Origin of the sequence: Pseudomonas sp. MWU13-2105 (assembly GCF_023242315.1) — a bacterium.
GTDB lineage: Bacteria > Pseudomonadota > Gammaproteobacteria > Pseudomonadales > Pseudomonadaceae > Aquipseudomonas.
The window spans coordinates 171,912-228,433 of record NZ_JALLIY010000014.1; the positions used below are offsets into that span (position 1 = coordinate 171,912).

The window sequence follows — 56,522 nt, forward strand, 5'->3', positions numbered from 1 at the left end:
TTCGGCCCGGCCGCGGCCCTGGAATAACCGCCGCGACCGCCGTGGTCGGCCCGTTGGCCGCGGCGGTCGGGAGGATGGAGCAGTGGCTGGGCAAAATCCCTTGGCGCGTTAATCCCGGTTTAATCGGCTTGTCGTTAAGTCGCCGATCATTGTCGGCGAATTTGTGGTGGTTTACCCATACTCCCGCAGACGCTGGCGGGGTGTGTTCAATACGCTCAAAGGTCATGGTCAACGTGTAGACTTGCGGACGAAGCAGGTTCGCCGGGTTGAAACGAGTGGATTACGACCTGTGGGCCTATGGGATACAACCTCGGTTCGATGCCGCAGCACGCTGCGCGGCCCCAGGGCCGATCCAACAACGAGTCAAAGGGAAACGGGATGACTGACGAAATGATGCGGCTGGGACGGGAAAAGCGCTTTCTGGTCCTGCTGGGGGTGGTCTGCCTCGCCTTGATCGGCGGTGCCTTGTACATGCAGGTGGTGCTGGGCGAATTGCCTTGTCCGCTATGTATCCTGCAGCGCTATGCCTTGCTGTTCATTGCCCTGTTTGCCTTTATCGGCGCCGGCATGCGCACCCGGCGCAGTCTCACGGTGCTGGAGGTGCTGGTGTGGCTGAGTGCCGTCGGCGGCATCATTGCCGCGGGTCGCCACGTCTATATCCAGGCCAACCCGGCGGTGAGCTGCGGCATCGACGTGCTGCAACCGATCGTCGATGGCCTGCCCCTGGCGTCGGTCTTCCCGTTGGGCTTCCAGGTCGAGGGTTTCTGCGAGACGCCGTATCCGCCGGTGCTGGGCCTGTCCCTGGCGCAGTGGGCGCTGGTGGCCTTCGTGCTGACGGTGTTGCTGGTGCCGGTGGGTATCTACCGTAATCGGCGGAAAAACCGCTGATTACGGCGGTGAGCCCTTGCGGCTGATCCCAGCCGCTGCCCCTTGAAAAACGCCCCGATCTTTCATGTAAGATCGGGGCGTTTTTATGTTCGCCAGCCGCGATAAAAGCGCCTTGATGGCGGACAAGAAAAGGGCTGAAAAAACTGCGACATATTGTCACGTCGCAGGTGTCGCACTGCTTGTTTCTGACCGCGATGTCATCTTCTGATTGACAGCCACCCTCGAAAAAGTTCCCTGGTTCCTCCTGTGTTCCGCACCTGTGCAGGCGTCGCCCCTATCCGCACCAAAGACCTACTCAATGCCCCGTCACGCTTGGGCCAGAGCCCCTTTCAAGGCGTTTGGCAGGGCGATTTCAGGACGGATCAGTTGTCGAACAAAAGAGCGGTTCACGGCTTTTTGTTGAGAATGAAAAGCGATACGATTCATGATCGTTGCAAAAATGGTTAATGATTGTTGCGTGATTTGATAAAAAATATTTCAGGATGAGACGTGGTTTATAAAACGCGACCTAACTACAATCGCCGCACTGAATGTCCGGCGCCGCTCTGCCTGAGCGCAATAGGGCGGTTGAAGGGCGCAAGGGCGCCATGCGACCCCTGGTGCTGGCAACCTTTCCAAGTATCCGCACCAAATGGAATTGGTCTGTAACAAGGCCTATGACCCAAGAAATCGAATAAGAACTCACGCCCGTTCCAGAGGTGCCGATCAGCGATTGGCGCGACGGACAGGCCCTTATTCAATCGGAAAAAATTGCCAACCCTTGGCAGGGTGAAGTGTTGGCTATCGAAACCCAACTGCATTGCGCAAGCTGCTTTAGAGGTCGTGAGATGAGTAAAACAAGGTATCCCAGATTCTTAGGCTTATTGCCACTGCTCGGCACGTTGTTGCTGGGAGGGTGCAACATGACCTTGCTCGACCCGAAGGGTCAGGTGGGCCTGGACGAACGTAACCTGATCATCACCGCTACGCTGCTGATGCTGTTGGTCGTGGTGCCGGTCATCCTGATGACCTTTGCCTTCGCCTGGAAATACCGCGCGTCGAACAAGGACGCCACCTACGCACCGAAATGGAACCACTCGACCAAGATCGAAATCGTGGTCTGGGCCGTTCCCGCGATCATCATCCTGTTCCTGGGCATCGTCACCTACAAGTCGACCCACGCCCTGGACCCGTATCGTCCGCTGGAATCCGACGTCAAGCCGATCACCGTCGAAGTGGTCGCGCTGGACTGGAAATGGCTGTTCATCTACCCGGAACAAGGCATTGCCACCGTCAACAAGCTGGTCTTCCCGGCCAAGACCCCGGTGAACTTCAAGATCACTTCCGACAGCGTGATGAACTCGTTCTTCATCCCGGGCCTGGGCGGTCAGATCTACGCCATGGCCGGTATGCAGACCAAGCTGCACCTGATCTCCAACGAGAATCATGAGTACGAAGGGATTTCCGCCAACTACAGCGGCGCCGGCTTCACCGGTATGAAATTCAAAGCGACCGCAACCAGCCAGGCGGATTTCGATGCCTGGGTAGCTGAGGTCAAGAAGGCACCTAAACAGCTTGAACAAGCTGAATACGCGGACCTTTCCAAGCCAAGCCAGGACAATCCGGTCGCGCTTTATTCCTCCGTTACACCGAACCTGTTCCAGATCATCGTCGACAAGTACGAAGGTATGAAAGCAGGCAAGCCGGTCGAGCACGAGAAGAAAGAAGTGGCCGCGACGGAAGGAATGGACATGAGCTCGCATTCAGCTGCCGGGGCAGAGGAGTAAACGATGTTTGGTAAATTAAGTTGGGAAGCGGTCCCGTTCCACGAACCGATTGTCATGATCACGCTGGCGATGATTGCCGTCGGTGGCCTGGCGTTGTTCGCGGCGATCACTTACTTCAAGAAGTGGACCTACCTGTGGACCGAGTGGCTGACTTCGGTCGACCACAAGAAAATCGGTGTCATGTACATCATCGTGGCCATGGTCATGCTGCTGCGCGGTTTCTCCGACGCCATCATGATGCGGACCCAGTTGGCCATGGCCACCGAGGGTTCGCCTGGCTACCTGCCGCCTCACCACTATGACCAGATCTTCACCGCCCACGGTGTGATCATGATCATCTTCATGGCGATGCCTTTCTTCACCGGCCTGATGAACATCGTCGTGCCGCTGCAGATCGGTGCGCGTGACGTGGCCTATCCGTTCCTGAACTCCCTGAGTTTCTGGCTGCTGGTTTCCGGCGTGGTGCTGATCAACGTTTCCCTGGGTGTCGGCGAATTCGCCAAGACCGGTTGGGTTGCGTATCCGCCGCTGTCGGGCCTGCAATACAGTCCGGGCGTCGGGGTGGATTACTATATCTGGGCGCTCCAGCTATCAGGGCTGGGTACGACGCTGACCGGGGTGAACTTCCTGGCCACCGTGCTGAAAATGCGTACCCCCGGCATGAAGATGATGGACATGCCGATCTTCACCTGGACCTGCACCTGGGCCAACGTGCTGATCGTCGCTTCGTTCCCGATCCTCACCGCGACACTGGCTTTGCTGACGCTTGACCGCTACATGGATTTCCACATTTTCACCAATGAACTGGGTGGAAATCCGATGATGTACGTCAACCTGTTCTGGGCCTGGGGTCACCCCGAGGTGTACATCCTGATCCTGCCGGCGTTCGGGGTTTTCTCCGAAGTCATCTCGACCTTCTCCGGCAAGAAACTGTTCGGCCACCACTCGATGATCTACGCCAGCGGCGCGATCTCGGTGCTGGGTTTCATGGTTTGGCTGCACCACTTCTTCACCATGGGTTCGGGTGCCAACGTCAACGCCTTCTTCGGCCTGGCGACCATGCTGATCTCGATCCCGACGGGGGTGAAGCTCTTCAACTGGCTGTTCACCATCTATCGTGGCCGCCTGCGTTTCACCAGCCAGGTTCTCTGGACCCTGGGCTTCATGGTGACCTTCGCCATCGGCGGCATGACCGGCGTACTGCTGGCCATCCCGGGTGCTGACTTCGTCCTGCACAACAGCCTGTTCGTGATCGCGCACTTCCACAACGTGATCATCGGTGGTGCGGTATTCGGTTACATCGCCGGCTTCAGCTTCTGGTTCCCGAAAGCGTTCGGCTTCAAGCTGCACGAAGGCTGGGGCAAGGCAGCGTTCTGGTTCTGGATTTCCGGCTTCTTCGTCGCGTTCATGCCGCTCTATGCTCTGGGCTTCATGGGCATGACCCGTCGCCTGAACGCCAGCACCAACCCTGAGTGGGTGCCTTACCTGTACGTCGCGCTGTTCGGTGCCATTCTGATCGCCTTCGGTATCGCTTCGCAATTGATCCAGATCTATGTCAGCGTGCGTGACCGCAAGCAGAACATGGATGTGACCGGCGACCCATGGAACGGCCATACCCTGGAATGGTCGACCTCTTCGCCACCACCGTTCTACAACTTCGCCGAACTGCCGAAAGCCGATGTGGTCGACGCGTTCACCGAAGCCAAGGAAGACGGTACCGCGTACTCGGTGCCCAAGCGCTACCAGCCGATCCACATGCCGAACAACACCGCGACCGGCCTGGTCATGGGCGCTCTGCTGACCGTGTTCGGTTTCGCGATGATCTGGCACATCTGGTGGATGGCCATCGCTGGCCTGGCCGGTACCGTGATCTATTTCATCATCCACATCTCGCGTGATGATCAGGGTTACATGGTGCCAGTGGACGTCATCGAGCGTATCGAAGCTGAACAGCACAAGGTGCTGGCGGCAGCGAAAGTGACTCCTGCCACCCGTGTTGAATCTTCGCTGGAAAAGGCTTAAACCATGTCGAATGCAGTGACTCATGCTGGACACGCCCATGGCCATGACCATGGGCACGATGACCACCACCACGATACGAGCGAGATGACCGTCTTCGGTTTCTGGCTCTACCTGATGACCGACTGCATCCTGTTTGCGTCGATCTTCGCAGCGTACGCGGTGCTGGTTAACAACGTCGCCGGTGGCCCGTCGGGCCACGACATCTTCGAACTGCCGTACGTGCTGGGCGAAACCGCCTGCCTGTTGCTCAGTTCGATCACCTACGGCTTCGCCATGCTGGCGGTGTTCAAGGGCAAGAAAAGTCAGGTCCTGTTCTGGTTGGCGATCACCTTCCTCTTCGGCCTGGGCTTCATCGGCATGGAAATCAACGAATTCCACAAGCTGATCGAAGAAGGCTACGGTCCTAACCGCAGCGGCTTCCTGTCCGGTTTCTTCACCCTGGTCGGGACCCACGGTCTGCACGTCACCAGCGGCCTGATCTGGATGGCCGTGATGATGTACCAGGTCTGGAAAAACGGCCTGACGCCAAGCAACACCACCCGCCTGAGCTGCCTGAGCCTGTTCTGGCACTTCCTGGACGTCGTGTGGATCTGTGTATTCACCGTTGTTTACCTGATGGGGACTCTGTAAATGGCTAATGCACAGCATTCCAGTGATGCCAACCACGGCAGCGTGAAGTCCTACATGGTCGGCTTTGTCCTGTCGATCATCCTGACGATCATTCCGTTCGGCCTGGTGATGTACCCATCGCTGCCCAAGGCGGCGACCCTGTGGATCGTTCTGGCCTTCGCCGTGATCCAGGTGCTGGTGCACCTGGTGTACTTCCTGCACCTGGACCGTTCCGCGGCGCAGCGTAACAACGTGGTGGCGTTTATCTTCGCGGCACTGGTGATTGTCCTGCTGGTGGGTCTGTCGCTGTGGATCATGTTCAGCATCCACACCGTCATGATGGCGAAGTGAGGTAAACCCGATGTCGCTCAAGCACTTTATCCAAATCACCAAACCGGGGATCATTTTCGGTAACGTGCTTTCTGTGGCGGGTGGTTTCTTCCTGGCCTCGAAGGGGCATGTCGATCTGGCCATCTTCCTGGCGGCCATGATCGGTACTTCGCTGGTGGTGGCGTCCGGTTGCGTGTTCAACAACTGCATCGACCGTGACATCGACCTGAAGATGGAGCGCACCAGGAACCGGGTGCTGGTCCAGGGGCTGATGTCCCTGAAACTGGCCCTGATCTACGCCAGCGTCCTCGGGATCGCCGGCGTGGTCCTGCTGTACCGCGTCGCCAACCCGTTGGCGGCGCTGTTCGCGGTGATCGGCTTTGTCATCTACGTCGGCTTCTACAGCCTGTACTTCAAGCGCAAGTCGGTTCACGGCACGCTGATCGGCAGTCTGTCCGGGGCGATGCCACCGGTGATCGGCTACGTGGCGGTAAGCAACAGCTTCGACATGGCTGCCCTGACGTTGCTGGTGATGTTCAGCTTGTGGCAGATGCCGCATTCCTACGCGATCGCGATCTTCCGCTTCAACGATTACCTGGCCGCATCGATTCCGGTGTTGCCAGTGAAGCGCGGCATCCTGGTGGCGAAGAAGCACATCCTGCTCTACATCCTGGCCTTCCTCGGCGCGACCTTGATGCTGACGTTCAGCGGTTATGCCGGCATGAGCTACCTCGCCGTGGCCGCGGCCATGGGCATGTACTGGTTGTACATGGCCTGGACCGGCTACAAGGCCGTGGATGACACGGTCTGGGCACGCAAGCTGTTCGTGTTCTCGATCTTCACCATCACCGCGCTGAGCGTGATGATGTCGCTGGACTTCAAGGCGCCGAGTGAGTTGCTGCTGACTTACGCGCACTGAGTCCGCGAACGAACGGGTTCACCCGCTGATGAAAAAGCCCCGCCTTCGGCAGAAGCGCGGGGCTTTTTTTGCCTAGGCCTCCAGCAGGCGCAGAAATCCTTCGCGGACCCGTTCGTCATCACTGTGGGCGACATTGAACCTGAGGAAGCACGAGGCCTCGGGACCGCTGCTGAGCAAGGTGCCGGGCGCCAGCACCAGGTCATTCTCCAGGCCCTTGCGCGCCAGGGCCTCGGCATCGATCCCGGCCGGCAGGCGCGCCCAGATAAACAACCCTTCGCCCGGGCAGGACGATACCGAACAGCCGGCCTCACCCAGCCAGCGCGCCACGCGGTTATTGGCGTTATACAAACGATCGACCAGACGCCGGGCATGGCGGCTGTAGCTGCCGTCGCTGAGCATCCGATAGATGATCTGTTCCACCAGCTCCGAGGTCACGCAACCGCTCGACATCTTCAGGTCGACCATGCGTGCGGCCAGCTCCGGCCGCAGGGCCAGGTAGCTGACCCGGCTGTTGGCGCTCAGTATCTTGGTGAATCCCGAGACATAACTGATGTTGTCCAGGCCACCGGCCGCCGCGAGGCGCGGGGTCTGTTTCTGCTGGATATCGCCATACAGATCATCTTCGATGATATGGAAGCCATAGCGATGGCTGAGCTCCAGCAACCGATAGACCTGGGCCGGGGAAAAGGAATGGCCGGTGGGATTGTGCAGTGTGCTGTTGGTCAGATAGAGCACCGGACGATGCTTCACGAGCAGTTGTTCGAGCTGGTTGAAGTCCAGCCCGTCACTGCCGCGGGCGATGCTGACGATCCGCGCGCCGTGCAGTAGCAGGTTCGAACGCAGGTTGAAGTAGCACGGATCGTCCAGCAGTACGGTGTCGCCGGACTTGAGCAACAGGCGCATGAGCATGTCGATCGCCTGCAGGGTGTTGGCCGTGGTGATGATCTGCTCCACCGGAACGTCGATGTCCAGGGTCGACAGCTTCACCCGCAGGGCCTGGCGCAATGGCGGGTAACCGGCGGGCACGCCGACTTCGCCCATGCGCAGGGTGGTTGCCCGCAGGGTGCCGCGAGCGGCCTTGAGCAATTCCTCGCGGGGCAGCCAGGACGAGGGCAGGAAGCCGCAGCCGGGACGCAAGGCGCCGTTGTCCAGCAGCAGGCCACGGCGAACCACGCTCAGGGTGTCTTGTGGCAGCAGCTCACGGCCGACGCCGGCCTGCACTGCGGCGCTGAGGCGTGAGACATAGTGCCCCGAGCCTTGGCGCGAGGTGATCAAACCCTTGGCCCGCAGCCGGTCCAGTGCTTCGACCACCGTCGACTTGCCCACCCCCAGCAGTTCCGAGAGTTCGCGAATCGGCGGCAACTTGCTCCTGTGCGGCAGGGCGCCCTGGCTGATGGCTGCCGAGAACCGTTCGACGATCTGTTGCACCAGTGGCTCGCCCGGAAGGAACTCGATGGCGGCGATCACGGCTCTCTGAACCTGCATTTTACTGGTCGCTCGAGCAATAAAGTCCGGTGGATTCTAGTCGAACTTGTCCTGATCAAGAAGACATCAGATCGCTAGTATCGAAGCCGTTGTCCTCCCTGCATGCCGTGCTGATTGAAGAGGTTCTCCCCACGTGTTGAAACTGCCCAATCGAACACTCGAGGTGCCTACTGAGCCCGCCAGGAGTCTGATATGACCGCGCAACCCTGTGTGTTGGTAGCTGCTTATCCGGGCCTGCGTGCAGGCGATATCCAGAAACTGCGCGAGCTGTGCCGGACGCTGTATCAGGCCTCGCTGATCTTTCTGGTGGAGAAGGTCCAGCCCGGCGATAACCACGTGACGGGGAATGTCTGGGCGTCTTCCCTGGCAGTCGAGAACGTTGACGCCGCGCTGAATGCGGTCTGCCGTTGTCTGGCGAGCGACGCCTGGAAAGACCTGGATCTGCCGCTGTCCGCGACCTATCTGCGCTTGCAGGGGGTGTGTGCCGAGCTGCACCACGGCTGGCAACGCGACCTGGCCACGATTACCTTTGCGCTTGTGGCGCACATCAGCGTCAATCTCCATTTGAGCCGGTTCGCCGATGATCCCGTGGCGCCGTCGCGCAATCGCCGTGGAGCGGCGGCGCGCGGCAGCGACGAGCAAGCCCGAGGCAAGATGCTCGCTGAAGTGGCGAAGGTGCTGCAGCAGGGGCTGGATACCGAGAAACAGCTGTTCTTCGCGCGGGTCCTGTCCAAGGCCCTCCACGGGTTTGTCGCCGAGGATCGTTCGAAATGGGAAGCAATCCTCACGCAACTGGGGGTTCTGCAGGCCGAGGTGTTGTCCGATGACAGCGCCGAAGCCGGCCGTGACCGCCCGCTCATGCAGGCCCTGGCGCCATGAGCGGCTCAACTGCCGTCAGCGAGGATTGGATCCAACTATGGCGAAAGGCTTACATGGCGTGACACTTATCTCCTCTGTTGGTCGTTCATGGCCGGGCTTATTCTGTACCCATCGCTGCTACGCAAGGATGTGTGCAGGGTCAAGGACGATCAAGCCAGGCCATGGAGGCCACCGACGGGATGTCGGAATGCTTTGAAGAAAACCCGCTTCGGCGGGTTTTCTTTTTTTTGCACACGCGAAATTCTCCGGCAATTATTTCAAGTTGTCATACAACGTGCCGATAGCCTGCCAACTCTGGAGCTAAGGGCTGAGGGTCACGGACCCCGGGCCATAATAAAAAGGCGGTCGCCATGTTTCTTCGTCAACTGAATATCGCACCTCGAGCGGCGCTGGGTTTTGCCTTGATCGCCCTGCTGGTGGCCTGGCTCGGGGTGTTTGCCCTGGGCCAGATGTCGAACATCCGCGAAGGCGAGCTGGCGGTGCAAACCCAATGGCTGCCGAGCATTCGTGGCGGCGACGAGATTCGCGAGATTATGTTGCGGATCCGCACCATCTCCCTGCGCATGGCCCTCGACCAGGACCCGAAGAACATCGCGGTGTACCGCGGTCAGATGGATGTGCGCGACAAGGAGTTGAGCGAACGGATCGTCGCTTACGACAAACTGGTCACCACCCCCGAGGCCAGGGCGTTGTATGACCAGTTCAAGACAACCTTCACCGCTTACCGTGCCGGTATTGCCCAATCCTTCACCCTGGCCGAGCAGGGCCGGCGCGACGAACTGATCAAGCTGTTGCTGGTGGACATGAAAACCGTGGTGGACGGTTCCGGCAAGCAACTGAGCGACCTGGCCGATCTCTTTACCAAGCAGGTGGCGGCCGAGAGCCAGAAGTCCGAAGAGCATTACAGCAACTCGCGGATGATCGTGATCCTGTTCATTGTCCTGGCGGCCCTGGCCACCGTGGTCTTGGCGATGCTGCTGACGCGCAGTATCGTCAAGCCTCTGGGGCAGGCCCTGAACGCGGCGCAGAATGTGGCGCGTGGTGACCTGACTCAACACATCGAGAGCCACGGTGACGATGAGGTGAGTCACCTGCTCGAAGCCCTGGCCACCATGCAGCAGACCTTGCGCGACACCTTGCAGGGCATCAGTAGTTCCGCGACCACGCTGGCCACGGCGGCGGACGAGCTGAATGCGATCACCCTGGGCAGCAACGAGGGCCTGCAACAGCAGAACCACGAAATCGAACAGGCGGCCACGGCGGTCAATGAAATGACTACGGCAGTGGAGGAGGTGGCACGCAATGCCGTGTCCACTTCCGATGCCACGCTCCAATCCAGCGAATCGGCCCGGCTCGGCCAGGAACGGGTGAGTGAAACCGTCGGCGCCATCAGCGCCCTGTCCGGGGATGTCGGGCGCACCGGAGAACTGGTGCGTTCGCTGGCCGATCAATCGCAGGGCATCGGCAAGGTGCTGGAAGTGATCCGGGCCATTGCCGAGCAGACCAATCTGCTGGCGCTCAATGCCGCTATCGAAGCGGCCCGTGCCGGCGAGAGTGGACGCGGCTTTGCCGTGGTGGCCGATGAGGTGCGGGCCCTGGCCCATCGCACGCAGCAGTCGACCCAGGAGATCGAACAGATGGTTTCCGGCATGCGCAGCGGTTCGACCCTGGCCCTGGAATCGATGCACACCAGTACCGCCCGTGCCGCCAGCACCCTGACGCTGGCCGAGCGGGCCGGTGAGGCATTGCTGACCATCACGGCCTCGGTGCATGAAATCCACGAGCGTAACCTGGTGATCGCCAGTGCGGCGGAAGAACAGGCCCAGGTCGCCCGGGAAGTCGACCGTAACCTGGTGAACATTCGTGACCTGTCGATCCGCTCGGCGACCGGGGCCGACCAGACCAGCGCAGCCAGCCACGAACTGTCCCGGCTGGCGAACTCGCTGCAGGAAATGGTCGGGCGCTTCCGGGTCTGAGCCCGGCTCAGACCTTCTGGCGTTCCCGCGCCCTGGCCCGCAGATGGCGGATCAGGGCGACTCCGGCGACGATCACCACTACCCCGATGACAATGGGCAGGCGATAGGGTTTGAGATTGCCCAGCAGGCTTTCCAGAAAGCCTCCCGCCCAATAGCCGGCCGTGGCAAAAAGCGTGGCCCAGACCAGGGCCCCGAGCAGGTTCATCAGGCTGAAGCGCAGCGGCGACAGCCGGCTGGCGCCGATCACCATCGGGCCCACCAGGCGCATTCCATACAAGAAGCGCACGGCAAAGATCGAGCTCAGCGGATGCCGTTGAATCAGTCCCGTCACCCGCTCTATGGCGGCCTGCTGGCGATGCAGGCGGGGTAGCAGGCGCGCGCCGAAATAGCGGCCGATCCAGAATAGCGCCTGATCGCCGAGCATCCCGCCGAGACTGGCCCAGAAGATCACTTGTGGCAGGTGCAGGACCTGCTGGTGCGCGGCCACCCCACCGAGGATCAGGATGGTTTCCCCTTCCAGCAGGCAGCCGATGAAGATGGCCCAATAGCCGTAGGTGGCGAGCAGGTAATTGAAGTCGAGGTGTTCGAACATAGCGGTGTACTGATCCTTGTATCGGTCCATGGGGTGTGTTGCCGGTGCAGCGGGCAACTGACGGTCTTCCTGGGTCTGATCGATCGACCTGGCGAAAGTGCCCCGGCGTGCCCGGCCCGACAGCGCTCAAGGGGCGCCAGCTTTTACTCGGCTGACTGTCGAGCCGACCACTCCCGGGGACTTTCGCCGATCTTGCGGCGGAAGGCCCGCGCCAACGCCGACGGGCTCTCATAGCCGACCTCATCGGCGATCAGGGCAATCGGCCGGCCCTCGCGCAAGCGCTTCTGGGCCAGGCTGACGCGCCAGCTGAGCACATAGTCTGCCGGAGTCTGGCCGACCACTTTGTGAAAGTGCGCGGCGAAGCTGGCGCGCGACATATTCGACTCCAGCGCCAGGTCCGCCACGGTCCAGGGCCGTTCCGGCTGGTTGTGCAGCATGGTCATGGCGCGGGCCAGGCGCAGGTCCGCCAGGCCCGACATCATCCCGGTGGTCATGCTGTGGTAGGCCATCATGTGCCGCAGGAACTGGATCACCATCAATTCGAACAGGCGGTTCATCACCGCTTCCCGGCCACAGTGTTCGGCGAAGGCTTCAGCGAACAGCCAGTCCAGGGTGCCCTCGAGCATGGGGACCGCCGCGAGCGGCATCACGATGGTCTCGGACAAGGCCACGGACAAGGGATTGTCGATACCGCCATCGAAACGCAACGACGCACAGACCAGTTCGGCGGCGTCGGCGTTGCAGGCGATCAGGCGGTGGGGCAGGGGGCGCGGAATCAGGATCAGGCTCGGTTCTTCGATGCGCAGCAGCTTGCCGCCGCTCTCCAGGTTGACCCGACCGCTTTTCAGCAGGTGCGCGTGTCCGCATGGCTCCAGGCCGGTGACCTCGGCCTGGCCCCGCAGGAGGCCGCTGTGAAAGGTATCGGCGGCAATGCCGAAGTGAGTGAGCAAGGTCGACAGGCGATCCATTCTTTCCCTCTCGTTAACGGCGGATTTAGACGATCTGGTGCATATCATCGACAAGAAGGCGCCATTCGTAAATAGGTTTTGCCCATCATGGCGCCACGTCCAGTGACCTGGACGCCGCCGCCTGTGGCGGGTCAACCATTTCATGCGAGAGGAAATACCGATGCAAAGGTCCCGTTTTTCCGCTGTCTCTAAACTGTTTGCCGCGCTCGCCATCGCTGCCGGAGCCTTGTCGGTGGGCTGGGTGGGTTCGGTCGCCGCCGCCGCGCAACCGGGCCAGAAAGCCACGGTAGTGCTGGTACACGGCGCCTTCGCCGAGTCGTCCAGCTGGAATGGGGTGATTGCTCGCCTGCAGGCCAAGGGGTATCCGGTGATCGCTGTCGCCAACCCGCTGCACAGCGTGAAAAGCGATTCAGACTACGTGGCCGATATCGTCGAACATACGCCAGGCCCGGTGATCCTGGTGGGGCACTCCTACGGTGGCTCGGTGATTTCCAACGCGGTCCATGGCCGGTCCAACGTCAAGGCACTGGTCTACGTTGCCGCCTTCGCTCCGGAAAAAGGCGAGACCGCGATCGAACTTTCCGGCCGTTTTCCGGGCAGCACCCTGGGCCCGACCCTGGCCCCGCCGGTGCAACTGGAAAATGGCACGGTGGATCTGTTTATCCAGCAGGACAAATTCGCCGCCCAGTTCGCCGCCGATGTCGCTCCCAAGGCTGCCGCGCTGATGGCCGCGACCCAGCGCCCGATTGCCGAAGCCGCGTTGAAGGAAGGGGCCGGCGATCCGGCCTGGAAAACCCTGCCGTCCTGGTTCATCTACGGTTCGGCGGACAAGAACATTCCCGAGGCGGCCCTGAAGTTCATGGCCGATCGCGCCGGTTCCAGGGAGACCGTGGACATCAAGGGCGCGTCCCATGTGGTGATGGTGTCCCATCCGGACAAGGTGGCGGCGATCATTGAAGACGCGGCCAAGGCCATTGCGAAATAGCACCGACCCGGTGGCGGGCCGGCCGGCTCGCCACGACAAGCCTCAGGGCTTGCCCCACTTCTCCAGCGCGAACTCCACGAAACTACGCAGCTTGGGCAGTCGGTAGCGGTCTTGCGCGTAGAGCAGGTTCATCGGCCGGCAGGGCAGTTTGTAGGTTCCCAGCAGCGGCACCAGCCTGCCTTCGCGCAGATCGTCGCGCAGCAAGGCATCCGGCAGCATCACGATGCCCATGCCGGAGAGCGCCGCCTGATAGAGCGCCGAGGAGCTGTTGATGGTCATCGGGCCGCTGACCGGTACCAGGATTTCTCCCTCCGGTCCGCTCAGGCTCCATTGTTTTTCCACCGTGCGCCAGTCGTCTCCCGCCGGGTAGGCGAAGGCCAGGCAGTCGTGATGTTCCAGATCCTGGGGGATGATCGGCGTCCCGCGCCGTTTCAGGTATGACGGCGAGGCACAGACGGTCAGCGCATAGTTTTCCAGCGGTCGGGCAATCAGCGCCGAGGGTTCGGGCGCACCCAGGCGGATCGCCGCGTCGAAGCCACTGTCGATCAGGTCTTCGCGCTGGTTGCTGAGCATCACATCCAGTTTGATCTGGGGATAACGCAGCACGAATTCGCTCAGGGCCGGGGCCAGGCGTTCGGAGCCGAAGGTCAGCGGCGCGGTGATCCGCAGGGTCCCGCTCGGCTCGCCCTGGGCCTGTTCCGCCAGGCGCTCGGAGTCGGCCACCAACCCCAGCACCTCAAGGCAACGCTGATAGTAGGTCGAGCCGAACTCGGTCAGGCGCTGACGTCGTGTCGTACGGCTGAGCAGGCTGACCCCGAGTCGTTGTTCCAGTGAGCGCAGGTGATTGCCGACCATGGTGGTGGAGAGGCCGCATTCCAGGGCGGCAGCGGTCATGCTGCCGCTTTCCACCACTTTCACGTACACCCGCATTGCCTGGAAAAGATCCATTATCAATCCCTGCTTTAAAATCATTGAAGCGCAATGGAGTTTATCCAGCTCTGGTGGCTAACGATACTGCCAGCACCACCCAATGCCTGGAGCTCGACACCATGACCGCCGCTAGCCTGATGACTACCTATCAACCGCTGGACCTGGGTTTCGTCAAGGGGCTGGGCAGCCGCCTGTGGGACCGCGAAGGGCGCGAGTACCTGGACGCGGTGGCCGGCGTCGCGGTGACCAATGTCGGTCATTCACACCCACGCCTGGTGAGTGCCATCCGCGAGCAGGCCGGCCTGCTGCTGCACACCTCCAATCTGTACAGCATCGACTGGCAGCAACAACTGGCCCGGCGCCTGGCCCAGCTCTCGGGCATGGACCGGGTGTTCTTCAACAACTCCGGCGCCGAGGCCAATGAAACGGCGTTGAAACTGGCGCGGCTGCATGCCTGGCACAAAGGTATCGAGAAACCGCTGGTGGTGGTCATGGAAAACGCCTTCCACGGGCGCACCCTGGGCACCTTGTCCGCCAGCGATGGTCCGGCGGTGCGTTTGGGCTTCCATGCGCTGCCGGGGGATTTCATCAAGGTGCCGTATGGCGACCTGGCGGTGCTGCACAGCATCGCCCACAGCCATGGCCAGCGGATCTGCGCGGTGCTGATGGAGCCGATCCAGGGCGAAAGCGGCGTGCAGCTGCCACCGCCGGGCTATTTGAAAGCCGTACGCGACCTGTGCAAAAGGCGCTCCTGGTTGTTGATGCTCGATGAGATCCAGACCGGCATCGGTCGTACCGGCCAATGGTTTGCCTGCCAGCACGAAGGCATACTCCCGGACGTGATGACCCTGGCCAAGGGCTTGGGCAATGGCATTCCCATCGGCGCCTGCCTGGCGCGGGGCAAGGCCGCCGAGCTGTTCACCCCGGGCAGTCACGGCAGCACCTTTGGCGGTAACCCGCTGGCTTGTCGGGCCGGCTGCACCGTGCTCGATATCATCGAGGAGCAGGGGCTGGTGGAGAATGCCCGGCAGCAAGGCGAGCGTTTACTGACGCGGTTGCGGACCGAGCTGGACGACTGTCCGCAGGTCCTGGCGATACGCGGGCAGGGCTTGATGATCGGCATCGAACTCCGGCAGCCGGTGCGTGACCTGGCGCTGCTCGCGGCCCGGGACCAGGGCTTGTTGATCAATGTGACCCGGGGCAAGACCATTCGCCTGCTGCCACCGCTGATTATCAATGAGCAGGAGGTCGAGATGATCGTCAAAGGGCTGTGCGGCGTATTGCAGTGGGAAAAAACCAGGGTAATAGCGAAAGGCTTACACGCTGTGCCCGCAATCGCCTCTATGAGCGTTTGAGCGGCTGCCCTAATCTAGACCCATCACTGCTGCGCAAGGATGTGCACAGGATCAGGGATGATCGACCATCGCCAGGACGGCAGCCGACAGGACGTTGGAATGGTCAAAAGAAAACCCCGCTTCGGCGGGGTTTTTTGTATGCGCAAGAAAAGCCAATGGGGTCTCAGTTGGATATCACGTTCTTGCCGGCGCCCTTGGCGCGATACAGGGCCTGGTCGGCCCGGCTCATCAGTTCGGCCATGGGCTCGTCGGCGCAACGCTCGACCACCCCGAAACTCATCGTCAGCGAACTCAGGCCCAGGGGCTTGCGTTGCTGCAGCTGCTTGCGCAGTTGTTGCGCCAGGTTCATGGCGGCGGCGAGGGGACTGTCCGGCAGGACAATCATGAATTCATCACCGCCCCAGCGCGCCAGCAGACCGGTGTCGCGCAGACAGCGCTGGAGCGTTTGCGCCACCTCGACCAGGACCCTGTCGCCGCCTTGATGTCCGTGTTGGTCATTGATCTGCTTGAAGTCATCGATATCCATGGCAATCAGCGACAGCGCCTGGCGAAAGCGCCCCGCGCGCTGGCACTCCCGCGACAGGATCTTCTCCAGGCGATAGCGGTTGGCGACCCCGGTCAGCGAGTCGCTTTCGGCCAGGCGGCGGTTTTCCTCGAGCTGGGCCTGCAACTGCTGATTGACCCGTGACAACTCGGCGGTCCGCTCGGCGACGATGGCCTCGAAGGATTGGGTCCGTACTTCGAGTTGTTCGAGCAGGCGCCGTTGGTCTTCGAGACTGCGGTGGGCGCCGATCATCCGGGCCACCGAGCCGTCGGGGTTGCGGGCGATCACGTAGCCGCGGTCTTCGATCAGGATATAGTCGCCGTTGCGGGTTCGGCAGCGGTATTCGGCGTGATAACCCAGGGTGCGTTCATTCAGGTGGTCGTCGAAATGGGCCATCACCTGTGGGTAGTCGTCGGGATGAATCACGTTCTCCCAGGTGAAGACGTTGTTCGGCAGGGTATTGGGGGAGTAGCCGAGCATCTCGTACCAGCCGGGGCTGCGGTAGACCAGGCCGGTATTGGCGTTCCAGTCCCAGACGCCATCGCTGACCAGTTCGAGGATCGCGTGTACGACGTCTTCGTTGATCTCGCCGAGTTGACTGTTCCAGGGACCACTTTTGGATGGCTCGACCATCGCTGCTCACTCCATTGGCATTGATTTCGGTGTCTCGGGCCAAAAGCGAGGACGCAAGGGTCTATGGCACGGTAATACTGTACCGTTTGTTGTGGGAAATATAGAAGTATGCTGCTCGATAGAATCCTGATTCTCAAGGGCGGGCGAGGTGTTTGGCACACCGGGGAGAACCACGCAGGCATGAGCAGCCTGGCTCATTGCGACTAACGCGGCCTTCAAGAACGCTGCGTTCCAGATCGAAGCCAAGGCAGGCCGATTCCCGGGTCCGCCCTCACCGCGACGGACCTTGAAACGCACCTGCCTCTTTTCATTCGCCGCCGCTCCCATTCAGCGGCGGATCCTCATTGCTGTACGACGCTATACCCGGCAAACGCCGTCTGCTGCTGAATCGCCGTGACGATATTCTGGCGGGTGGCCGGCTGTTCGTTACCCTCGTTGTCCACGAAGGTTTCGCTCAGCAACTCGGCCAGGTCGCCATGGCCGGCAAAGGCAAAGCCGAGGAACTCGAACGCTTCGCGGTCGGCATTGGCCTTGCTGCGCGGAGTGCGCAGCGGGAAGGTGACGCTGCTGTCGTCCTTGCTGATGATGAATACCGGCGCTTCTTTCTTGGGGCGCGTGGCCTTGCCCTTGCCGGCGCCAGGGTTGCTCAGCGCCTGGTGGGTCTGGTTCAGCACCTTGAGCGCCAAGCCATAGACCAGTTCCTGGAACGCCGGGTCGTCCTTGTAGCTGGAAAGGATCCGGCTGATCGGGAATTTCGTGCTCAGGTCCTCGAGGGCGGCGATGTCGGCCGCCTCGGCGTCCTTGAGTTGCTTGAGCTGGCCCATGAGTTCGTAGGCTTTGTCGTCGTCGAAACGGTCGTGCGCCTGACGGATCGCCAAGCGCAGTTCGCGAATCTGCTCGCTTTCTTTCGAGCTTTGAAAGGCGTCGAGGACCATCTCGCTGATGTTCTTGGCCTGGGGCGCATGCTGGGAAAGATGGATGGCGTTTTCGTATTCGCGTTTGGCGGACAAGGGTGTTACGGCTTCATCGGTATGGGAATCAGGCATCGAAATTTCGCTATTTCAGTGTCATTTAACTGGGGTAAGGCTCGAAAGGCCGGAGCATTTCAGGGCGCCTAATCTATTGGACCCACGCGCCGTTGTCACGGCTCAACCGGTCAGCGGTCTCGAAAGGGGGAAATTTACGATTTAAATGAAGGAGTTGCGCTTTAACGCCAATTTATTGGCTTTCGCCGATTTTTATTCGATAAAATCTATTGGACAACAAAATAATGACGCTATCAAATTGATACTGCTTGGGGAGGGAGCAATTCGGGAATAACCGACAATGGAATGTGCAGCTAGACGTGTGCTTGTCCCCTTACATTTGAGTTGAACCTATTTGTACGAAGGGATACCTACATGCATCGTTCAGATGACATAGCAAATCTGTTCAATCGATTTGGGGGGAGTGTCGAGAGCTACCGGGAAATCGAGCCCAGCTATGACTACATTGAAGACACGCCGCCGCCAATGCTCGAAGTCCTGGCAGCAGAGCCGCTGACCGCCAGCCTCGCTCCTCAGCCTGCTGACCCCCTGAGCGTCATCCCCACCGCGGCTGTCGGCTCCACGCCGCTGAGCCGGCTGCTGCTGGAGATCGAACAACAGCGCGGTGCTGTGTCTACCGTGGATCCTGTCGGGCAAGGGGCGCCAAAGCTCAAGGCCAAGGTGATTGTCGTGGTTTCGGCCAAGGGCGGGGTGGGCAAGAGCACCCTGGTCGCCGCCTTGGCCTGCGCGATCAAACGTTCCGGCGGGCGTACGCTCGCGCTCGACCTGGACCCGCAAAACGCCTTGTGCCTGCATCTGGGCGGCAGCGAGGAGTGGCCGGGTATCGCCCAGTCCGAGCGCGCCGATGAAGATTGGCAAGCGCTGATCCGCAAGGGGTTTTCCGATAGCTTCTGCCTGGCCTACGGCGTGGTCGGCGAAGCGCGACGGCGGAGCCTGGAACAGCAGTTGGCAAACGATCGGCTCTGGCTGAGCCGTCATCTGGCGCAGCTGGCTCTGGATGAGCAGGACACTGTGGTTATCGACACCCCGCCAGGGCCATCGGTCTACCTGGACCAGGCGCTGGAAATCGCCGATGTGGTGCTGGCGGTGACCCTCGCCGATGCGGCGGCCTACACCAGCCTCAATCAGCTGGACCGGCTACTCGCTCCCTATCTGCAACGGGAAAAACCCGGGCAATACAAAGTTGTGATCAACCAGTTGGACACGTCCCGCCAGTTCAGCCTCGATTTGTGCGAAGTGCTGAAAAAAAGAACAGGAAATCAGCTGTTGGGGGTGATCCGCCAGGATCATTTCATCAGCGAAGCCTTGGCGTACGACCGTAATCCGCTGGCGCATACCCCAAGCACCCGAGGCTGCCAGGACGTCCTCGACCTCACAGGTTCGCTGTGCGAACTGCTCATGTATGGTACGCAAGAGTCCTTTTTGTCATGACCCGCGATCCAAACCTCACGCCCCAACTCCCGGGGCGCTCGGAACTGCGCCTCAACGCTTGGCTGGAACGCTTCAACCAATGGCCGGGGGCGCTGCGCAAGGCGCTGATCCTGGGTATGTCGCTGATCGGTGGGCTGTTGCTGATCAGCATCGTCAGCGCTCCGTTGGACCTGTACAGCCAGTGCCTGTTTGCCGCGCTGTGCTTCGGCCTGGCCTTGCTGGTCAAGCGTATGCCGGGGCGTTGGCCGATCCTGTTGTTGATCGTGCTGTCACTGGTCGCCTCGTTGCGCTACATGTACTGGCGCCTGACCGAGACCCTCGGTTTCGACGGTTGGCTGGATATCGCCTTCGGCTATGGCCTGGTGCTGGCGGAGATCTACGCCCTGGTGGTACTGGTCTTCGGTTATGTGCAGACCGCCTGGCCTCTGCGTCGGCAACCGGTGCTGCTCACCGGCGACCCCAGCGAGTGGCCGACGGTGGATGTGTTCATCCCCACCTACAACGAAGCCTTGAGCATCGTGAAGCTGAGCATCTTCGCCGCTCAGGCGATGGACTGGCCCAAGGACAAGCTGCGGGTGCATGTGCTGGACGATGGCCGCCGCGACGAGTTCCGGCGGTTTTGCCAGAGCATCGGCGTCAACTACATCACCCGTGACGACAACGCCCACGCCAAGGCCGGTAACCTCAATGCCGCCCTCAAGCTGACCGATGGCGAGTACATCGCCATGTTCGATGCCGACCATGTGCCGACCCGTTCCTTCCTGCAGATCGGCATGGGCTGGTTCCTCAAGGACCCCAAGCTGGCGATGTTGCAAACACCGCACTTCTTTTTTTCCCCGGACCCGTTCGAGAAGAACCTCAAGACTTTCCGCGCCGTACCCAACGAAGGTGAGTTGTTCTACGGGTTGGTGCAGGATGGCAACGACCTGTGGAACGCCACTTTCTTCTGCGGCTCCTGCGCCATCCTGCGGCGCCAGCCATTGGAAGAAATCGGCGGCGTGGCGATTGAAACCGTCACCGAGGACGCCCACACCGCCCTCAAGCTCAACCGCGCCGGCTATAACACCGCGTACCTGGCGATTCCCCAGGCCGCGGGCCTGGCCACCGAAAGCCTGTCGCGGCATATCAGCCAGCGCATCCGCTGGGCCCGCGGCATGGCGCAGATCTTCCGCCTGGACAATCCGTTGATGGGCAAGGGCCTCAAGCTCGGCCAACGGATTTGCTACGCCAACGCCATGCTGCACTTTTTCTATGGTCTGCCGCGCCTGGTGTTCCTTACCGCGCCCCTGGCGTACCTGATCTTCGGTGCGCAGATCTTCCACGCCTCGGCGCTGATGATCACCGCCTATGTGCTGCCGCACCTGTTCCACTCGAACCTGACCAACTCCTGCATCCAGGGGCGTTTCCGCCATTCGTTCTGGAACGAGGTCTACGAGACGGTGCTGGCCTGGTACATCATGCCGCCGGTGTTGATGGCTCTGATCAAGCCCAGCTTTGGCGGTTTCAACGTTACCGACAAGGGCGGGATCATCGACCAGCAGTTCTTCGACTGGAAGCTGGCCCGGCCCTATATCGTCCTGTTGCTGCTGAACCTCACCGGCTTGGGCTTTGCCATCCACCAATGGATCTGGGGTGATCCGGCCACCGCGATCACGGTGCTGATCAACGCCCTCTGGACCCTCTACAACCTGATTATCACCAGTGCCGCCGTGGCGGTGGCCAGTGAGTCGCGGCAGATCCGCGCCGAGCCGCGGGTCAGCGCCGAGTTGCCGGTCAAGGTCGAGCTGCCCGACGGCACCCCGGTGTATGGCGTGACCCAGGACTTCTCCCAGCGCGGGCTTGGCATCAAGTTACCGGCGGGCACCACGGTCACCGCCGGCGAGCGGGTGCGGGTGACGTTGTTCCGCAACGCCGCAACCTGCGAGTTCGACACCACGGTGGTGTTCAGCAAGGGCCAGTACCTGGGCGCGCTGTTCGATCCGTTGACCCTGCGCCAACAAAGCGAGCTGGTGCGCATGACCTTCTCCCGCGCCGATACCTGGGCCACCAGTTGGGGCAGCGGCAAGCTCGATACGCCGCTGTCGGCCCTGCGCGAGGTCAGTGCCATTGGCCTGGTCGGCCTGGGCACGCTGGTCAAGGCGCTGTTGCTGCCCGCACGTCGGCGTCCTACCGATCAACAGGCGTCTGTCCGCCCGGCCCCACCGGCTAGAAAAAACGCTCCTTTGAAACCGCTCGCATCTCTTATGGACAAGTCATGACCCACACACCTTTGACCCGCCGCGCCCCGCGCAGTACTCGTCGTCCGTTCATGCTCCTGGCTTCGTCGGCACTGTGCCTGGGTGGCCTGGTCCATAACGCCTGGGCCGAGAGCGCCACGGCGGTGCCCGTGGCGTCGGCCAATGTCGCGCCGCAAGCGCCGAGCGACAACTACAGCCACAGCCTGACCCTCAAGCAACTGGGGCGCCTGGACACCATGAACCTGCAGGGCGTGGAAGCGGCCGACAGCGTCAGTTTCAACATCCGCGCCGACGAGGTGGTCAACAGTGCGCAATTGTTGCTGCGCTACAGCTACTCGCCGGCCTTGCTGGCCGACCTGTCGCAGATCAACGTGCTGGTCAACGATGAAGTGGCCGCCAGCCTGGCGCTGCCCAAGGACGGTGCCGGCAAGCCGCAAGAACAGGTGGTGAATATCCCGGCGCACCTGATCACCGAGTTCAACCGCCTGCGCCTGCAATTTATCGGGCACTACACCATGCAGTGCGAGGATCCGCAGCACAGCAGCCTGTGGGCCAAGATCAACAACAGCTCCGAACTTGAGCTCAACGTATCGCCGATTGCGCTCAAGGACGATTTGTCGATCCTGCCGCTGCCGTTTTTCGATCGTCGCGACTCGTTGCCCTTGAACCTGCCTTTCGTGTTTGCCAAGGCGCCGGATCACGCCGCCCTGGAAGGGGCCGGCGCGCTGTCGTCATGGCTCGGCGCCCTGGCCGCTTATCGCGGCGCCAGCTTCACCGGTAACGTCGGGCAACTGCCGGCCAAGGGCAACGCCATTGTCCTGGTCGAGAGCCAGGACGCGGTGCAATTGGGCGCCCTGGCGATTCCCGCGCCGAAGGGACCGACGGTGACCCTGGTGACCCACCCCGGCGATCCCCACGGCAAGCTCCTGATCGTCGCCGGTCGCGACGCCGCCGAACTCAAGCTCGCGGCCTCGGCCGTGGCCCTCGGCAGCAAGGCGCTGGTGGGTAACAGCGTGGTGATCGAGCGTCTGGACTCGCTCAGCCCGCGCAAACCTTATGACGCGCCGAACTGGCTGCCGTCCGATCGACCGGTCAAGCTCGGCGAACTACTCGATCCCAAGCTGCTCAGCGTCTCCGGCTACAACCCGGGTTCCATCACGGTGCCGTTGCGCCTGCCGCCGGACATGTTCAACTGGCGTGAGGAGGGCGTACGGCTGGACCTGAAGTACCGCTACACGCCGCAGCAGGAGTCGAGCAATTCGGCTTTGCTGGTGAGCCTGAACAACACTTTCATGAAGTCGATGCCGCTGCCTTCGATGAAGAGCCTGGGCGGTGGCGAAAGCCTGCTGAGCCTGCTGCAGAAGGATGAAAGCCTGCCCCGCGAAGCCGTCGTACGTATCCCCCTGGGGTCCGCCGGCGCGCAGTCGCAATTGCAATTGCGGTTCATGTTCGACTACATCAAGCAGGGCGAATGCCGCGACATCATCATCGACAACATGCGCGGCCTGGTCGATCCGGATTCGACCCTCGACCTGAGCGGCTACAACCACTACATCGCCTTGCCGAACCTTGGTGTGTTCAACGACAGCGGCTTCCCGTTCACCCGCCTGGCCGACCTCTCGCAGAGCGCCGTGGTGCTGCCCGACGGCAGCGGGCCGGCGGAGTGGGGCGCCTACCTGACCGTGCTCGGGCGCTTCGGCGACTCCACCGGTTACCCGGCGACGGCCGTGCAGGTGGTGGATGCCGCGCAGGTGCAGTCGGTCAGTGACAAGGACCTGTTGGTACTGGCCTCGGGCGACAACCAGCCTTTGCTCAAGCAGTGGATCGAGCGCTTGCCGGCCGCTGTCTCGGGCGACAATCATCGCTTCTCGTTGTCCGACCTGACCTTGCGCGTGCGCCAGTGGATCAGCCCGGACCCGGCGGCCAACCAGCGCAAGCCGACCTTGGACGTGAGCTACACCGGCCCGCGCAGCAGCACCTACCTGGCCGGTTTCGAATCGCCGCTCAAGCCCGGTCGCAGCGTGGTGGTGATTGCCAGCGGCAGGCCCGAAGGGTTGGCCGAAGCCACCGCCGCGATGATCGGCGGCGACGCCTACAAGGACAGCCTCCAGGGCAGCCTGGCGGTAGTGCAGGGCACACAGATCACTTCGCTGGTGGCCGACGAGCAGTATTACGTCGGTGAGTTGAACCTGTTCAAGCGCGTGCAATGGCTGCTGTCGCAGAACATGCACTGGATGCTGCTGGTAACCGTGCTGGGCCTGTTGTTGGTGGCCAGCTTGCTGTTCCTGTTCCTGCGTGCCCGTGCGAAGAAGCGTCTGTCATGATCCGGCGTCGACTGTTGTTGTCCCTGGCACTGTTGCTGCCGTTGGCTGCGCAGGCCGAGTCCTGCTCGTTGCAGAACTGGCCGTTGTGGAAAAACTACGCCGAGCGTTTCGTGCAGAAGGACGGGCGCATGCTCGGTTCGAGCATGGACCCCAACCAGAGCAGTTCCGAAGGCCAGGCCTACGGCATGTTCTTCGCCCTGGTCGGCAACGATCCGCTGACCTTCGAGGAGCTCTGGCACTGGACCCGCGACAACATGGCCGGGGCCGATATCGCGCGGAACCTGCCTGGCTGGTTGTGGGGCCCGACCAGCAGAGGCACCTGGGGCGTGCTCGACACCAACTCGGCCAGCGATGCCGACCTCTGGATCGCTTACTCGCTGCTGGAGGCCGACCGCCTGTGGCACAAACCCGAATACCGCAGCGACGCCCAGCGGATCCTGAACAACCTGGACAAGACCCTGGTGCGCAACATCCCGGGCCTGGGCAAGATGCTCTTGCCGGGCCCGGTCGGCTATGAGCACCCGGATCAGCTCTGGCGTTTCAATGCCAGCTATACACCGATCCCGCTGCTGCGCCGCTTCAGCCAGGAGAGCCCGTCCGGGGCCTGGAAGGAGATCGCCGAAAGCACCGCGAAGATGATCGCCGACAAGAACATGAACCGCTTCGGCTTCGTCCCCGACTGGGTCGGTTACCGGGGGACGGACGTCAACAAGGGCATGTTCGTGGTCGACAAGTTCACCTCGGCCCAGGGCAGCTACGACGCCATCCGCACCTACCTGTGGGCCGGCCTGACCTCGCCCGCCGATCCGCTGGCCAAGCCGATCCTCGACAACCTCGACGGCATGGCCCAGTCCGTCGCCTCCACCGGCGTACCGCCGGAAAAGGTCCAGGTCGTCACGGGCGTCACCGAGGGCATCGGCCCGTACGGTTTCTCCGCATCCCTGGTGCCCTACCTGCGGGCCAAGGGCCTGCCGCTGCTGGCCGACCAGCAGCAGCGCATCGTCGACGAAGCCCTCGCGCACTACAGCAATCCGGCCGATCCGGCCTACAGCCAGCACCAGTATTACCACGTGATGTTGAGCCTGTTCTCACTGGGCTGGACTGAAAAACGTTATCAGTTCAACAAGGACGGTACCTTGAAAGTGTCCTGGGAGGCTCCATGCGCCAGCAAACCCTAGCCCTGGCGGTCTGTGCCGCGCTGGCCACCATGCCCGGCCTGGCCGCCGAGATCGGCAACCCGCAATCGCTGCTGATCCAGCAGGGTTACTATTGGCAGGCCAAGGAACATCCGGACCGGGCCGCGGAGGCCTGGAGCAAGCTGTTGAGCCTGGCCCCCGAGCAACCCGACGCGCTCTATGGCCTGGGCCTGATCGACCTGCAACACAAGCGCCTGGACGGTGCCCGCCAGTACCTGGCGCGGCTGCAGGCGATCAAGCCGCTGCCGCGCCTGGCCTTGCAGTTGGAGCAGGACATTGCCCTGAGCCCGGACGACAAGCAGCAGTTGCTGGAAAAGGCCCGCGAACTGAGCGATGCCGACCAGCGCGACAAGGCGGTGGCGGTGTACCGGCAACTGCTCGACGGCCGTCAGCCGCAAGGACTGATCGCCCGTGAGTACTACAACACCCTGGGGTTTGCCACCGGCGGCTGGCCCGAGGCCCGCGTGGGCCTGGAGCGGCTGCGCCGGGAACGTCCCGACGACGCGATCCTCGACCTGTTCCTGGCCCTGCACCTGGCGCGCAACCCCGATAGTCGCCCGGAAGGGATCCGAGCCCTGGCGCGTCTGTCGCACAACCCGGATATCGGTGGTAATGCCGACGAAACCTGGCGTTTCGCCTTGCAGTGGCTGGGGCCGCCGTCCCGCGATCAGGTGTCGTTGTTCCAGCAGTATTTGCAGGCGCACCCGGACGATAGCGAGATCCGCGCGCTGATGGACAAGGGTATCGCCCAGGGCCGTGGCGGTGCCGGCTGGCAGCGCGACCCGCAGGTGGCCCGTGGTCTCAAGGCCCTCGATGCCGGCGATATCGGCGCTGCCGAACAGGCCTTGCAGGCTCGTCTCAAGGAGCGTCCCAACGATTACGACGCCCTCGGTGGCATGGGGATCGTGCGCCAGCAACAGAAGCGTCTGGGCGAGGCCGAAAGCTACCTGGTGCAAGCCACCCGCCTGCCGGGTGGCGCACAGTGGAACGCGGCCCTCGACGACGTGCGTTACTGGATCCTGCTGGACCAGGCCGGCGATGCCCAGCGCGCGGGGCGGCAGACCCAGGCCCGCGCACTGATCGAACAGGCGATCGCCAAGAATCCAGCGGAACCGGCCGGCCCCACGGCCCTGGCCAACTGGCAGGCCCAGGCCGGGCAACTGGATGCCGCCGAAGCCGGTTACCGTCAGGTGCTGGCGCGCACGGCGAACTATCCGGAGGCCCTCGCCGGCTTGATCAATGTGCTGTCACGGGCGGGCAAGTCCGATGAGGCCTTGCGCCTGATCGACGGCCTGTCGGCGGCGGACCAGGCGCGCCTGGCGCCCACGGTGAAAATCCGCGCCCTGCGGGCCATCCAGGTGGCCAAGCTGGCCGAACGTCGCGGCGATCTGGCGGCGGCGCAAAAGGCCTACAAGGAAGCCCTGGCCGACGATCCGAAAAATCCCTGGACGCGTTTTGCCCTGGCCCGCGTCTACCTGCGCGACGGCCAGACCCAGGTGGCCCGGGACCTGATCGACGAACTGCTCAAGCAGCAACCCGACCAGCCCGACGCGCTCTACACCAGTACCTTGCTCTCGGCCGAGCTGGGTGAGTGGACCAAGGCCCAGCGCACCTTGGCGCGGATTCCTGCGAGCAAGCGCAGCAGCGACATGAATGAGATGGAGCTGGATATCCGCCTGCACATCCAGACCGAGTTGGCCGTGGATGTGGCCCGCCGTGGCCAGCGCCAGGAAGCCTGGGCGTTGCTGGCGCGCTGCGAACCGCTGGCCGGGCAGAAGCCGGAGCGTGTCGCCGTACTGGCGACCGCCTATGCCGAAGCCGGCAACCCGCAGCAGGGCGTGAGCCTGATGCGCCAGGTGCTCGAGCGCTTGCCGTCGACCCCCGACCTGCAATTGCTTTATGCCGGGGTGCTGCTCAAGGCCGACCAGGATGCCCAGGCCAGCGAGATCCTGCGGGACTTGCAGGGCAAGCCGATGACCGAGATCGCGAGCAAGCGCTATGAAGACCTGTTGTTCCTCTACCGGGTCAAGCAGGCTGATGAGTTACGCGAAAAGAACGACCTGGTGGCAGCCTTCGACATGCTTTCGCCGGCCCTCAAGCAGCGGCCCAACGATAGCCAGGCGGTGTCGTCGCTGGCGCGCATGTATGCCGCCAGCGGCAATACGCAAAAGGCCCGGGAGCTCTATGAGCCGTTGATCAAGGCCGATCCGGGCAACGCCAGATTGCAGCTGGGCCTGGCCGATGTCGCCCTGCAAGGGCGCGACTTCGACCTGGCCGAGCAATCGGTGAAAAAGGCTCTTGAACTGGAGCCCGGGGTACCGCAGACCCTGACCGCTTCCGCGCGGATCTATCGCGGCATGGGCAAGACCGGCGAGGCCGGCAAGCTACTGCGCAAGGCCATCGAGATCGAAGACAGCCAGCGCCAGGAGATCTACGTGGCGGCGGCTCCGCAAGCCTCGACGCAGTCGGCCAATCCCTTTGTCGGTCTGCCCGGGCAGCGCCAGCAGGTGACCGCTTTGGCATCGTCGAACCTGGTCCCGCCGCCGATCAATGCCCCGGTCGTCGGCCTGGGGGCGGGCCTGGGCAGTGGCGACGGTGACGCAGTACCGACGGCTGTGGAACGCCGGACCGGCGTCGCGGCCGCGGCCAATCCGTTCGGCAATGTCTATGCCCGCGAAAGCACCTCGCGCCCGGCGTTGAGCCCGGCTCAGCAAGCCTTGAACGAGATCGTCGAAGACCGTAGCGGTTATGTCGTTCAGGGTCTGAGCGTGCGTAGCAACAATGGCGAAAAAGGCCTGAGCAAACTGACGGACGTCGAGACCCCCTTCGAGGTCAGCGTGCCGGTGGGCGATAACAGCGCCAGCATGGCGTTGCAGATCACCCCGGTGTCGTTGTCCGCCGGCAGTCCTAGTGACCCGGCCCAGGCGCGTTTCGGGGCCAGCGGCTTGGACCCGGTCGGCTCGCAGAACGCCAACGGGGTCGGTGTGGCCGTGGCCTATCGGGACAAGGAGCAAGGCCTCAAGGCGGACCTCGGCGTCAGTCCGGTGGGGTTCCTCTACAGCACACCGATTGGCGGTGTCAGCCTCAATCGGCCGTTCGACGGCAACTCCGACTATCGCTACGGCGTGAGTGTGTCGCGCCGGGCGGTCACTGACAGCGTGACCTCCTTTGCCGGCTCCCGCGATTCGCGTACCGGCGACAAGTGGGGTGGTGTCACGGCCAACGGCGTGCGTGGCGAACTGAGCTACGACGACCAGCAGGTTGGTGCCTACGGCTATGGTTCGGCGCACGTACTGTCGGGCAACAACGTTGAGTCGAACAACCGCTTCGAACTGGGCAGCGGTATCTACTGGTACCTGCGCAATGCTCCCGACAGCATCCTCACCCTGGGCCTGAGCGGTTCGGCACTGACCTATGCCAACAACCAGGACTTCTTCACCGTTGGCCACGGCGGTTATTTCAGCCCGCAAAGCTTCTTCGCCCTGGGCGTGCCGATCAGTTGGTCGCAACGCACCGAACGCTTCACCTACCGGGTCAAAGGCTCGGTGGGCGTCCAGCATATCGGCCAGGACAGTGCCGAGGTCTTCCCCGGCAACAGCGATCTGCAACCACGGGCCACGGCTGCCGGGCTCACCGGCTACGGCAGCGAGAGCAAGACCGGCGTCGGCTACAGCTTGAATGCGGCCGGCGAATACAAGTTCGGTTCGAGCTTCTTCCTCGGTGGCGCGCTGGGCGTGGACAACGCCAGCGATTACCGCCAGCTCAGCGGCGGCCTGTACCTGCGCTACACCTTCGAGGACATGACCGGGCCGATGGCCCTGCCAGTCAGCCCTTTCGGCTCCCCTTATTCGAATTGATGCAACGAGGAAATGATCCATGGCTTCTTCCGTACTGGCTGGTTTGACCTTGCTCGTGATTGGCGAAAGCCACATGAGTTTTCCCGACTCGCTGATGAACCCGCTCTATGACAACCTGACCCAGCAAGGCGCCCAGGTTCACGCCATCGGTGCCTGCGGCGCCAACCCGGCGGACTGGGTCACTCCCAAGCTGAAACTCGATTGCGGGGCGACTCGCGAGCCGGGCGAGAAGATCAAGGTGATGAGCCGCGGGACCCTCGACACGCAGCCGATCAAGGACGTGATCGCCAAGGACAAACCGGACCTGGTGGTGCTGATCATGGGCGACACCATGGCCTCCTATAAGACCACGCCGTTTCCCAAGGTCTGGGCCTACCAGAGCGTCACCGCGCTGACCAAACAGATCGCCGACAGCGGTGCCAAGTGCGTGTGGGTCGGCCCGGCATGGGGCAAGGCCAATGGCAGCAACACCAACGAAAACCAGTACGGCAAGAACCAGGTTCGGACCCAATTGGTGGCGGGCACCCTGGCCAATATGGTCGCGCCGTGCACCTATATCGACTCGACGAAGTTCTCCAAGCCTGGCGAGTGGACCACTTCCGACGGCCAGCACTTCACCATCGCCGGCTACAAGTCCTGGGCGGCGGCCATCGGTAAATCATTGAACGAACTGCCCGCCGCGGCCGTGAAAGGAGCTACAAAGTGAAACGGATTTTCAAAGCCGTCGGCACCCTGGCCGGCCTGGCCCTGAGCGCCAGCGCCTTCAGCGGACCGATTGCCCTGTATCCCACCGGCCCGTCCCAGGACTCGGCCTACCTGCGTTTCGTCAACGCGGCCGAGACCACCCTGGAGCTGACGCCCGAAGGGGCGAGCAGCAGCCTGAAGCTGGAACATGGCCAGGCGGTCAGTGGCTTTATCCCGGTATCCGGTGGCCAGCCGATCAAGGGCACCCTGAGCCGCGACGGCAAAAGCGTGGCATTGGACGTGAAGGTCAATGCCGGCGATTTCGCCACGGTGTTCGCCCTGGCGGATGCACAGCAGGGCATCCGCCAAGTGGTGCTCAGCGAGGCCTTCGATATCCCCAACCAGCTCAAGGCCTCGCTGGCGTTCTTCGACGCCGACCCGACGTGCAGCAATGCGCGGGTCAATCTGGCCGGACGTGATGTCGACCTGTTCCAGAAGGCGCCCGCCGGCAACCCGCGGCGCCAGGAACTGAACCCTCGGTCGTCGCTGGCGGTGCAGTTGGTCTGCGCCGGCAACCCGGTGGGGGCGGCGGTCGAGCTCGGCGCATTGGAGGCGAACAAACGCTACAGTTTGTTATTACTGCCTTCGTCGACGGGGCCGCGCCTGATTACCGCCACGGATAGCTTGTCCAACTGAATCGGAAGCGCCCGTTGCCATGGTCTTCGCCTCGCTTGAATTCCTGACGCTGTTCCTGCCAGCCTTTCTGCTGGTCTATGCGCTGGCCCGACCGGGCTGGCGCAACGTCATCCTGCTGCTCGGCAGTTGGCTGTTCTACGGCTGGCTGAGCCCGCTGTTCCTGTTCCTGCACATGCTGCTGACCCTGCTGGCCTGGATCGGCGGCCTGCTGGTGGAGCGCTCGCGGGAGGACTCGCGAGGGCGGATACGGCTGCTGGTCGCGCTGATCGTGATCAACACCGCGGTGCTCTGCTGGTACAAGTACGCGAACATCCTCGCCGTGACCTGGAACCAGTTGATCACCTATTACGGCGCCATGCCCATGGCCTGGCAGCGGGTGGCGTTGCCGGCGGGGTTATCGTTCATCGTCCTGCAGGCGATTTCCTACCTGGTGGATGTGCACCGGCATGTGGTGCCGGTGGAGCGCAGCTTCATCAACTACGCCACCTACATCTCCATGTTCGGCCATTCGATCGCCGGGCCCATCATTCGTTATGACTGGGTCCGCCGGGAACTGAACCAACGCTATTTCAACTGGTTCAATTTTTCCCTGGGCGCGCGCCGGTTCATGATCGGCCTGTGCATGAAAGTGCTGGTGGCCGACACCTTGTCGCCATTGGTCGACGTGGCGTTCCATTTGGACAACCCGTCCTTTGTCGATGCCTGGATCGGTTGCCTGGCGTATTCGCTGCAACTGTTCTTCGACTTTGCCGGTTACAGCGCCATGGCCATCGGCCTCGGACTGATGCTCGGCTTTCACTTCCCGGAAAACTTCAACCGCCCATACCTGGCCTACAGCATCCAGGATTTCTGGCGGCGCTGGCACCTGTCGTTGTCCAGCTGGCTGCGCGACTACCTTTACATCGCCCTGGGTGGCAATCGCAAGGGCGTGTGGAAAACCTATCGCAACCTGTTCCTGACCATGGCCATCGCCGGGCTCTGGCATGGCGGCGACAGCTGGAACTACCTGCTCTGGGGCTCGGCCCATGGCGTGGCGCTGTGCGTCGACCGTGCCTGGTCGCGTTCCAGCCTGCCGGGGTTGCCGCTCTGGGCCTGTCATGTCGCCACGCTGTTGTTCGTGTGCCTGGCCTGGACGTTGTTCCGTGCCCCGGACTTCGCCACAGCGCTGAGCATGTATGGCGGCCAGTTCGGCCAGCACGGTTTTGCCCTCGGTGATGCCCTGGCCGTGACCCTGCGCCCGGTGCACGGACTGGCGGCGCTGCTGGGGCTGGCGTGCATTCTCGCGCCGCTGTTGCAACCGCGTGTGGAAAAACGCTTCGCGGGCCACGAGCTGTTCGTGTTGGCCGCGGCCCTTTGGCCTGTGCTCGGGTTCATGCTGTCGTTCGCTCTGATCGCCAGCCGTGAAGCCGTGCCCTTTCTATACTTTCAATTCTAATGAACCAGCCAACGCAATCCCCGTCCGTTGCCCCTACGCCGCCCAGCGCGCTGGCCATGCGCGCCAGTCCCCTGGCGGGCCTGGTCTTCACCCTGTTCCTGGCGCTGGGGGCCTTGTCCTGCGTCTGGTTGATGATCAAGGGCTCGATCGAATTCGTGCCCAAGGTGGTGACGCCGGACATCCTCCTGCATGGCGAGATCACCCATCGTTTCGCCAAGACACTGTCGGATGCGCCGCTGCCCAAACAGGCTGCTGACCTTGAGCGCGGCGGCAGTTGGTTGATCGACGGCGACCTCGGGTCACGGGTGCGCGAGGGTTGCCCGGACTGGTTGTTCCTGAGTGACGAGCTGCGCCTGAACCGCAACGCGGCGGCCAATGCCCAGGCCAAGGCGCAGGCGGTGCTTGATTTACGCCAGGCGTTGAGCCGGCGAGGTATCGAGTTGCTGGTGGCGGTGGTGCCGGACAAGAGCCGAATTGCCGCGACGCAACTCTGTTCGCTCAGGCGCCCGGCTGCATTCCAGCCACGGATTGCCGCCTGGTTGACCGGGCTGCAAGGCGCGGGCGTGGCGGCGGTGGATCTGACGCCGAACTTGCAGGCCCTGGGCGAGGGCGCTTTCCTGCGCACCGACACCCACTGGAGCGAGGCCGGGGCAAGGGCGGCGGCGGGGCGGATTGCCGAGGCGGTCGCGGCCTTGAAGTTCACGGTAACGCCGCACAAGACCTATGAGCTGAGTACCCAACCCGATGCTGTGCGCCCTGGGGACCTGGTGCGCCTGGCGGGGATCGACTGGTTGCCGTTGGCGTTGCAGCCCAAGGCCGAGAGCGTCGCGGCGACACAGGTCAAGGAGAAGGCTGACGCGGCGGCAGGTGAGAACCTTGATGATCTGTTTGGTGACGACAATCTGCCGAACACCGCGTTGATCGGCACGTCGTTCTCGCGCAACTCGAATTTTGTCGGTTTCCTGGAGGCGGCGGTGGGGGCTCCGGTAGGCAATTTTGCCAAGGATGGCGGCGAGTTTTCCGGGGCGGCGAAGGCCTACTTCGACAGCCCGGCATTCAAGCAGACACCACCGAAGTTGCTGATCTGGGAGATTCCGGAGCGGGATCTGCAGACCCCCTATGACGGCAATGTGCGTTTGCCTTGATCGGGATATCAACGCGGTTTGTCAGACCGCGTTGCCTGTATTACCAGCAAACCGACTTACATGGCAGGGGTTCATTCTTCAGCTGACTGTGCGCACCCGGCCCTTGGCCAGCCGCAGCCGATACAGCCCATAGATGAACAACACCCACACCGGCATCACATACACCGACACGCTGATCCCCGGAATCATCAGCATCACGCCCAGGATCAGCGCGACGAAGGCCAGGCACAGGTAGTTGCTGAACGGGGTCCAGAAGGCCTTGAAGCCCGGCACCACGCCTTGTTGCTCCATGGCCTTGCGGAATTTCAGGTGGGTCAGGCTGATCACGATCCAGTTGATGATCAACGAAGCCACCACCAGCGCCATCAACAGCTCCAGGGCTTCATGCGGTGCCACGTAGTTGACCACCACGCACAACAGGGTCACCAGGGCCGAGACCCCGATGGCCCGTACCGGTACGCCCTGTTTGTTCAGCTTCATCAGCGATTTCGGCGCGTCGCCTTGCTCGGCCAGGCCGAACAGCATGCGGCTGTTGCAGTACACGCCGCTGTTGTAGACCGACAGGGCGGCGGTCAGCACCACCACGTTGAGGATCTGCGCCGCCGTGTCGCTGCCGATCAGGGCGAAGATCTGCACGAACGGGCTGCCGCTGTAGGCGTCGCCGGAAGCGCCGAGGGTGGTCAGCAACTGGTCCCACGGGTACAGCGACAACAGCACGGTGAGGGCGCCGACATAGAAGATCAGGATCCGCAACACCACCTGGTTGATCGCCTTGGGGATCACCTTGCGCGGCTCGCTGGCCTCGGCGGCGGTGATGCCCACCAGTTCCAGGCCACCGAAGGAAAACATGATGAAACACAGCGCCATCAGCAGGCCGCTGAAACCGTTGGGGAAGAACCCGCCATGGCTCCACAGGTTGCTGACCGAGGCTTGCGGGCCTCCGGTACCGCTGATCAGCAGGTAGCAACCGAGGGCGATCATGCCGATGATCGCCACCACCTTGATGATCGCGAACCAGAATTCGGTTTCGCCGAACACCTTGACGTTGGTCAGGTTGAGCAGGTTGACCAGCACGAAGAACACCGCCGCGCTGACCCAGGACGGCACATCGGGCCACCAGAACTGCACGTATTTGCCGACGGCCGTGAGTTCGGCCATGCCCACCAGCACATAGAGCACCCAGTAGTTCCAGCCGCAGAGAAAGCCCGCGTAGCCGCCCCAGTATTTATGGGCGAAGTGGCTGAACGAGCCGGCCACCGGTTCCTCGACGATCATCTCGCCGAGCTGGCGCATGATCAGGAACGCGATGAAACCGCAGATCGCATAACCGAGGATCATCGCCGGGCCCGCGGACTTGAGCACACCGGCAGACCCCAGGAACAACCCGGTACCAATGGCCCCACCCAGGGAAATCAGCTGGATATGGCGGTTTTTCAGGCCGCGCTTGAGCAAACCCGGTGTCAGGTTTTCACCCGTCATTGCTTCACCTTCTCTAGTTTTTCTTCTCGGTGTCGACCTGAGCGGGCCAGGCGTGCAACCGGTACTGATGCTCGACATAAGCGGCGTGGATATTAAATCCCGAAGGTGCGGGGCTCAAGTATTACGCGGGTTCGAGGGGGAAATAGAGAAGAAGCTGTAGGAGCGGGGCAGGCCTCGCGGAGGCCGGGTTCACACGTCGAGGCCGATGGGAAGGGCGCCAGGTCAGGCGCCGTGCTCCGCCCGTTGGACCAGCCAGCGCAGTGCATCGTCCATCGGCACCTGGTAATGCCGTTCGACCGATTGCGAACCCTGGGGGCTGTAATGCTCGGTATAGCGGCTGAGGATCAGGTGGCGTCGGTCCTCTGATAGCCGCAGGCTGACTTCATGGCAGAACAGGTCGCTGCCGGCGGGTTTGCTCAGCCGTTGCTCGAGGATCAAGGCCCGCTGTTCAGAAGCCATCCTGGGCGGCTCCCTGGCAGCGGTCTTTTTCCGGCTGGGTGCTGCCCTGCTTGCCTTCCTGGACGAAAGCCGCGCGATGTTCGGCGACCACGTTACGCAGTGCGCTGTAGTAGTCCGGCAGTTTTTGCAGGCTGTCGGTGAGTGGCAGCAGTTCGGCGCGCTGGTCGATCACTCCGCCGACCAGGTTGACCGTCGCCAGGGTCTCGACAGTGTCGCTGTTGCTGCCGAAGGGGTTGAAGGCCAGGCCGAGCACGCGTCCGGCGGCGTCGCGGGCGTTGCCGGTGCCCAGCAGCGGCAGTTCGACGATGGGACCGTTGCCGATGCCCCAGACGCCAAAGGTCTGGCCGAAGTCGGCGGTGTGGCGGGGGATGCCCATCCGATCCGAGACGTCGAACAGCCCCACCACGCCGAGGGTGGTGTTTACGGTAAAGCGGCCCACGGTAGTGGCCGAACGCTTCAGGTTGCCTTGCAGCAGGTCGTTGACAAAGACCTTGGGTTCGCCAAAGTTGCTGGTGAAGTTATGCACACCCTGCTGGAAAACATTCGGCAGGTAGCGATAGCCCCGGGCCACGGGCGCCAGGGCATAGTCGTCGAGCGCCTTGTTGAAGGCGAAAATCCCCCGGTTGACCCGCTGGGCCGGGTCGAACACCGGATAGTCGACTTGCGCGCAACTGGCGCTCGCCGGCGGTGTCTGGCTGCTGCAGCCAGCCAGGTACGAAACGGTCAGCAACAGCGCGGCGTGACGGAACATGGCGGGCGAACACTTGAGCGGCGGCATGGGCAAGCAATCTCTGCGGAATAAGGATGGCTGATGCTGGCAGCCGCGCCTTGCGCAAAGATGTCTGCTTTATTGCCGCGCCGACGGTTTGTTACCGCGTTGAAATATATGACGAAGCGCGGCGAATGGTTTTAGATGGGGCTCTTTCCAACTTCGAGTGATGGCCGCCGGTGAGCAGTCTGTTGATCGTGGACGACGACCTCGAGGTCCTTGCCCTGCTGAAGAAATTTTTTGTGCTGCATGGTTATACGGTAGAAGTCGCCGCCGATGGCGCGGCGTTGTGGGCCGCGGTGGAGCGCCAGGCCCCGGACCTGATCATCCTCGACCTGATGCTGCCCGGGGAGAACGGCCTGATGCTGTGCCAGCGCCTGCGCCGGCAGTACGCGACCCCGGTGATCATGCTGACCGCCATGGGCGAGTTGAGCGATCGGGTGGTGGGCCTGGAAATGGGCGCCGACGATTACCTGGGCAAACCCTTCGATGCCCGCGAATTGCTGGCGCGGGTCCGGGCGGTGTTGCGCCGGGCCGGGGAAAGCCGGCCGTTGAGCGGTGAAGTGCCGCGCCCGCTGATCCGCTTTGCCGACTGGCAACTGGACCTGACCCGACGCGAACTGCGCTCGCCGGACCAGGTGATGATCCCGTTGTCGGCGGGGGAGTTCGATCTGCTGCTGGTGTTTGTCGAGCATCCCCAGCGCATCCTTACCCGCGAGCAACTGCTGGACCTGGCCCGCGGGCACAGCCATGACGCGTTCGACCGCAGCATCGACGTCCAGGTCAGCCGCCTGCGGCGCAAGCTGGAGTTCGACACCAAGCGCCCGGCGATGATTCGCACGGTGCGTAATGGCGGTTATCTGTTCACCCCTGACGTGACGCGCCAATGACTCGCTTCGGCGCCGGGCGTTATCGTCCCAGGGACACGGTGGCGCGCTGGATCGCCCTGACCGTACTGATGGCCATGTTGACGGCGCTGGCGTTCAATGCGCTGTTCGTCAAGCTGGCCGGTGTCTGGGCCTATCCGCCCCTGAGCGAGACCGGTCTACTGGAAAAGATCATCTCCATCAGCCGTGTGCTCGAAGCGTCCGAGTCCAGGCAGCGTGGCCGTTTGGCCGCGGTGGTCAGTGAGCCGGATATATTGGTGGCCTGGTACACCGATTATCATGACATCGTCCTGCCGAAAATCGTCAAGACGCCTCACGGCGAGGAAGCTCAGGCCATACGCCGGGCGCTCAATATGTCGAATCGCCGGCTCGAGACCTATGAACCTGCCGATTCGGATGGGCGTTACGGGGTGCTGATTCAACTGACCGACGGTACCTGGCTGGAGTTTTCCACCGCATCGCGGAGTTGGGGGCTGGATGAGGGGCCACGTCGACTGATAGTGATCGTGCTGGTGTTGCTCTCCACCGCAGTGGTCACCTTGATTGCGACCCGCCGCCTGGCTCGACCGCTGCAGCAATTCGCCCAGGGCGCGCGGCGTTTTGGCGTCGACTTCCGGGCCCCGCCGGTGGAGCCGGTCGGGCCCCATGAAATCCGTCAGGCGATCCTCGCCTTCAACGCCATGCAGGCCCAGTTGCAGCACTTCATCAAGGACCGCACGCAGATGCTCGCGGCCATCTCCCATGACCTGCGCACGCCCTTGACCCGCATGCGTCTGCGCGGTGAGTTCATCGAGGATGAGGAGCAACAGCAGCGATTGTTCCGGGATGTCGATGAAATGCAGGCGATGATCAACTCCGCACTGGAATTCTTCCGCGACGATGCGCGGCTGGAGGAAGCGACCTCCTTCGACCTGGCGGAGTTGCTGCAAACCCTGGTGGACGATTATCGCGACCTGGGGATCGAGGTCGATTTCGCGGGGCCGTCCAGGTGGGTGTACTTCGGGCGGCCGCTGGGGCTAAAGCGGGTTGTCGGCAACTTGCTGGACAATGCGATCAAGTACGGCAGCGAGCCATCGATCGTGTTGGAGTCGGATTCGGAGCGACTGCTGATCCGCGTACAGGATCGTGGGCCGGGTATTGCAGCGGATTGCCTTGAACGGGTGTTTGAAGCGTTCTTTCGGTTGGAGAGTTCGCGCAACAAAAGCACCGGTGGCGTCGGACTGGGCTTGTCGGCGGCGCGGGCGATTGTGCTGGAGCAGGGTGGCACGCTGACCCTGAGCAACCGGGCGGGTGGCGGGTTGGTCGCGCTGGTGCTGCTGCCGTTTCAGGGCGGCTTGTAGGCAGCCTCCGGGCGGCCTGCTTGTCAGCGAGCCGGGGGGAGTGAAGTTGTTGGAACTTCACAGGCCACTAAAGAGCGTACTGTAAGTTTGGGGACGATCAATTTTTTTGATGCCAGCCCCCGGATATTTGTTGTTTGACAGTCCATTAAGTAACACTGAAACTTTGCCCATTAAGGGTGGTTTTCGCCCTGCCCATTGTTTTGTCCTGCCTTGATATAAAGTCAAACAAAAACCCTCCATTGTGCAGTAGCCAAAACCATGAATATTCGATTGAAGTTCAGTCAAAAGATCCTGCTCGCTGTTTCTACCGTGGTGGTTGTGGTCTTTGCGGTTTTCGCACTGTATGGCGATTATCGGCAACGCAACGAGATCAGCGGCAATATCGAAAACAACTTGCACACCACTGGGCAGGTTCTTGCCCAGAATATTCAGACATGGCTGAGCGATCGTTTGCTATTGGTGGATGCAATGGCCCAGGTCGTCGCGCTCGACCCGGCCAGGGAGAAGGTTCGCACCTTGCTCCAACAACCTGCGCTTGCCTCGACCTTTGTCGCCGGCTATAGCGCAACGCGCGAAGGTGCCTTCGATATCTTTCCCGAGCGGGTCATGCCCGATGGCTACGATCCACGCCAGCGGCCCTGGTACTCGGACGCGGTCAAAAACGGTCCGATCCTGACCGAACCCTATATCGGCGTGGGCAGCGACTACCTGGTGATGAGCGAGGCGGCGCCGGTCAAGTCCGGCGGCCAGGTGCTGGGTGTGCTTGGCGTCAATATCAGCCTGGACAAGATGGCCAGGATGATCAACGCCCAGGATTTTGGCGGTATCGGTTATGCCTTCCTGGTCAGTTCCGACGGCAATATCCTGGTGCACCCGGACAAAGCCCTGGTCACCAAGAACCTGCGTGATATCTACGGCCTGGAGCCGGTGCGAATCGGCGGCGAGCTGACTGAGGTGCGACAGGCGGGGAGCACGCAGTTGCTGACGTTCATGCCGGTGCAGGGCCTGCCCTCGGTGAAATGGTATGTCGGTCTGGCTGTCGATAAGGACAAAGCCTACGCAGCACTGAGGCAGTTTCGTCTCTCGGTACTGATTGCGACTGTCGTCCTGCTGGCGATCACCTTTGTCTTGCTCAGCCTGTTGATCAGGCTGCTGATGAAACCCTTGCACCATATGACCGGTGCGTTGGAAGACATTGCCCAGGGCGATGGTGATCTGACGCAGCGCCTGCCGATCCAGTCGCGTGACGAGTTCGGCTACCTGGCGGGGGCCTTCAACCGGTTTGTCGAACGTATCCACGGTTCGATCCGTGAAGTGGCCTCGACCACCGCGCGCCTGAGCCAGGTGGCCAGCCGGGTGGTCAACGCCTCCAACGCCTCGATGAGCAACTCGGACAATCAGTCCCAGCGCACCAGCAGTGTCGCGGCGGCGATCAATCAATTGGGCGCGGCCGCCCAGGAGATTGCCGTGAATGCCGCGGATGCCTCGCAGGGCGCCTCCGATGCGCGAGACACCGCGGATGAAGCGCGACGGGTAGTCGATCGTTCGATCCAGGCGATGAATGAACTGTCGGCCAAGATCCTTTCCTCCAGCGCGCGGATCGAGCAGCTCAATAGCCACACGTCGAGCATCGGCCAGATACTCAAGGTGATCCAGGCGATCTCCGAGCAGACCAATCTGCTGGCCCTGAATGCCGCTATCGAGGCCGCCCGTGCCGGCGAGTCCGGACGCGGTTTCTCGGTGGTTGCCGACGAAGTGCGCAACCTCGCCGGACGCACCCAGGCCTCGGCCCAGCAAATCCACGGAATGATCGAGGAGCTGCAAGTCGGTTCCCGGCAGGCGGTGCGGACCATGGCCGAGAGCCAGCAATACAGCGCGGAGAGCGTGGCCATCGCCAACCAGGCCGGCGAGCACCTGGGGCAGGTCACCCGGCGTATTGGTGAGATCGACGGGATGAATCAGTCGGTAGCCGCCGCCACCGAAGAACAGACCGCCGTGGTCGAGGCGATCAACATGGATATCACCCAGATCGATACCTTGAACAAGGATGCGGTGGAGAACCTCAACGCCACGCTCCTGGCCTGTTCCGACCTGGAGCAGCAGACGGCCCGGCTGGAGCAACTGGTCAGCGGTTTCCGTATTTGAGGCGTTCTTTACCTGAGAGGCTGTTTGCACAGGGTTGCCATTCGCCCGAGAGTCTCGTATAAGTCGGCACAAACGGGCAGGCTCAGGCATAAACATGCAAAGCGTTCACCTAGCGTCAGAATTGCCGCACCTGCGGCGGCAAAAAATCCTGTTGTTGCTCGAACGGGACGGCAAGGTCATGGCCTCTGAACTGGGCCAGCATTTCGCGGTCTCGGAAGACACCATCCGCCGCGACCTCGCGGAACTCGCCCAGGCCGGGCTGTTGCAGCGGGTGCATGGTGGCGCGTTGCCGCGTCCCAAGGACACCGGCAAGGACTATTTCACCCGGGTCGCCGAACCCAATGAGGTGAAAACCCGTCTGGCCCGGATAGCGGCGCGGCGGGTCGAGTCGGGGCAGATCGTACTGTTCGACTCCGGTAGCACCACCTTGCAGATCGCCCAGTCGCTGCCGTCCGGGCTGTCGATCACGGCCGTTACCTGTTCGCCGATGATTGCCATGACCCTGGCCGAACATCCGGGCATTACCGTGATCCTCGCCGGCGGCAAGCTCAACCCGGCGACCATGGCCTCGGGTGGCCACGAGGCTGTGCGGCTGATCCAGGGCGTCAAGGCCGACCTGCTGTTTACCGGGGTCTGCGCGATTCACCCGGAGATCGGGATTACTTCACTGCATTACGACGAGATCGCCGTGAAGCAGGCCATGCTCGACAGTGCCTCGCACGTGGTGGCGGTGACCACGGCGGACAAGCTTGGCGCCGTGGAGCCTTTCGTGGTGGCGCCTTGTACACGTTTGCAGACCATGCTCACCGAGCACTTTGTGGTGCCGGGAGAGATCGAGGCTTATCGGCGCATGGGCATTGAAGTCATACAGATGGAGGCTTGAAACGATCGGCCGGTATCAGGGCCACTTCTTGAAACAGCCGTTAATACACTAACGTCGAAGGAACTTCTCGGGCGTCTATAGTTTGGACTCATGCCAAAGGAGGGCGTGTCATGACATTCAATGACTTGATCGGTAAGTATTTATTTCTACCCATGCTCGATACTTTTGAATGGCCTGATGAAATGTGGCCGTATTTCCAGGTATTGGCGGGGCATGACTTTGTCGGTGAAATAACCTGTTTCTATAGTGAGCCCAGTCATACAGGAAAAGTGATCGGCTCTTTCTACCCCGAAGAGGGTGATCGTGAAGGCGAAGGGCATCTGCGCGTCATCTTGGACGGCTTGGCATCGGATCTTCAGTGCGATGTCGAAGGCAGTTTTTGTGCGCTCTACAAGGCTGCGTCACAAGAAGCCATGCGCCGGATGTGGCAGGCCACGTACTATAAATTGGTCAGTAACAGCGCAGGCGATTATAACCTGTGGCTGATGCGTTCCGAGGCGGACGCGGCCATTTTGCAGTTCAGTGTGGCGGATGAGTCCAGGCGCGCGCGTCTGGCGAACCTGAAAACCTGTTAGCGGCTGGCGATATGAAGAGGGCCGACGGCTTGCCGGTCCTCGCCTTGTTCCATCGCCCTGGGGGGTATGGATCGCAGTGTTGGAGAAGGGGGCCGATTACCAGGGGATGCTGCCGTTCTCGTCGAAGTAGCCGCCAGTGGGGCCGTCCCGATCAAGGGTGGCCAACCTGACAATCACTTCGGCGGCCTGTTCCACGGTACGGTAGCCGCTGTGCTGGTTGAAGTCGGTCTTGGTATAGCCCGGATCGGCGGCGTTGACCCGGATCCCGCTGGCCGCCAGCTCTTTGGCAAAGGACAGCGTCACTGCATTGAGCGCCGACTTCGAGCTGTTGTAGCCAAGGATATTGATCGAGGCGAACTCGTTGGTCGGGTCGTTCAGCCAGCCGAGTGAGCCCAGGCCGCTGCTGACCATGACGATATTGGCGTGGGTCGAGGCCTTGAGCAGGGGCAGGAAGGCCTGGGTCGTGCGGATCGGGCCGAACACGTTGACCTCGTAAACTTCCTTGATGGTGCTCAGGGGCGTCTCGCTGGGGGCTGACATATCGCCCAGTATGCCGGCGTTGTTGATCAGCACGTCGAGCCGGCCATCTTCCCGTTGCACGCGCTCGGCGGCGGCCCTGACACTGTCGTCGCTGGCGGTATCGATCTGCAGGACCCGGATGTCGTGGCCCATGTCGCGCAATGTCTGGGCTGCTGCCTCGCCACGAACCGGATCGCGACTGCCCAGCCAGACCTTGTAGCCAAGTTCGCCGAGACGCCGCGCGGTTTCAAAGCCGATGCTTTTGTTGGCGCCGGTGATCAGTACTGTTTGCTTGAGCATCTGGTTTCTCCTGTGTAGGTGAGGCCAGTCTGCTCGTCGGCGTCAGGGCGGGCGTGCCGGTTACTGGCTAGTTCTTGCCTATTACTGGCGCTTCGGTTGACGGTTGGCGCGGTGAGTGAGAGTTTTCGTCCATGAACAACAGACTTGATCAACTCAAACACTTCGTGCGCCGGCATGCCCAGGGCCGGCAGACCGCAACCGGTATGCCGCGGCTTTCCGTCATGATGGGCGAAACCCGCACGGGCCCTCTGCCGGGACTTTACGATCCGATGATCTGCCTGGTATTGCAGGGCGCGAAGCGGGTGCTGATCGGTGACCAGATCCTTGAGTACGGTACCGGTTGCTACTTTATCGCTTCGGCCGAGATACCGGCCAGTGGCGAGGTGATCGACGCCAGCCCGCAACTGCCGTACCTGTCGGTGGCCCTGGCCTTCGACCCCGAGGTCATTGCCTCGTTGTTGCTGGAGATGCCGATTGTCGGGGAAAAGAGCCTGGGCCGCAGCTTTGCCGTCAGCGCCGCCGATGATGAACTGATCGATGCCTTTGGGCGGATGCTGCGCTTGATGGAACGGCCCCAGGAAATCGCCGTGCTGGCGCCATTGTTGGAGCGCGAGATTCTGTTTCGGCTGCTGTGGGGGCCTCAAGGGGGCATGTTGCGCCAGATCGCCCGGGCCGACAGCCGGTTGTCCCGTGTCCGTCGGGTATTGAACTGGATACGCCAGCACTATGTGGAAAGGTTTCGGGTCGAGGACCTGGCGCGGCTTGCCGATATGAGCCCGTCGGTCCTGCATCGGCACTTCAAGGCGGTCACGGCCATGACCCCGATCCAGTACCAGAAGCGCATCCGCCTCCATGAAGCCCGCCGCCGTTTGCTGGCAATGCCGGGTGATGCGGCCGGGGTGGCCTTTGAAGTGGGCTATGAAAGTGCCTCTCAATTCAGTCGCGAGTATGCCCGCCTGTTTGGCGTGCCGCCGGCCAGGGATGCCAGGGAATGGCGGGGCAAGGTGCTGGCTGAGGTGTCTAGCTGAGCCCTCTTGAGCGGGGGTATCTCGTCAGCGAAGGTAACAAAACATTGCAATGGTCGGTCGGATCGCCGCATCATTGCAGGCCTACTCCCCCAAAGAGGCCCCCTGAGGAAATGGATTCTCAGATCATAGGCATCGACTTCGCCGATTGGCGGATGCCTGAAGTGAACGCGCAATGGATTGCCGCGTTGGAAGCGGGCAAGGTCCTTTATTTCCCCCGGTTGTCGTTTGAATTGCGGGAAGAAGAGAAGTCCTTGCTCCGTCCGGATGTTCGCTCGCCCAAGGCCCGTAATATCAGCCTGGATGCGAATAATCAGCTCAAGGGCGCGCAAGGCGATGCCGCCGTGCAACAAGCGCTGAGCGAGATGATCGGACGCTTCCGTGAGCAGGCGCAGACGCTGGTGTATTCGCTGCTGCCCCGCTACCAAGGCGCCTTGCGCCTGGCCCCTACCAGCTATCGTCCGATGCAGGTCGAGACCCGTGCACAGTCCTGGCGCGCGGATGATCGTCGTCTGCATGTCGACGCCTTTCCTTCGCGTCCCAACTACGGCGAGCGCATTCTGCGGGTGTTCAGCAACATCAATCCCGAGGGCATACCGCGGGTCTGGCGTGTCGGCGAGCCTTTCGAAACGGTCGCCGAGAAGTTCCTGCCACGGGCCAAACCGTATGTGGCCTGGCAGGCTGGCTTGTTGAAAGCACTGGGCATCACCAAGTCATATCGCAGTGAATATGACCATCTGATGTTGCAATTGCATGACGGCATGAAAGGCGACCAGATCTATCAGGAAACCGCCGAGCAGGTGACCATGCCGTTCGCCGCGGGTTCGGTCTGGGTGTGCTTCTCGGACCAGGTGCCGCACGCGGTCATGTCCGGCCAGTACATGCTTGAACAGACGCTGCACCTGCCGGCCGACAAGCAATATGACGCCCAGTCCAATCCCTTGGCGATCCTGACGCGGATGATGGGGCGGCCTCTGGTTTGAGCCTGCACTGACTGACTCAAGCCGAAACGGCGGCTGCGGCCGCTCGTGCCGTTCGGCTGCCCCCCCCACCCCGCGTGATCCCGTCTCGAAATATTGGCGTGCTGCCTGGCGTACTGCCGGGTAGGCGCACGCACGGCGGTTTTGTCTCAATCGGCAAAATGAAGGAAATATGAACGGCCAGTGAATATTTTTTGAACTAAGTGATCGATTTCCTGTTCCTAGATCCCCGGATTCTTCACGTTTACATCCTAATGGAGTAGTGCTTGTGTTTAATTGTCTGACCCGCCTGTTCATCAAATCCTCGGCCTTGGTCGTGATTGCCAGCCCGATGGTTGCGATGGCGGCGCCCTCCACCGATCCGATTTCCCAATTTGGTGTCCTGGGCAGTTACAGCCACTTCAAGTTGGAGGGGGGTAGCCAGTCCGAGAAAAGCCATCTGCCCGCTGCCGGCCTGTTCTACAACTTCGGCAACAAGATGACCGCTGAATCCGGCCTTATCTACCAGGCTGGTGTCGAAGTGAAGTACGGCAAGAATGACGACAACAAACTCAAGGAAGGCCAGGGCGACCTCGATCTGGGCTGGCGTGCGGCGCTGGACGCGCACAACTTCTTTGACGTGATCGTGGGCGGCGGTTACAGCTGGACCCGCTACGAACCGGACTCCGACGACTACAACGTCAAGCTCACCGGCCGTTCGCCGTTTGCCAAGGCCGCGCTGGGTTATAACCATCAGTTCGATGCCGCGACGATGCGCGTCGAAGCGGGCGTACGGCGCAGCATTGGCAGCGAGGCACAGATCAGGGTCGCTGGCGAGGGCTCCGATACGGTGGACCTGAAGGACCATACCAACCCCTATGCCGAAGTGAACTTCCTGTTCAACCAGCAAAGTTCGTTGCCGATTGTCGCGGGCGTTTACTACACCCACACCGAGTTCAAACTGGACGGTGATTCCGATCTGGCGGACAACACCAAGCTCAAGATCGACGAGTTTGGTGCCAAGGTCGGTATCGCCTTCTGATGCATGAAGCGCGGGGGCCCTGGTTCCCGCGCTTTCTCCTCGTGGTTGCCGTGCTTTTGTCTGTAATGGCTCATTCCTTCCCGCGCCCTCTAGACGGCGCACCAGCGAAATAGTAGCTTTCCTCCCCAAAGCCCTCCGCTCCTGGCCGTCTCCACGCGCCAGCGACTCAGGCCTTCATAGCGGTTAAGGAAGATGCAGTGAAACCGCCGATGACGTGCTGATCCTTCAGCCCGGTCCGGCAGTCACTTTTCAAGGACGAGCGATGGCCGATCGGTTCAACGACTCAAAGCTGAAAACCACCCGACCGTATTGATGAATATCGACGACCTCTGTTCGGCGATTGTCGATGGAGCGTTCGTGCCGGTGCAGGTTGTCCGGTAAAAGAGAACTCACTGCGTTCAATCCCCTAGAGACATTCCGCGTCCCCTGTCCCGTACTTCCCAAGGAGCTGTAGATGAAAGGCAAGATCCTGAGTTATGACACCAACACCCGTAACGGCATTATTTCCGGTGATGACGGTAATCGTTACACCTTCGACGTTGTCGAGTGGAAAGCCGCGGTGTTGCCCAAGGCCGGCGCGCGCGTCGACTTCGCCGGCAATGGTGCGTTTGCCGAAGCCATCTTCGCCGACGGTGCCGCTGCCGGTGGCAGCTCCAAGAAGATCCCGGCGGCCCTGCTGGCGTTCTTCTTCGGCGGTTTTGGCGTGCACAAGTTCTACCTGGGCTACAAGACCCAAGGCGTGATCATGTTGCTTGTGTTTCTGTTCGGCTGGCTGTTGTTCGGCATCCCGTCGATCATTATCAGTATCGTCGCCTTTATCGAATTCATCATTTACCTGGTCAAGTCCGAAGAAGACTTCGAACAGACTTATGTGGTCGGTAAACGCGGCTGGTTCTGATATCGCTGAACTCGGGCTTGAGTAAGTCCGGGTCGGTTGCCGGTGTCAGTGCTGGTGGGCGGGGGCACGTTGGGTGCTCCTGTTCGACTGAACAATGCCCTGTCTGTATAGCTGCTGTGCCTTACCCTTTCGATATTTCCTAAGAACACGCTTGCTTGCGATGGCTGTCGGGCTGGTGCGGTGCCTTCGGGTATGCCCTGGTTTTGAGGGGACGCGAGCGGCAATGTGGTTGCCTCCTTCCTCGCCCTGGCTTGTGTCCCTCGAAAAAACGAATGCTGAATCACTCATCGCATTCGATTTACCCGCCTACCGAGGTATGCTTGAGCACGGCTCAAACATTCCCTGCCGCCTTTCCCGACGTTCCTGCGAGCTCACGGCGTTCCATGATCACCCACGTTGCCCTGTTTCTCTGCACCCTGATGGCCATGGAAGGGGTCGGCTACCTGGCGCATAAGTACGTGATGCATGGCTGGGGCTGGTTTCTGCACCGTTCCCATCATGAGGAGCACCTGGGCGCCTTCGAGACCAACGACATCTACCTGCTGGTATTGGCGGCGGTGGCCATCACCCTGATCGTGCTGGGCAATAGCGGCTACGACCCCCTGCAGTGGATCGGCGCCGGAGTGGCGGCGTTCGGGATCATCTATGTCGTGGTGCATGACGGCGTCGTCCACCGCTATTGGCCATTTCGGCCGCGGCCGCGCCATCCCTACCTGAAGCGCCTGTATCAGGCGCACCTGCTGCATCATGCGGTGAAGGGGCGCAAGAACGGTGTGTCGTTCGGTTTTCTGTATGCGCCGCCATTGCGCACGTTGAAGAGGCAGTTGCGGGCGTCGCGTGAGGCGACCGGGCTTGGCGGGGAAAGACGCCGTTCAGTTTGGCGGGGTGATAGTGCGAGTGAGGCTGAATAAAGCCGGGGCGAAGAAAATCTCTTGAAGGAGCGGATCGCGTGAAAAGCACTATCGATCATCTGGCTATCGTGGCGCCGGACCTTGATACCGGCTGTGCGTTCGTCACTGGCGTTCTGGGCGTCGACCTTCAACCGGGCGGTGCCCATCCACGCATGGGCACCCATAACCGGCTGCTGCGCCTTGGTCCTGAGCTTTATCTGGAAGTGATTGCGGTGGACCCGTCGGCTGAACGCCCGAAGCGGCCTCGATGGTTCGGCCTTGATCAACTTGCGCCTGACTCACCCGCACGCTTGGCCACATGGGTTGTACGAACCGATGATATCCATGCTGCCAGCGCCTCTTGCCACGACATCGTCGGAGATGTCGAACCCATGACCAGAGGAACATTGTCCTGGCAGATAACGATACCCGCGGACGGTAGCCTTCCTTTGGGCGGGGCAGCCCCGACCCTGATCCAATGGGAACAGGCCACTCATCCCGCGAGCACAATGCAAGACAAAGGCTGTTCCCTAGTGGCGTTGGATGTCTTCCATACTGATCCGGAAAAAGTCAGGGCGGTGCTGACGGCCATGAATTTTTCGGGGCCGGTTTATCTTCATACGCTCAAAGATACTTCAACTCCGTTTCTGGTCGCGCATATTCAAACACCCGATGGCTTGAAAGCATTGCCGATCTCGGGCGCGTGAGTTGAACCCGGATCTGCTGTGGTCACCGGGAATAAACTACGCGCAGAGTAACTTCTACTTCTTCTCATCAAAGCGAACCGATCGAATGATCGCGCCAATCGTGTCGAAGTCCTGGTAGTAGCCCACGGTGTCGAACAGCAGCTGTGTCTTGGCGTTGTAGACGATGGCCATCAGGCAGGTACCACCGGCGGCATGAAAGCCGGTTTCCTCATCACCCACGCCACAGGTCTGGATCGTCTGCATGCCTTTCCAGCCGGGGCCTTCGATGATGTCGACGGGGCTGGGCGAGTCCATGCCGGCGCTACGCATCCAGACGCCGTCCTCCTGGGAAAAGACCATGCTGTCGGCGGCCTGTTGCAGCGTGCCGTGCTGGACGCAGAGATTGAGGGTGTATTCCTCGTTGGTCCGGGTCTTTGGCTGGTTGAGGTTCAGGCACTCCTTGTTCTTGCTGATCTTCCAGCCTTTCGGGTAATTGAAGCTGAAGCCGACGGCCTGGTAGGGCTTCATGTTTTTGGCCGAGGCCGGCACATCGGGTGGTCGTGGCGCCAGCGGATTGGCCGGCTCGTGCAAGGTTGTATCGTTGCGGCAGGCCGCCAGTGGGCGGGCGACGGCGTTGGTGAGGTGGTTCAGGCGGTGAGTCTCGGGATCGGCGCTGGCGGTCATGCAGCCGCAGCCGTAGCCATAATGCCCGTTGGTGCGCACCCATTGCGCATCGCTGAATTGTGGCCAGTCGCCTTCGGCCTGGTAGCCGCCCTGGGTGGCGATTTCCCAGGTGCCGTCACGGTCGGTGAGGGTGGCGTTCGCCGCGGTCGGATTTTCGAACCAGCCGCAACGGCGTTCGACCTTGTCGGCAGCTTGGGCCGGCAGGATCACGCAGGTCAGCACGAGGGTGATCAGGGAGAACTGAATGTGCGGGGAGAGGCGCGGCATGGAACGTCCTTACCTGTGATCGGCAGATGGCGGCGGTGCGCTGGAGTGGTCGCCGAAAGCATAGGTGATGATAGCGAATGTTGGCTCTCTACCGCAGTGACCTCGCATTACCTGGGTGAGATGGGTAAGGCAATCATTGATGACTTGACACAGGGGATGTTGCGCGGAGGCGTTGGTGTAGGCGGGTGACGTCTGGCTTGTGCCGATTTTGGCGGTGAGTGTTGGCAGGCTCACCGCGTTATCGTTCCTCGCGAGCAAGCTCGGCTCCCACAATAATTGCAGGTTAATTGTTACTCGTGTACTTTCATAACAATTAATCGTGATGCTATAGGGCAATCGCTATGCGCACTCTCACGTTGGAACAACTGCGTGCCACCACCGAAGCGGGTGGCATCGTCGGTGTTACCTTGAAAGCGCTGGGCGGGGTTTTTTTCGTCCAAGTAGAAACCCGGAACGGAGACGCCGCCGTACTGGCCAAGGCGCGTAGTAGCGAGCCGCGCAGTTTCGGTAATCCTGGCCAGGCCCTGAACCTGCTACTCGGGCTCGGCCTTGTGGTTGGTGCCTTCGATGTTGCGCTTTGGAATCCCGAGGACAGGAGCGCCAGCCGGACCCGACCAGATCGTGCTGAGGCGCTGAAACGCACGCATGGGGCCGCCGAGCACGACAAATGGTTTCGTGAGCAGGTGCAACAGGGGCTGGCCGAAGCGGATGATCCGAACACCCAGTGGGTATCGCATGAAGAGGCGAAATCAAGCTGGGCGGCGAAACGAGCAGAGTTGGCGAAACGCATCAAGGAGGGCGGTTCTTGATTATTCGCTGGCTCCCTAGTGCGATTCATGATCGTGATGTACAGCTCGATTACATTGGCGAGCGCAACCCTGGTGCTGCGATCGATCAGGGTGATCGTATCGAACATCAGGTCGGCCAGTTGCTCGATCACCCTGAGATGGGGCGATTCGGTCGCATCGAAGGGACGCGCGAACTGGTCATTAGCGGCACCCCGTTCGTCGTTGTTTATCGCCTCAGGCCCCGCCTCAAGCTGATTGAGATTATCCGCTTGTTGCACGGTGCCCAGCAGTGGCCGAAAACTGATTAAGCGAGTGCAATGGTGCATTGCCAGACGCTGCGTTGGAAATGCAGAGCGTCGATTTTAAAAGCACTGGAACGCCCCTCGACCCGTCCTCACAGGCCAAGGGGGCATCCCAAGCGATCGTCTGAACCTAAGCCTCCCACCCCGCGCCACTGACCGCCGCCTGCGCCAGCGGGTGCAAGTCAGCGCCCTGATGCTCCGTCTGCCAGGCCAGCAACTCCTTGCGCATGCCGGGTGTCCAGAACATCTGCAGATGATTGCGCACGCCGAGCACGGCCTGTTGCTGGTCCGGTTCGGTGGCGAAGTACTGGGCGATCTGGTTGGCCATCTTGATCAGGTTTTCAGTACTCATCGGCGCACCTCGGCTTTGGCTCCTGCGCTGCGTTCATGGCGGCGCTCATCAAGCAGGCGTTGTTGTTCGTCGCTGAATTCCTGATAGCGTTTCTGCCACTCGGAAGGGTGGTAGACACGGCTGACTTCGACGGCGGTGACCTTGTACTCCGGACAGTTGGTGGCCCAGTCGGAGTTGTCGGTGGTGATGACGTTGGCCCCCGATTCAGGGAAGTGGAAGGTGGTGTACACCACGCCCGGGGCGACCCGTTCGGTGACCCGCGCGCGCAGTACGGTCTGTCCGGCGCGGCTGCCGATGCCGACCCAGTCGCCTTCGTTGATGCCACGGCTCTCGGCATCGCTCGGGTGGATTTCCAGGCGGTCTTCGTCATGCCAGGCGACGTTCTCGGTGCGCCGGGTCTGGGCGCCGACGTTGTACTGGCTGAGGATGCGCCCGGTGGTCAGCAGCAGTGGATAGCGATTGTTGACCTTCTCCTCGGTGGGGATGTAGCCGGTGAGCATGAAGCGACCCTTGCCGCGCACGAATTCCTCGATGTGCATGGTCGGCGTGCCATCCGGTGCGGCGGCGTTGCACGGCCATTGCAGGCTGCCGTGGCTATCCAGCGCGGCATAGCTGACGTTGGTGAAGGTCGGCGTCAGGCTGGCGATTTCATCCATGATTTCCGACGGGTGCTTGTAGTGCATGGGGTAACCCAGGGCATTGGCCAAGGCCACCGTGCCTTCCCAGTCGGCCTTGCCGCCCAGCGGTTCCATGACCTTGCGTACCCGCGAGATGCGCCGCTCGGCGTTGGTGAAAGTGCCGTCCTTTTCCAGGAACGAGCTGCCCGGCAGGAACACGTGGGCGAACTTGGCGGTTTCGTTGAGGAAAATATCCTGCACCACGATGCATTCCATCGCCGATAGAGCGGCCGTGACGTGCTGGGTATTGGGATCGCTCTGGGCGATGTCTTCGCCTTGGCAATACAGGCCCTTGAAGCTGCCGCTGAGGGCGGCTTCGAACATATTGGGGATGCGCAGCCCCGGGTCGGGTTGCAGGCTGACGTGCCAGGCCTGTTCGAACTGCGCCCGCACCACCTCGTTGGAGATGTGCCGGTAACCGGGCAGCTCGTGGGGAAAGGAGCCCATGTCGCAGGAGCCCTGCACGTTGTTCTGACCCCGCAGCGGGTTTACGCCCACGCCTTCGCGACCGATATTGCCGGTGGCCATGGCCAGGTTGGCGATACCCATCACCGCGGTGCTGCCCTGGCTGTGTTCGGTGACGCCCAGGCCGTAGTAGATCGCCGCATTCTTGCCACCGGCATACAGGCGGGCGGCGGCACGGATATCGGCAGCGGCGACACCGCAGATCGGGCCAAGGACTTCCGGCGAGTTTTCCGCGCGGCTGACGAACTCGCTCCAGTGGGCGAAATCGCTGCCCTCGCAGCGGGCGTCGATAAAGGCCTGGTCGAGCAGGCCTTCACTGACGATGACGTGGGCCAGGGCGTTGAGCATGGCGACGTTGGTGCCCGGGCGCAGGGCCAGGTGCAGTTCGGCGCGGCCATGCACCGCGTCCACCAGGTCGATGCGCCGTGGGTCGATGACGATCAGTCGCGCGCCTTCACGCAGGCGGCGTTTGAGCTGGGAGGCGAACACCGGGTGGGCATCGCTGGGGTTGGCACCGATCACCAGGATCACGTCGGCTTGCATCACCGAGTCGAAACTCTGGGTACCGGCGGACTCGCCCAGGGTTTGTTTCAGGCCATAGCCGGTTGGCGAATGGCAGACCCGCGCACAGGTGTCGACGTTGTTGTTGCCGAAGGCGGCGCGTACCAGTTTTTGCACCAGGTAGGTTTCTTCGTTGGTGCAGCGGCTGGAGGTGATGCCTCCGATGGAGTCGCGCCCGTATTTCTGCTGCAGCCGGCGGAATTCGCCAGCGGCGTAGGTCACCGCTTCATCCCAGCTGACCTCCTGCCAGGGGTCGTTGATGTGCTTGCGGATCATCGGCTTGGTGATGCGATCCGGGTGGCTGGCATAGCCCCAGGCAAAGCGCCCCTTGACGCAGGAGTGGCCGTGGTTGGCCTGGCCGTTCTTGTCGGGAACCATGCGTACCAGTTTGTCGCCCTTCATCTCGGCGCGGAACGAGCAGCCCACGCCGCAATAGGCGCAGGTAGTGATCACGGCGCGTTCGGGCTGGCCCAGTTCGACCACGCTTTTTTCCATCAGGGTCGCGGTGGGGCAGGCTTGCACGCAGGCGCCACAGGATACGCATTCCGAGTCGAGGAAGTTTTCCCCACCGGCGGCCGCGACCCGGGATTCGAAACCGCGCCCGGTAATGGTCAGGGCAAAGGTGCCCTGGGTTTCTTCACAGGCGCGCACGCAACGGTTGCAGACGATGCACTTGCTCGGGTCGTAGTCGAAGTAGGGATTGGAGGTGTCCTTCTGCTCGGCCAGGTGGTTGTCGCCTTCATAGCCGTAGCGTACCTCCCGCAGGCCGACCTGGCCGGCGACGGTTTGCAGTTCGCAGTTGCCGTTGGCCGAGCAGGTCAGGCAGTCCAGCGGGTGGTCGGAGATATACAGCTCCATGACATTGCGGCGCAGAGTGGCGAGCTTCGGCGTCTGCGTGTGCACGCTCATGCCTTCGCTGACCGGCGTGGTGCAGGACGCCGGGTAGCCGCGCATGCCGTCGATCTCCACCAGGCACATGCGGCAGGAGCCGAAGGCTTCCAGGCTGTCGGTGGCGCAGAGTTTCGGAATGGTGGTGCCCAGCAGCGCGGCGGCGCGCATCACCGAGGTGCCTTCGGGCACGCTGATGCTGCGGCCGTCGATGTTCAGGGTGACCTGTACCTGGCTGTCGCGGGCCGGGGTGCCGAGGTCGATATCGGTATTCGGGTCGAAGAGAGTGATCATTGCTCGGCCTCCGAGGATTGCAGACCGAAGTCGGCGGGGAAGTACTTGAGGGCGCTGGCCACCGGATAGGAAGTCATGCCGCCCAGTGCGCAGAGCGAACCGTATTGCAGGGTGTCGCACAGGTCCTTGAGGATGAGCGCCTGGGTATCACGACCGTTCTGGTCCGGTGCGGCGAGCAGGCGGTCAATGACTTCCACGCCGCGGGTCGAGCCGATGCGGCAGGGGGTGCATTTACCGCAGGATTCCTCGGCGCAGAACTGCAGGGCGAAACGCGCCATGCGGGCCATGTCCAGGCTGTCGTCAGCCACTACCACGCCACCGTGACCGAGCATGGCGCCGATGGCGGCGAAGGCTTCGTAATCCAGCGGGGTGTCGAATTGGCTGGGCGGCACCCAGGCGCCGAGAGGGCCGCCGACCTGGGCGGCCTTCAGCGGCCGGCCGCTGGCGGTACCGCCGCCGTAGTCTTCCACCAGTTCCCGCAGGGTCAGGCCGAAGGCCCGTTCCACCAGGCCGCCGTGACGAATATTGCCCGCCAGTTGGAAGGGCATGGTGCCCAGGGAGCGGCCCATGCCGTAATCGCGATAGAACGGCGCGCCCTTGGCCAGGATCAGTGGCACCGAGGCCAGGGTCAGCACGTTGTGCACCAGGGTCGGCAGGCCAAACAGGCCCTTCAAGGCGGGGATCGGCGGCTTGGCGCGGACGATCCCGCGCTTGCCTTCGAGGGAGTCCAGCAGCGCGGTTTCTTCACCGCAGATGTAGGCGCCGGCACCGACGCGCACTTCCATGTCGAAGGCCAGGCCGCTACCGCCGACATTGCTGCCGAGGTAACCGGCGGCGCGGGCGATCTCCAGGGCTTCGCGCAGGGTGGCGACGGCCTGTGGATATTCCGAGCGCACATAGATATAGCCGTAGCTGGCGCCGACGGTGATGCCGGCAATGGCCATGCCTTCGATCAGCAGGAACGGGTCGCCCTCCATCAGCATGCGGTCGGCGAAAGTGCCGGAGTCGCCTTCGTCGGCATTGCAGACAATGTATTTCTGCGCCGCCTGGGCACTGCGCACCGTGCGCCATTTGATCCCGGCGGGGAAGGCCGCGCCGCCACGGCCACGCAGGCCGGAATCGAACACGGCGCTGGCGGTCTGCTCACCGCCCAGGGCGATGGCCTGGGTCAAACCTTCGAAGCCGCCGTGGGTGCGGTAATCCTCAAGAGACAGTGGTCGGGTGATGCCGGCGCGGGCGAACAGCAGCCGTTGTTGCGTCTTCAGGTAAGGCAACTGCTCCACCGGGCCCAGGGCCAGGGGATGGGCGGACGGATCGCCTTGTAGCGCATCGAGTAGCGACGGCACATCGGCAACGGTCAGCGGGCCGAAGCCGATACGGCCCTGCGCGCTGTCGATTTCCAGCAGCGGTTCCAGCCAGTACAGGCCACGGGAGCTGGTGCGTTGCAGGTCCAGCGGCAGATTGCGTTCGCCGGCCTGGGTGGCCAGGGCCACGGCGACCTCATCGGCACCCACGGCACGGGCAAGGGAATCGGCGGGGAGATAGAGGCTCGGCATCATGCGTCCTCCAGGCAGCTATCAAGCAGGGCATCCAGGCGCTCGGCGCTGAGTCGCGCATGCACCTGTCCATCCAGTTCGAGGGCCGGCGAGCAGGCGCAGGCGCCGAGGCAATACACCGGACGCAGGCTGATATTGCCGTCGGCGCTGCTGCCGTGGTCGTCCAGTTGCAGACGTTCGCGCAGTTGCGCGGCGAGCTGCTCGGCGCCGCGGCTCTGGCAGGATTCGGCGCGGCACAGGCGCAGGATATGCCGGGCCGCAGGCGCGCTACGGAAGTCGTGGTAGAAGCTGATCACCCCGCGTACCTCGGCCTGGCTCAGGTTGAGGGCGTGGGCAATCTCGGGGACGGCGGCATCGGGGATGTAGCCGATGCCTGCCTGAATCTCATGGAGGATGGGCAACAGTGCGCCGGGGGAGCCCTTGTGGCGCTCCAGCACGTTATTGACCATAGGCAGGTGCAACATCTCATCAGGCATACGGCATTCCTCACGGTCACGGACAAACCAGGCGGTTGTCGGTTGTCCGAAAGTGTCGGCTGCGGCACTCACGCCACGTCACGTATCGTGGCATTTCAGGCCGTTGGCCAGGCACCCTGGGCGGGTATCTTGTTGGGCCCGATGCGGTCTTTGCCGCACCTCTTCAGGGCATAAAAGCCAGCTTGCCACGCGGCCTTTGATTCGCCTGCACCAAAGCGACGTACGCGGTTCTTTTTGCGACCGCCTGTTGAGTCTAGATGAGCGTGGTCTGAGGTGTTGTCCCCGAGGGGTGGGGTGCCCCCTTTTTCCAGAAAGTCGGGGCGAAAAAAAACCGCCTTGGTAGGGCGGTTTTTCCGCAGGTCTGGCATAAAGCCAGCCTGCATGGCTCACAGAGTGAGTTACTTGTATCCAAGCTCCTTTTAGTGTCGAACAGTCAAGATCGTGACGAAATCGCCATTGATATGGTAGCGGGCTATATAGCCGCTGTCTCCGAAGTCAATCAACCATTCCCGGTACTCGTCGGGCAGATCCTCAATCGGGCGGCCAATATGTGGTTGAATTCCGAGCATCCGCACGCTCTGCATGATTACTGTGCCTGCTCGACCAGCGGCGTCGGCGTTCTTTGGACGCAGGAACTCCCGCAACCGTTGAATGTCCCGAATGGCGGCAGGGGCGAAGATCACTTGTGGCATACGGGCGCAGGCAATTCATTTTCAGTGCCCCAGCTCGAAAGCCACTTCTCTACTTCATCGGTCGTCGCGTGCAGGCCAGTGGCTTGAAACTCTTCCCATGCTTTCAGCGTGTCCTGCCGGAACGCTTCATGCTTTTCCTCGCGCTCAACGTACTGCGCGATAGCCTCGCGCATAATCCAGTGCGAGGTGCGGCGGCGAGCCTCGGCCAGATGCTGCACGCGCCCTTTAAGCTCATCATCGAGCTTGATGGAGGTTGCTGTTGCCATGCTGGCACTCCTGTAGCGAAAGGTAATACCTAGCGCTACTATGGCCACCGAGTGCTGGGCTGTCCATCGATCTACTTTCTGCCGGCTCACCGCTTGTCGATAGCTGTTTGGCGATGCCCTCGTGATTTGCCAGGGGGTGGGCTTAACGCTCACTGGAATTGTTCCCCTATACAGAATGCGATAGCGGCAAGAAAAAAAGGGATCTCAAAATACAATGGGGCTTTGATCCATCGCTTGAGTTTCAGCGGAATGGCATCGACCTCTTGCTGGGTCAAGAGCCCGCGCCAGATAAATATTTTGGGGAACATGATCATCATGCTGATCACCCCTTGTCTCATCGAGCGATCTTTGAACGAGCTTCCGCCCCACCACCGGCGATCACCGATTATCATTGCATTATTATTGAAGTAGGGCTCGACCAGATCCAATTTTGTATTGACGACATAGGTTGACAAGCCAATACCAA

At 61.9% G+C, this 56,522-nt stretch carries 51 protein-coding genes and 1 pseudogene (2 of these 52 cut by a window edge); 34 read left to right on the plus strand and 18 right to left on the minus strand.

Going from position 1 to position 56,522, the window contains the following annotated elements; all coding sequences use genetic code 11:
- The 7 genes from hmpA to cyoE form a co-directional block, all read left to right on the plus strand.
- Nucleotides 1-27: the 3' end of an NO-inducible flavohemoprotein gene (hmpA, locus tag M5B96_RS21185; protein WP_248798968.1), read on the plus strand. 1,155 nt of this gene lie to the left of the window's left edge; 27 of the gene's 1,182 nt are visible here — the last part of the coding sequence; the start codon falls outside the window, past its left edge; its stop codon occupies nt 25-27.
- Nucleotides 28-378: 351 nt separating this feature from the next.
- Nucleotides 379-888: a disulfide bond formation protein B gene (locus M5B96_RS21190; RefSeq protein ID WP_248798969.1), complete on the plus strand. Its 510-nt coding sequence runs from the start codon at nt 379-381 to the stop codon at nt 886-888.
- Nucleotides 889-1,715: 827 nt separating this feature from the next.
- Nucleotides 1,716-2,654, plus strand: a complete 939-nt coding sequence (gene cyoA / locus M5B96_RS21195; RefSeq protein WP_248799023.1) for a ubiquinol oxidase subunit II — start codon at nt 1,716-1,718, stop codon at nt 2,652-2,654.
- Between the two features lie 3 nt (nt 2,655-2,657).
- Nucleotides 2,658-4,676: a cytochrome o ubiquinol oxidase subunit I gene (cyoB, locus tag M5B96_RS21200; protein WP_248798970.1), complete on the plus strand. Its 2,019-nt coding sequence runs from the start codon at nt 2,658-2,660 to the stop codon at nt 4,674-4,676.
- Nucleotides 4,677-4,679: 3 nt separating this feature from the next.
- On the plus strand, nt 4,680-5,306 hold the full coding sequence (cyoC, locus tag M5B96_RS21205; protein WP_248798971.1) for a cytochrome o ubiquinol oxidase subunit III: 627 nt from the start codon (nt 4,680-4,682) through the stop codon (nt 5,304-5,306).
- Nucleotides 5,307-5,636 carry a cytochrome o ubiquinol oxidase subunit IV gene (cyoD, locus tag M5B96_RS21210; RefSeq protein WP_248798972.1) on the plus strand — a complete coding sequence of 110 codons (330 nt, stop codon included), beginning with the start codon at nt 5,307-5,309 and terminating at the stop codon, nt 5,634-5,636. It begins immediately after the preceding gene.
- A 10-nt stretch (nt 5,637-5,646) separates the two neighbouring features.
- Nucleotides 5,647-6,534 carry a heme o synthase gene (gene cyoE, locus M5B96_RS21215; RefSeq protein WP_248798973.1) on the plus strand — a complete coding sequence of 296 codons (888 nt, stop codon included), beginning with the start codon at nt 5,647-5,649 and terminating at the stop codon, nt 6,532-6,534.
- Nucleotides 6,535-6,606: 72 nt separating this feature from the next.
- Here the strand turns inward: cyoE and M5B96_RS21220 are convergent, their stop codons facing one another.
- Entirely contained in the window at nt 6,607-8,019 is a 1,413-nt protein-coding gene (locus M5B96_RS21220) for a PLP-dependent aminotransferase family protein (RefSeq protein WP_248798974.1), read from the minus strand.
- Between the two features lie 192 nt (nt 8,020-8,211).
- On the opposite strand from M5B96_RS21220, the gene M5B96_RS21225 reads away from it, so the two are divergent.
- Both M5B96_RS21225 and M5B96_RS21230 read left to right on the plus strand, forming a co-directional pair.
- Nucleotides 8,212-8,898: a hypothetical protein gene (locus M5B96_RS21225; RefSeq protein ID WP_248798975.1), complete on the plus strand. Its 687-nt coding sequence runs from the start codon at nt 8,212-8,214 to the stop codon at nt 8,896-8,898.
- Nucleotides 8,899-9,248: 350 nt separating this feature from the next.
- Complete coding sequence (locus M5B96_RS21230) at nt 9,249-10,874, plus strand: methyl-accepting chemotaxis protein (protein WP_248798976.1); 1,626 nt, start codon at nt 9,249-9,251, stop codon at nt 10,872-10,874.
- A 7-nt stretch (nt 10,875-10,881) separates the two neighbouring features.
- Here M5B96_RS21230 and M5B96_RS21235 read toward each other — a convergent pair whose 3' ends face one another.
- Nucleotides 10,882-11,466, minus strand: a complete 585-nt coding sequence (locus tag M5B96_RS21235) for a DedA family protein (RefSeq protein WP_248799024.1) — start codon at nt 11,464-11,466, stop codon at nt 10,882-10,884.
- 143 nt (nt 11,467-11,609) lie between these two features.
- Nucleotides 11,610-12,434 carry an AraC family transcriptional regulator gene (locus M5B96_RS21240; RefSeq protein ID WP_248798977.1) on the minus strand — a complete coding sequence of 275 codons (825 nt, stop codon included), beginning with the start codon at nt 12,432-12,434 and terminating at the stop codon, nt 11,610-11,612.
- 160 nt (nt 12,435-12,594) lie between these two features.
- Between M5B96_RS21240 and M5B96_RS21245 the strand changes: the two genes are divergently transcribed.
- Nucleotides 12,595-13,419 (plus strand): alpha/beta fold hydrolase, encoded by an 825-nt coding sequence (locus M5B96_RS21245; protein WP_248798978.1) that lies wholly within the window; start codon nt 12,595-12,597, stop codon nt 13,417-13,419.
- Between the two features lie 42 nt (nt 13,420-13,461).
- Here the strand turns inward: M5B96_RS21245 and M5B96_RS21250 are convergent, their stop codons facing one another.
- Complete coding sequence (locus M5B96_RS21250) at nt 13,462-14,367, minus strand: LysR family transcriptional regulator (protein ID WP_248798979.1); 906 nt, start codon at nt 14,365-14,367, stop codon at nt 13,462-13,464.
- A 101-nt stretch (nt 14,368-14,468) separates the two neighbouring features.
- Between M5B96_RS21250 and M5B96_RS21255 the strand changes: the two genes are divergently transcribed.
- Nucleotides 14,469-15,704 (plus strand): acetylornithine transaminase, encoded by a 1,236-nt coding sequence (locus M5B96_RS21255; RefSeq protein WP_248799025.1) that lies wholly within the window; start codon nt 14,469-14,471, stop codon nt 15,702-15,704.
- Between the two features lie 163 nt (nt 15,705-15,867).
- Here M5B96_RS21255 and M5B96_RS21260 read toward each other — a convergent pair whose 3' ends face one another.
- Together M5B96_RS21260 and M5B96_RS21265 are read right to left on the minus strand one after the other, a co-directional pair.
- Entirely contained in the window at nt 15,868-16,881 is a 1,014-nt protein-coding gene (locus M5B96_RS21260) for a sensor domain-containing diguanylate cyclase (RefSeq protein WP_248798980.1), read from the minus strand.
- A gap of 341 nt (nt 16,882-17,222) precedes the next feature.
- On the minus strand, nt 17,223-17,927 hold the full coding sequence (locus M5B96_RS21265) for a hypothetical protein (protein ID WP_248798981.1): 705 nt from the start codon (nt 17,925-17,927) through the stop codon (nt 17,223-17,225).
- Nucleotides 17,928-18,281: 354 nt separating this feature from the next.
- On the opposite strand from M5B96_RS21265, the gene bcsQ reads away from it, so the two are divergent.
- The 9 genes from bcsQ to M5B96_RS21310 are packed head-to-tail and all read left to right on the plus strand — an operon-like array spanning nt 18,282 to nt 32,932.
- Nucleotides 18,282-19,358 (plus strand): cellulose biosynthesis protein BcsQ, encoded by a 1,077-nt coding sequence (gene bcsQ / locus M5B96_RS21270; RefSeq protein WP_248798982.1) that lies wholly within the window; start codon nt 18,282-18,284, stop codon nt 19,356-19,358.
- On the plus strand, nt 19,355-21,616 hold the full coding sequence (bcsA, locus tag M5B96_RS21275; protein WP_248798983.1) for a UDP-forming cellulose synthase catalytic subunit: 2,262 nt from the start codon (nt 19,355-19,357) through the stop codon (nt 21,614-21,616). The genes bcsQ and bcsA overlap by 4 nt, the downstream gene beginning before the upstream one ends.
- On the plus strand, nt 21,613-23,919 hold the full coding sequence (gene bcsB, locus M5B96_RS21280) for a cellulose biosynthesis cyclic di-GMP-binding regulatory protein BcsB (protein WP_248798984.1): 2,307 nt from the start codon (nt 21,613-21,615) through the stop codon (nt 23,917-23,919). The genes bcsA and bcsB overlap by 4 nt, the downstream gene beginning before the upstream one ends.
- A complete protein-coding gene (gene bcsZ, locus M5B96_RS21285; protein WP_248798985.1) occupies nt 23,916-25,097 on the plus strand; it encodes a cellulose synthase complex periplasmic endoglucanase BcsZ in 1,182 nt (393 codons plus the stop codon). Before bcsB ends, bcsZ begins: the two co-directional genes overlap by 4 nt.
- Nucleotides 25,079-28,972 (plus strand): cellulose biosynthesis protein BcsC, encoded by a 3,894-nt coding sequence (locus M5B96_RS21290; protein WP_248798986.1) that lies wholly within the window; start codon nt 25,079-25,081, stop codon nt 28,970-28,972. The genes bcsZ and M5B96_RS21290 overlap by 19 nt, the downstream gene beginning before the upstream one ends.
- 19 nt (nt 28,973-28,991) lie before the next feature.
- A complete protein-coding gene (locus tag M5B96_RS21295; RefSeq protein ID WP_248798987.1) occupies nt 28,992-29,678 on the plus strand; it encodes an SGNH/GDSL hydrolase family protein in 687 nt (228 codons plus the stop codon).
- Nucleotides 29,675-30,352: a cell division protein FtsQ gene (locus M5B96_RS21300; RefSeq protein WP_248798988.1), complete on the plus strand. Its 678-nt coding sequence runs from the start codon at nt 29,675-29,677 to the stop codon at nt 30,350-30,352. Before M5B96_RS21295 ends, M5B96_RS21300 begins: the two co-directional genes overlap by 4 nt.
- A gap of 19 nt (nt 30,353-30,371) precedes the next feature.
- Nucleotides 30,372-31,787, plus strand: a complete 1,416-nt coding sequence (locus tag M5B96_RS21305) for an MBOAT family O-acyltransferase (protein ID WP_248798989.1) — start codon at nt 30,372-30,374, stop codon at nt 31,785-31,787.
- Nucleotides 31,787-32,932, plus strand: coding sequence for an alginate O-acetyltransferase AlgX-related protein (locus tag M5B96_RS21310; protein WP_412548632.1), 1,146 nt, complete (start codon nt 31,787-31,789; stop codon nt 32,930-32,932). The genes M5B96_RS21305 and M5B96_RS21310 overlap by 1 nt, the downstream gene beginning before the upstream one ends.
- 78 nt (nt 32,933-33,010) lie before the next feature.
- Here the strand turns inward: M5B96_RS21310 and M5B96_RS21315 are convergent, their stop codons facing one another.
- From M5B96_RS21315 to M5B96_RS21325, 3 genes are all read right to left on the minus strand, one after another.
- Nucleotides 33,011-34,411, minus strand: coding sequence for an amino acid permease (locus M5B96_RS21315; RefSeq protein ID WP_248798991.1), 1,401 nt, complete (start codon nt 34,409-34,411; stop codon nt 33,011-33,013).
- A gap of 222 nt (nt 34,412-34,633) precedes the next feature.
- On the minus strand, nt 34,634-34,870 hold the full coding sequence (locus M5B96_RS21320; protein ID WP_248798992.1) for a hypothetical protein: 237 nt from the start codon (nt 34,868-34,870) through the stop codon (nt 34,634-34,636).
- Complete coding sequence (locus M5B96_RS21325) at nt 34,860-35,648, minus strand: VacJ family lipoprotein (RefSeq protein ID WP_191486062.1); 789 nt, start codon at nt 35,646-35,648, stop codon at nt 34,860-34,862. The genes M5B96_RS21320 and M5B96_RS21325 overlap by 11 nt, the downstream gene beginning before the upstream one ends.
- 170 nt (nt 35,649-35,818) lie before the next feature.
- Here M5B96_RS21325 and M5B96_RS21330 point away from each other — a divergent pair, with 170 nt between their 5' ends.
- From M5B96_RS21330 to M5B96_RS21350, 6 genes and pseudogenes are all read left to right on the plus strand, one after another.
- The gene (locus tag M5B96_RS21330) at nt 35,819-36,529 is read left to right on the plus strand and encodes a response regulator (protein ID WP_191486061.1); all 711 of its coding nucleotides are present in this window, start codon (nt 35,819-35,821) and stop codon (nt 36,527-36,529) included.
- Nucleotides 36,526-37,866, plus strand: a complete 1,341-nt coding sequence (locus tag M5B96_RS21335; protein WP_248798993.1) for a sensor histidine kinase — start codon at nt 36,526-36,528, stop codon at nt 37,864-37,866. Before M5B96_RS21330 ends, M5B96_RS21335 begins: the two co-directional genes overlap by 4 nt.
- Nucleotides 37,867-38,124: 258 nt before the next feature.
- A pseudogene (locus tag M5B96_RS32795) lies at nt 38,125-39,153 on the plus strand (cache domain-containing protein); the annotation flags it as partial.
- 93 nt (nt 39,154-39,246) lie between these two features.
- On the plus strand, nt 39,247-40,011 hold the full coding sequence (locus M5B96_RS32800; RefSeq protein WP_412548637.1) for a methyl-accepting chemotaxis protein: 765 nt from the start codon (nt 39,247-39,249) through the stop codon (nt 40,009-40,011).
- 94 nt (nt 40,012-40,105) lie between these two features.
- Nucleotides 40,106-40,894: a DeoR/GlpR family DNA-binding transcription regulator gene (locus M5B96_RS21345; RefSeq protein WP_248798995.1), complete on the plus strand. Its 789-nt coding sequence runs from the start codon at nt 40,106-40,108 to the stop codon at nt 40,892-40,894.
- Between the two features lie 110 nt (nt 40,895-41,004).
- Nucleotides 41,005-41,469: a hypothetical protein gene (locus M5B96_RS21350; RefSeq protein ID WP_248798996.1), complete on the plus strand. Its 465-nt coding sequence runs from the start codon at nt 41,005-41,007 to the stop codon at nt 41,467-41,469.
- A gap of 96 nt (nt 41,470-41,565) precedes the next feature.
- Here M5B96_RS21350 and M5B96_RS21355 read toward each other — a convergent pair whose 3' ends face one another.
- Nucleotides 41,566-42,288, minus strand: a complete 723-nt coding sequence (locus M5B96_RS21355; RefSeq protein ID WP_248798997.1) for an SDR family oxidoreductase — start codon at nt 42,286-42,288, stop codon at nt 41,566-41,568.
- Nucleotides 42,289-42,419: 131 nt separating this feature from the next.
- On the opposite strand from M5B96_RS21355, the gene M5B96_RS21360 reads away from it, so the two are divergent.
- The 6 genes from M5B96_RS21360 to M5B96_RS21385 all read left to right on the plus strand — a co-directional run bounded on the left by M5B96_RS21360 (nt 42,420) and on the right by M5B96_RS21385 (nt 47,809).
- Complete coding sequence (locus M5B96_RS21360; protein ID WP_248798998.1) at nt 42,420-43,316, plus strand: AraC family transcriptional regulator; 897 nt, start codon at nt 42,420-42,422, stop codon at nt 43,314-43,316.
- Nucleotides 43,317-43,426: 110 nt separating this feature from the next.
- Entirely contained in the window at nt 43,427-44,296 is an 870-nt protein-coding gene (locus M5B96_RS21365; RefSeq protein ID WP_248798999.1) for a Kdo hydroxylase family protein, read from the plus strand.
- A gap of 328 nt (nt 44,297-44,624) precedes the next feature.
- On the plus strand, nt 44,625-45,314 hold the full coding sequence (locus tag M5B96_RS21370) for a hypothetical protein (RefSeq protein WP_412548638.1): 690 nt from the start codon (nt 44,625-44,627) through the stop codon (nt 45,312-45,314).
- Nucleotides 45,315-45,768: 454 nt separating this feature from the next.
- On the plus strand, nt 45,769-46,212 hold the full coding sequence (locus M5B96_RS21375; RefSeq protein WP_248799000.1) for a TM2 domain-containing protein: 444 nt from the start codon (nt 45,769-45,771) through the stop codon (nt 46,210-46,212).
- Nucleotides 46,213-46,595: 383 nt separating this feature from the next.
- Nucleotides 46,596-47,123, plus strand: coding sequence for a sterol desaturase family protein (locus tag M5B96_RS21380; protein ID WP_248799001.1), 528 nt, complete (start codon nt 46,596-46,598; stop codon nt 47,121-47,123).
- A gap of 38 nt (nt 47,124-47,161) precedes the next feature.
- A complete protein-coding gene (locus M5B96_RS21385) occupies nt 47,162-47,809 on the plus strand; it encodes a VOC family protein (RefSeq protein WP_248799002.1) in 648 nt (215 codons plus the stop codon).
- 54 nt (nt 47,810-47,863) lie between these two features.
- On the opposite strand, the gene M5B96_RS21390 is transcribed toward M5B96_RS21385, so the two are convergent.
- Nucleotides 47,864-48,739: a DUF4087 domain-containing protein gene (locus M5B96_RS21390; RefSeq protein WP_248799003.1), complete on the minus strand. Its 876-nt coding sequence runs from the start codon at nt 48,737-48,739 to the stop codon at nt 47,864-47,866.
- 341 nt (nt 48,740-49,080) lie between these two features.
- Between M5B96_RS21390 and M5B96_RS21395 the strand changes: the two genes are divergently transcribed.
- Both M5B96_RS21395 and M5B96_RS21400 read left to right on the plus strand, forming a co-directional pair.
- A complete protein-coding gene (locus tag M5B96_RS21395; protein ID WP_248799004.1) occupies nt 49,081-49,548 on the plus strand; it encodes a hypothetical protein in 468 nt (155 codons plus the stop codon).
- Complete coding sequence (locus M5B96_RS21400) at nt 49,545-49,835, plus strand: type II toxin-antitoxin system RelE/ParE family toxin (RefSeq protein ID WP_248799005.1); 291 nt, start codon at nt 49,545-49,547, stop codon at nt 49,833-49,835. The genes M5B96_RS21395 and M5B96_RS21400 overlap by 4 nt, the downstream gene beginning before the upstream one ends.
- A 124-nt stretch (nt 49,836-49,959) precedes the next feature.
- Here the strand turns inward: M5B96_RS21400 and M5B96_RS21405 are convergent, their stop codons facing one another.
- The 7 genes from M5B96_RS21405 to M5B96_RS21435 form a co-directional block, all read right to left on the minus strand.
- Entirely contained in the window at nt 49,960-50,181 is a 222-nt protein-coding gene (locus M5B96_RS21405) for a formate dehydrogenase subunit delta (RefSeq protein ID WP_103497581.1), read from the minus strand.
- Nucleotides 50,178-53,066 carry a formate dehydrogenase subunit alpha gene (fdhF, locus tag M5B96_RS21410; protein ID WP_248799006.1) on the minus strand — a complete coding sequence of 963 codons (2,889 nt, stop codon included), beginning with the start codon at nt 53,064-53,066 and terminating at the stop codon, nt 50,178-50,180. Before fdhF ends, M5B96_RS21405 begins: the two co-directional genes overlap by 4 nt.
- The gene (locus tag M5B96_RS21415; RefSeq protein ID WP_248799007.1) at nt 53,063-54,625 is read right to left on the minus strand and encodes a formate dehydrogenase beta subunit; all 1,563 of its coding nucleotides are present in this window, start codon (nt 54,623-54,625) and stop codon (nt 53,063-53,065) included. Before M5B96_RS21415 ends, fdhF begins: the two co-directional genes overlap by 4 nt.
- Nucleotides 54,622-55,098 (minus strand): formate dehydrogenase subunit gamma, encoded by a 477-nt coding sequence (locus tag M5B96_RS21420; RefSeq protein WP_248799008.1) that lies wholly within the window; start codon nt 55,096-55,098, stop codon nt 54,622-54,624. The genes M5B96_RS21415 and M5B96_RS21420 overlap by 4 nt, the downstream gene beginning before the upstream one ends.
- A 419-nt stretch (nt 55,099-55,517) precedes the next feature.
- Nucleotides 55,518-55,790: a type II toxin-antitoxin system RelE/ParE family toxin gene (locus tag M5B96_RS21425; protein WP_248799009.1), complete on the minus strand. Its 273-nt coding sequence runs from the start codon at nt 55,788-55,790 to the stop codon at nt 55,518-55,520.
- Nucleotides 55,778-56,056: a CopG family ribbon-helix-helix protein gene (locus tag M5B96_RS21430; RefSeq protein WP_248799010.1), complete on the minus strand. Its 279-nt coding sequence runs from the start codon at nt 56,054-56,056 to the stop codon at nt 55,778-55,780. Before M5B96_RS21430 ends, M5B96_RS21425 begins: the two co-directional genes overlap by 13 nt.
- Nucleotides 56,057-56,205: 149 nt before the next feature.
- On the minus strand, nt 56,206-56,522 hold the 3' portion of the coding sequence (locus M5B96_RS21435) for a hypothetical protein (RefSeq protein WP_248799011.1). The gene runs 49 nt beyond the window's last position; 317 of the gene's 366 nt are visible here — the last part of the coding sequence; its start codon lies off the right edge, out of view; the stop codon is at nt 56,206-56,208.

Excerpts from the sequence above, each read along its gene's own strand:
- M5B96_RS21190 (WP_248798969.1), top strand. The coding sequence starts at position 379 with ATGACTGACGAAATGATGCGGCTGGGACGGGAAAAGCGCTTTCTGGTC.
- cyoA (WP_248799023.1), top strand. The coding sequence starts at position 1,716 with ATGAGTAAAACAAGGTATCCCAGATTCTTAGGCTTATTGCCACTGCTC.
- cyoB (WP_248798970.1), top strand. The coding sequence starts at position 2,658 with ATGTTTGGTAAATTAAGTTGGGAAGCGGTCCCGTTCCACGAACCGATT.
- cyoC (WP_248798971.1), top strand. The coding sequence starts at position 4,680 with ATGTCGAATGCAGTGACTCATGCTGGACACGCCCATGGCCATGACCAT.
- cyoD (WP_248798972.1), top strand. The coding sequence starts at position 5,307 with ATGGCTAATGCACAGCATTCCAGTGATGCCAACCACGGCAGCGTGAAG.
- cyoE (WP_248798973.1), top strand. The coding sequence starts at position 5,647 with ATGTCGCTCAAGCACTTTATCCAAATCACCAAACCGGGGATCATTTTC.
- M5B96_RS21220 (WP_248798974.1), bottom strand. The coding sequence starts at position 8,019 with ATGCAGGTTCAGAGAGCCGTGATCGCCGCCATCGAGTTCCTTCCGGGC.
- M5B96_RS21225 (WP_248798975.1), top strand. The coding sequence starts at position 8,212 with ATGACCGCGCAACCCTGTGTGTTGGTAGCTGCTTATCCGGGCCTGCGT.
- M5B96_RS21230 (WP_248798976.1), top strand. The coding sequence starts at position 9,249 with ATGTTTCTTCGTCAACTGAATATCGCACCTCGAGCGGCGCTGGGTTTT.
- M5B96_RS21235 (WP_248799024.1), bottom strand. The coding sequence starts at position 11,466 with ATGTTCGAACACCTCGACTTCAATTACCTGCTCGCCACCTACGGCTAT.
- M5B96_RS21240 (WP_248798977.1), bottom strand. The coding sequence starts at position 12,434 with ATGGATCGCCTGTCGACCTTGCTCACTCACTTCGGCATTGCCGCCGAT.
- M5B96_RS21245 (WP_248798978.1), top strand. The coding sequence starts at position 12,595 with ATGCAAAGGTCCCGTTTTTCCGCTGTCTCTAAACTGTTTGCCGCGCTC.
- M5B96_RS21250 (WP_248798979.1), bottom strand. The coding sequence starts at position 14,367 with ATGGATCTTTTCCAGGCAATGCGGGTGTACGTGAAAGTGGTGGAAAGC.
- M5B96_RS21255 (WP_248799025.1), top strand. The coding sequence starts at position 14,469 with ATGACCGCCGCTAGCCTGATGACTACCTATCAACCGCTGGACCTGGGT.
- M5B96_RS21260 (WP_248798980.1), bottom strand. The coding sequence starts at position 16,881 with ATGGTCGAGCCATCCAAAAGTGGTCCCTGGAACAGTCAACTCGGCGAG.
- M5B96_RS21265 (WP_248798981.1), bottom strand. The coding sequence starts at position 17,927 with ATGCCTGATTCCCATACCGATGAAGCCGTAACACCCTTGTCCGCCAAA.
- bcsQ (WP_248798982.1), top strand. The coding sequence starts at position 18,282 with ATGCATCGTTCAGATGACATAGCAAATCTGTTCAATCGATTTGGGGGG.
- bcsA (WP_248798983.1), top strand. The coding sequence starts at position 19,355 with ATGACCCGCGATCCAAACCTCACGCCCCAACTCCCGGGGCGCTCGGAA.
- bcsB (WP_248798984.1), top strand. The coding sequence starts at position 21,613 with ATGACCCACACACCTTTGACCCGCCGCGCCCCGCGCAGTACTCGTCGT.
- bcsZ (WP_248798985.1), top strand. The coding sequence starts at position 23,916 with ATGATCCGGCGTCGACTGTTGTTGTCCCTGGCACTGTTGCTGCCGTTG.
- M5B96_RS21290 (WP_248798986.1), top strand. The coding sequence starts at position 25,079 with ATGCGCCAGCAAACCCTAGCCCTGGCGGTCTGTGCCGCGCTGGCCACC.
- M5B96_RS21295 (WP_248798987.1), top strand. The coding sequence starts at position 28,992 with ATGGCTTCTTCCGTACTGGCTGGTTTGACCTTGCTCGTGATTGGCGAA.
- M5B96_RS21305 (WP_248798989.1), top strand. The coding sequence starts at position 30,372 with ATGGTCTTCGCCTCGCTTGAATTCCTGACGCTGTTCCTGCCAGCCTTT.
- M5B96_RS21310 (WP_412548632.1), top strand. The coding sequence starts at position 31,787 with ATGAACCAGCCAACGCAATCCCCGTCCGTTGCCCCTACGCCGCCCAGC.
- M5B96_RS21315 (WP_248798991.1), bottom strand. The coding sequence starts at position 34,411 with ATGACGGGTGAAAACCTGACACCGGGTTTGCTCAAGCGCGGCCTGAAA.
- M5B96_RS21320 (WP_248798992.1), bottom strand. The coding sequence starts at position 34,870 with ATGGCTTCTGAACAGCGGGCCTTGATCCTCGAGCAACGGCTGAGCAAA.
- M5B96_RS21325 (WP_191486062.1), bottom strand. The coding sequence starts at position 35,648 with ATGCCGCCGCTCAAGTGTTCGCCCGCCATGTTCCGTCACGCCGCGCTG.
- M5B96_RS21335 (WP_248798993.1), top strand. The coding sequence starts at position 36,526 with ATGACTCGCTTCGGCGCCGGGCGTTATCGTCCCAGGGACACGGTGGCG.
- M5B96_RS32800 (WP_412548637.1), top strand. The coding sequence starts at position 39,247 with ATGAGCAACTCGGACAATCAGTCCCAGCGCACCAGCAGTGTCGCGGCG.
- M5B96_RS21345 (WP_248798995.1), top strand. The coding sequence starts at position 40,106 with ATGCAAAGCGTTCACCTAGCGTCAGAATTGCCGCACCTGCGGCGGCAA.
- M5B96_RS21350 (WP_248798996.1), top strand. The coding sequence starts at position 41,005 with ATGACATTCAATGACTTGATCGGTAAGTATTTATTTCTACCCATGCTC.
- M5B96_RS21355 (WP_248798997.1), bottom strand. The coding sequence starts at position 42,288 with ATGCTCAAGCAAACAGTACTGATCACCGGCGCCAACAAAAGCATCGGC.
- M5B96_RS21360 (WP_248798998.1), top strand. The coding sequence starts at position 42,420 with ATGAACAACAGACTTGATCAACTCAAACACTTCGTGCGCCGGCATGCC.
- M5B96_RS21365 (WP_248798999.1), top strand. The coding sequence starts at position 43,427 with ATGGATTCTCAGATCATAGGCATCGACTTCGCCGATTGGCGGATGCCT.
- M5B96_RS21370 (WP_412548638.1), top strand. The coding sequence starts at position 44,625 with ATGGTTGCGATGGCGGCGCCCTCCACCGATCCGATTTCCCAATTTGGT.
- M5B96_RS21375 (WP_248799000.1), top strand. The coding sequence starts at position 45,769 with ATGAAAGGCAAGATCCTGAGTTATGACACCAACACCCGTAACGGCATT.
- M5B96_RS21380 (WP_248799001.1), top strand. The coding sequence starts at position 46,596 with ATGATCACCCACGTTGCCCTGTTTCTCTGCACCCTGATGGCCATGGAA.
- M5B96_RS21390 (WP_248799003.1), bottom strand. The coding sequence starts at position 48,739 with ATGCCGCGCCTCTCCCCGCACATTCAGTTCTCCCTGATCACCCTCGTG.
- M5B96_RS21395 (WP_248799004.1), top strand. The coding sequence starts at position 49,081 with ATGCGCACTCTCACGTTGGAACAACTGCGTGCCACCACCGAAGCGGGT.
- M5B96_RS21405 (WP_103497581.1), bottom strand. The coding sequence starts at position 50,181 with ATGAGTACTGAAAACCTGATCAAGATGGCCAACCAGATCGCCCAGTAC.
- fdhF (WP_248799006.1), bottom strand. The coding sequence starts at position 53,066 with ATGATCACTCTCTTCGACCCGAATACCGATATCGACCTCGGCACCCCG.
- M5B96_RS21415 (WP_248799007.1), bottom strand. The coding sequence starts at position 54,625 with ATGATGCCGAGCCTCTATCTCCCCGCCGATTCCCTTGCCCGTGCCGTG.
- M5B96_RS21420 (WP_248799008.1), bottom strand. The coding sequence starts at position 55,098 with ATGCCTGATGAGATGTTGCACCTGCCTATGGTCAATAACGTGCTGGAG.
- M5B96_RS21425 (WP_248799009.1), bottom strand. The coding sequence starts at position 55,790 with ATGCCACAAGTGATCTTCGCCCCTGCCGCCATTCGGGACATTCAACGG.
- M5B96_RS21430 (WP_248799010.1), bottom strand. The coding sequence starts at position 56,056 with ATGGCAACAGCAACCTCCATCAAGCTCGATGATGAGCTTAAAGGGCGC.